This window comes from Legionella drozanskii LLAP-1, assembly GCF_001467585.1.
GTDB classification, from domain to species: Bacteria; Pseudomonadota; Gammaproteobacteria; order Legionellales; family Legionellaceae; genus Tatlockia; species Tatlockia drozanskii.
The window spans coordinates 1-54326 of sequence record NZ_LNXY01000033.1; the positions used below are offsets into that span (position 1 = coordinate 1).

The window sequence follows — 54326 nt, forward strand, 5'->3', positions numbered from 1 at the left end:
ATTCGCATATGTTTGCGCATAATCCGGCTTGTAAGTCCAATAACCTAATCTTGTTCTTACAAACGTAATATTACACTTAAACTCACGGCAGATTGTCGATTTATGTACACCAATTGAGTTTGATTAAAACCAGCTTTCCAAAGCGCTAAAATTTGACAGCGCTTTAGATAATTAAGATGACGATGACCCACTACGCAACTCCTTGTAAAAATTAATAAAATATTGTCCACAAATTATACGAGTGTTGCATTTAAAAATTGAATCCAAAATTATTTTATTATTTTTACTGAATAATTGAGGATCAATGCGATTATCTCCTCACTGAATCATTGTAATACCCCAGCATCTCTAGATGGTATGCATCTTGAGTTCAGGGAATATTTCAAAGCGGCTTATCATAAGCCATAACTTGTGCTAACAGATATCGGTCCCCAAGAAACAAAGATGAGCATTTAGAACAATCGTTTGATTTTACTGGATATATAAGGGATAGAGCACCAACCAACAATGCCCTCAATCATCAATACGAGTCCGAGTGTAATATAGAAATACTTTCCCAATCCAATCAATGCAGCAATACATAGCACTAAGCCAATTATTGTGCGGTTTATGCGATCTCCTTTATCTATGTTGCAAGTAAATTTCATATTTCCTCGGTTAGATAATCAAGTGGTTATTTTCAAATAGTCGAGTAGCTGCTCCTCAGTAATGGGGGGGCAGCTACTCGACTTTATGAATATGATAAAAAAGAAAGTCTTCATCATGAAATTGAATTTGTTTCTTATATTGCATATTTGCTTTTTCCAAAATTTTTTGCGATCTTTTATTTTCCGGACGTGTTACTGCTACTAATCTATTAACATTTAGTTGAGAAAACCCCCAGCCAATCAATGCAAGAACAAGCTCTAAACCGTAGCCTTTATTCCATTGTTCTTTATGAAGTACATACCCAATTTCAATATCTGGTTGAGTATCATCATGATCAAGGTAGACTAGTCCAGCTCTCCCCATAAATTTCTTATTATTTTTGTCGAAAACAGAACCCATGCAAAAGCCATGTTTTTTATAATGTAAAATATCAGATTCCAACCACTCTTGTACTGTGGTCCGAGTTTTTGAACCGCCCATAAAGCGCATGACCTCTGGATCAGAATGTAAAGAATTCCAATTATCAAGGTCATCCAATATTGGGATTTTAATTAATAGCCTTTTTGTTTCAATTAATAAAGACATCTTTTCACCATTATTAAATTCCTCAATCACATGAGCATCCGTGAAATTTAAGATTGTAAAGAGCTTTGTAGTTTCAGCGTCATAATGTAGAGTCCGGTAAGCTTTTTTTGGATTGAACTTCCTGTTTTTGCGCAATAATAACATGTCTATTACTAGGCATAATTTGTGCATTTAATTCTTGTAATGCAGCACCTATTATTCCTTTCTGGGGCTTTTCAAATCGATAATATAGCCAGCCTTTACGCTCTAACCATAAACAGGTTTTATCAAAAAGCCAAATACCAATTACAAGCAAAATAATAAAATATATAATATTCATATCTTCCAAAATTTATCTAATAATAATGAGTTCCATATCAAGTGCCACCAATCTAGTTGAAATTGGTAACACTTTAAAAAGAATCCACTAAATTATATGGCACAGGCCTCTTAATGCATTTCAAGTGCTTTGCTAATCCAGCTCGCAGCATTTGGATTAAATAATAATTTAATATGACACTTGTCCATCATTTCCTGAGGTGATGGTATTTTTTTCAATTCCTTAATTTCTTTATCCTGCCTTGCAGTTTCTTGCCATAAGAGTATTCCATTAAGGAAATCCTTAGATCCGACGGAAAAATAATCATCAAGTATAGTCCGCCATTCTTTAGCTAACTCTTTTCCAACCTTTCCATTGGGATCCGCCGCAAGATTGTCTATAATTTTATCATAAAGTCCATTCCATCGTTTCAACCAATAGGCTAATGTCGCTCTTCCTACCCAGTTGGCCCCTTCTCGACTAATCTCAAGTTGCGTCACCTTTCCTGATTTAATACTTTCAAGAAAGCTTGAACTGAGCTTCACGTTTTGTGTAAAAAATTGTTTCATTTTTTTAGCCAAATCATGACTAAATAGAACGACTCTTTCCCCATCTGGCCCCTCAGGATCACCCACAAGTTTTTGATTAATTTCATCAATCATGGCATCCCGTTGAGCAAATTCTTCAGGGAACTGCTCATAAAGAAATAAATATTCTTCAAATTGAGATTCTGATAATGTTTTACCAGCCCATGAACCTTTTAATTTTTCTCTCAGATTGTCTGTCATATTGAACCCCTCAATTAATAGTAATAAATCATTCCAATCAGGAGAGTTAGATGGAGCAAGGCGTTTAAGAATATCATCCAATACATTATGTACTTGCTGCAAATGATCACTTTGCTTCTTGATTACTTGTTGCTGTGCTTGAAGATGAGCATAGATATTGTTATGTTTTTGCAGAATGTTCTTTATAGTGCTCAAGTTAAAACCAAAGTATTTTAAAGCCACAATCTGCTGTAACTTTGCCAAATCTGGTGCTGTATAACAACGATAACCATTAGGGTCACGATAAGACGGTACTAATAAACCTATTTTATCGTAATGCCTTAACATACGTATCGATGTTTTGGTTAAGTCGCTGATTTCTTTTATATGCCATACTTTCATTTGGTTCTCCTGTCATTATTGAGCATATGGGATGACATAATGTCAGGGTCAATAGCTAATCTTAAAATTCTAAAAAAATATAGATATGCCCTCAAATGGATAAGTATTTATTTTGACCTCCGGCCGGGATCTTAGCGAAAAAGGGTCATGTGTAAATTACATACATATTCCATCCAATATGTGTTTAAATTTTTTGTATAATCTCACTAATTGGCATAAAAATAGTATACATAAAAGAGCAATGAAGTTTAAATTAGAACAAACTACTCATAACCTCTTTAAAATTAATTAAGAATATAGATGATAATTGATTAAATAAACCACATGACCCTTTTTCGCTAAGATCCCGGCCGGAGGTCACTCATTGTAAGTAGTTAACCCTAATCGAGAAGCTGCACTTTCCACCAGCGAAATAAGATGGGTTGTGAATAAATGAAGATGGCCTGTCATTACCTGGAGCGGTATTGAAAACGGGACAACGCACGTTACTCGAGCCGCTTTATCAGCAACTGCTGCAAATAACGCATGAAAGCGTGGGTGCACCACAAAAAATTAGGGGTAAGTTTGAAATGGATATCATTTAGGAATCACTTAGATATCAACAAGAAATCAAATGAGACTCAAATAGAAATCAATAGGTCATCTAATGAAAATCATACAACCATCAAATATCCATCATTCTGCAGCTAGCTTTCCTAAAGAATATAAGCAAATAGCCAGGCGATGTTCGGTTTGCAAATCAAAATTATCACACTCATTATAACTAGTTAACCCTAATCGGCCTGGGACTAAAGATCGTCAGTTTTGCCGACATTTGAAGGCCTATTTTGATGGTTATTTTTCAATAAAATCAATATAATCAATCAGATAATGTTGAGGTTTTAGGGGCTTGGCGTGAACGAGAACCAAAAACCGACGATATTGAGTATATTTTTCTTGATGAAGCTCAGTATGCGTGACTGGGGAACTTGGATTAAACATCAGGTAGATTTTTCTAAAAACAGACGAATTTTTTTTACTGAATCTGCAACACCAATCATTGAAGCTGATCAAGAATCTGGAGTAGGGCGCTGGTATACTATTCGTTTAACAACACTTTCATTTTATGAGTATTTGCAATTAAAAAAAATTGATTTACCTCAATTACCTAAACTTAAGTCCTTGCGCATCTTATTTGAATGGCCAAAACATGAATTTTATCGAGTTCAAGAGTTGGCAGCTCACTACGTGGGGCATTTTCATGAATATCTTTTAAGAGGAGGGTTTCCTCAAACTGCACAGGTTGAAAGCATAAATCAGGCTCAACGTCTTTTGAGGGAGGATATCATCGATAAGGTACTGAAAAGAGATATGACAGCACTTTTTGGTGTTCGTCGAATTTTAGAGCTCGAGCAAACTTTTCTTTATTTATGTATGATCGATTTGTGTAGCAATCTTGAAGTAAAGAGACCTACTGCGCAGAATTTTATCCACTTATTAGAGGCTACTCATCTTATCTATCGATTACCACCCTTTGGTTATGGTAAGGACATTTCAAGAGCTAAATACAAAATATATTTAGCGGATGCCGCAATTGCACCAGCAGTATTGCTTAGAGGTAAAAGTATTATTAATGATGCTGAAGCATTAGGTATTGCTACTGAAACGGCAGTTTTTAAACACTTATTTGCTCGATATTACTCTCATAATGTGCGGTTTAGTTATTGGCGAGGCCAAAAAGAGCATGAAGTAGATCTTGTCGCACAAATTGGGGATCAAATCATTCCCTTTGAAGTAAAATATCGCGCTCAGCATACAGATGCCAAAGCATTAAAAGGATTATTAGAGCTTTGTAGAAAAAAGACGATCACACATGGATATGTGGTCACAAAATCTTTGGATGACTTTGGTATCATGGAAAATTTACCTGACCACACTAAAGCTAAAATTATGCAAATACCTGCAACTTTACTGTGCTATTGGATGGGTGAGTCTGAATTAAGGAAAGACTTCAATGTTTAAACAAAACACTGTTTTTGTCTTGGGTGCTGGAGCAAGTTACCCTTATGGATTTCCACTAGGAAAAGATTTAATGATTGAAATCATACAAAACATTGAAAATGATTCAATCTACCTTCCCATGTTAAAAACAATAGCTAAAAAATATTATTGGAATAAAAATTGTGGAAAATTAAAACAAAACTCTATAGAAAATCCGTACTAGGGGTCGTGCTGAAGAACCTCCAAAAAGTGGGATTTCAGCACGACCCCTATTATGCTGCAAAAGGTTGTTGATATAACTGATATTTGCCACGAGCTTCAAGAAGAAGGGTATAGAATAACCAAAGAAGATGTGAGTTATATGAGCCCTTACATGACTGAGCATCTTAAGCGATTTGGAAGTATGTTTTAGATTTGAATAAAATGCCAAGAAACCTAGGCCTGACAAGGGCTAAAGTACCCTTTTGAAAATCGAACTGGTCAAATTTACAAGTATCCTGATTCGGGGCGATATAACTACAATAAAACGAGGAAATTATGCTGCAGCGTTCCCAGTTACTTATCAATAAATCTGCTACTGATTTACACCAAAACGTCTCTGTCGAGGAAGTAATAAAAAAAATAATTCCTTATATTGCTTATTCTGGATCAGATGATACTGCTTCCCCTCTAAGAGAGTCTTTGTATAGACTTATCACGATTTTTGGTCGTCCAGAACAAAGTGCTGAGGCATGTTTTAATTATGCCAAAATCGCAAATGAGCTATCTCTATTTATTTATAATGAAAGAGTAGAGCATGCACTCGTGGAATCTATCAACATGGCACCAAAAATAAATCGCTGCGATAAACTACATCTTCTGCTTATTACTAATTTAAAAAAAATAGCACATATATATCTCCCTGCTTTAAATTCAGGAAAAAATCAATCTGAAATATTAGGAAAAATAGAAGAAACGAGGCAAGTATGTCTTGAGCATTTAGATGAGATGATTGGTTTTTATAAAGAAATGGAAATCCCGTCTGGTTTAAAGACTTGCTATAATGGTATTCAAAATTGGGCGCTGGAAACAATACCGGAAAAATCTCAAGAATATAAAAAATCATTAATTGAAATGATTGAATCACTATACGGAATGACTATAAGGGTTGCCTGTAACGAAGAAGATGATGAATATATTTTAAATAAATATAAAGATTTTATTAAAATTGATTCAAATTTAGAGATTAATTTACATTATGATGCATTAGAGTTGTATCTGCGAGAAAAAAAGATTCAAGAAAACCGGGTTGACTTATATTTCACATTAGCCGCAAAAAAATTATATTATACGCAACCTAAATGTCCAGAAAAAATATTACATGGTTTAAAAATACTGATAACTTATACCTCATGGAAAGCTATGATTACTGCATTTCGTTCTAGTGATAGATATGTATTTTTAAAAAGTTTTTCTGAGTTAAGTGATTTTGCTACAAAAGAGGGTTTAACTCCTATAAAGGATCAATTTAATGTATGGAGAAATGCATTTGAAACAGTACAAACTTTATATGCAGAAAATGATAATAAGGAAAACAATACGGTTTTAAAATTTATCGAATTTGTGATGCACAATATGCATAAACATTTTTGTGAAATATATGATAAGGAAAATTTTATATCGCTTCTTGAAATGGACTTGCTGAAAAACCTGCATATAGCCATTAATCACTTACGCATGTACAAATTTATTGAAAAAACAGAGTTACCTAAAAGTTTGAAAGCCTATGCCCCAGAGCCCGATGTGGTTGGCATTTGGGAGAGTGCTAATAGCAAAATGGAAAAACGCATTATTGATCTGATGTATGCGCTAATAACGAAAGATAATAATTTTATTGCATTTCAAGAATTTAGCAACAATATAAAAGAGCTCAGTGAGCAATTATTGCATATACTTCGCCACAATTTTGGATCAATGAATAGACCAGAATTATTAGATTTAATAAAAATAGTGAATGAAGGATTAGCTTGGTTACAAATTATGCTTGAAATAAATGAGTTGTTAATTAACTCAGATAAAAATGCAAATAATATTAAAGAGCAATTAAAGTGCAATTATAATCAATTATACAAAGTTTACAGATCATTAAAAGGTAAATACGAGGACATGGATGCCGCCAATGCTTGTCCTATTTATAAAAGATCAAAGTCTTATTTACAGCTAATAGAAGATAAGATAAGGCTATTAGAAGGTATATTTTGTTCGGATGAAAAGGTTACTACTCTTTCGCAGGTGAGTCTAGAGACAACAAAAAAGATTGAAGTATTGCCCCAACAAACTACTAATCGTACGAATAAGAGAGCATTAGCGCTTGCTCAAATGGAAAGCCGTGCTAAAGGAAAAAATGACTCACTTTTGACTCCTAAAGAAAAAAATATGGCATCTGGAGATGGAGATGTTAAGGAAAGGAAAGAGGTTTATGCCGCTGAACTTCAACGGGTAAAAAAAGAAAAAGAACAAAAAGAAGAGCTACGGCGCTCGCGTCGTAACGACAAAAATAAAAGACGTAAAGTAGCGAAACGCGCAGCTCAATTAGCGCATGATAAATTGGAATCAAATAACCCTCCACCTGTAGAGTCAAGTAAGTCCCCTGTCGAGTCTGTTAAGGTTATTTTGCTATCAAATGAAGCTGCTACAACAGAAGTGGAAGAAAGCAAATCAGATTCAATACCAGCTTTAACCACAAGCAATGAGAGTGAAAATAAAGCAAAGCCAATTAAACCGTCTGCTAATAAAAGGCGAAAAAAACGAGGTAAAAAAACAAAATCTAACCAACGCTTAGATGACTCTGGGTATCATGTCATTCTTAATGAGCGATTAAATTTATTATTTTCTCGATTTAATTTCATATCTGGGGATGAAAATGAATCTGATGAAGAGGTCAGTTTAATAGTAGGAAGCCAAGCTAGCACTTTAGCCGCATATGCAATGCGTGAAAGGAATGGTGAATCTGTCAATTGGGATATGGTTTATCTTCAATTAGCAAATAAAGATTGTGATATGGTAACCAAACTTCCACTGACTAGCTTAATTAAACCTTTTAGTGAAATCCAATACCATTTCTTTCCGCATGATAATTTTAAGGGAGATTTATATAAAACTTCGCCTATTGGGTTATGCGCTGATCCGGTTAAGCTTGAGGTAAAGCATAGTAAGTTACTCAAGGAGTCTTTGCGGAAAGATGCTGAAAGTCGTGACTTTACAATAGGTGCAGTTTATTTGACAAAGAGCGGCCGTATACTAGACCCTCTTGGTAACGGCTTAAAACATATAAAAGAAAATAAAGTTTATTTTATAGGGGAGCTAAATGAAAATATTAAAACAGACTCTCTGAGATTGTTACGTTATACGCATAAGATATCACAAGGGTATTTTCCTGGGCATCCGCCTGAAGAGATACAGCCCTATATATCTTTATTAGACTCGTTAGATAGCGGAAAAAAGTATAATACGCTTAAGAAACATTTTGTTAATGGTTATGCTGTCAAAGGATTTGATACTTTAGTCCAATTTGGATATTTTTCTCATCTCTTTCCCAAGATCAATACAGCCTTACGTTTACGCTGGCTGAGGGAACAATTGCAAGAAGCCGATCAAATTTATGCAAAAAAAGGGCCACAATCAGTTTCACAATTGCATATTTTTGGCTGCATTTTAGCTGCTTCTATTTCTACTTATCGAAATTCGCCTATGACTAGCGAAGATTTACTCGGTTACTTTATTAGAGAAATCGAGAAATTATTAACATCGTATAATTATTCAGATTATCTTAAAAAAATAATTTTAAACGATTTAAAAAATGTCGCTGAAGGTCGATTATCAATTTGTGTACGGCTTTGTATACAGTTTTCTGATTATAGAAAGTCATTATTATTGCGTTACCGCAGTGTTCTGGCACAACCGCAGCCACAATTTGTACAAATTCCACCACCTGAAATGCCTGCTCCGCTTTATGCTCCACCTCATCTTAGTATGTGGCATTCACCGAGAAATAGTGAGAGACCCAATCAGGAAAATCAACCTTACAATGAGTTAAAATAAGAGCCAAAACTAGTTAAAGATGTGTATATTTCATAAAATTGGAATATTGGTTTAAAATTAGAACAATAAGTCCAGCATTGCAGCTATAATCAATTGAAGAGGAAGATAATGCTTAGGGAAATGATTGTAACTATTCCTTTCTGGGGCGTAATTTTATTATGCGGGAAAACCCCATGACGGGTCCTGTGAAAGAACCCCCAAAAGTGCTCAATCTGAGTTTGCGGGTTCATTTTTAGATTTTTTTATTTACCAATACTGACGTTACGCTGCCTCCTGCCATTCAAGGTTTTATCTGAGAGTACTTAATAATAGTGGTCGAACCATTTTGCCCTATTATTGTTTTGATACAGGATGTTTTTCCGTTAACTAACCTGCATTCGCGACTGATGAACTTTGAAGCACTATCTCGTGAGTTCACCAGAAAATTACCCAACGATGTAAGGGTTACATCATATTTCAATTTTGGCATGCCTTGAGCCTCTTCAATTAAAATTAGGCCGTTGGGAGTAAGTACTAGAGTGTCTAATACCATGAGCATTAAACCATCACTCAATGTAACTTCCACCTGAATTTGTTGAGCAGACCCAATTTGTTTAAACATTGAATATTTCTGAATAATTCCATCTTCACCGCGAAGTATTTTATTTGAAAATAGAAGCTTCGCAAGGCTAACTACTTTAGAGAAATTTTCTTCTTTTTTCTGATTTATCTCGGTAGATTTGGAAAGCACTAGACCAGGTATAGCAAGAAAAAAAATAAAACAGACAGCGATGATTCGACGCATAGAGCCTTCTTTTGGTTTTTTCTTATCAAACGATAAGCTTATATCAATAGATTAATCTTTAGTATACAGCGGTGAACTTGGTTTTTTTACTCACGAACTGAATATGCAAGATAAACATTCTACGTCAAAGGGGAGGGCCAGAAATTCCCCACTTTTGTGGATTCAGGAGATTATAGAAGTAATAGCGAAGTATTAAGAGAATCATTACGTCTTCTTCGTGAAAAACAAGCTGAATCAAAGCTTGAGCAGTTGCGTCATCTTATCGATGAAGGGGAGGGGAGCGGCGATCCATTAATGTGGAACGCGGAAGAGTTTCTTGAGCGCATGAAAAAAGCCCCTCATGCCAAATAAACATATCGTCTTTATCCAAAGGCTATAGAGGATCTTGAGTCAATCTATTTATATAGTATGCGAGAATTTGGGAGCAAAAGGACAGAAGATTATATTTGGCAATTGAAACAAGCTTCCAGTATCTCGCAGACGATCCACTTATTTCTCGAACATGTGATTATGTCCGTCAGGATTTGAGGGCTTTCAATGTAGGTTCTCATGTTATTTTTTTCAAAATGACTCATTATGGTATTGCAGTTATTCGGGTGTTGCATCAATCTATGGATTTTAATAGACACTTTTGATTACCCTTGTAGGGGTTTCGCCGAGAAAATTATCATTTCAGCTATCGGCCTTTGGGGAGTAACGGAACAGCCAACTCACTTAAGCTACTAAAATCAATTAAAATTATATTTAAATGTTTTTTATTATTACTTGTCGATCAATCAATTATCATCAATAACCATCTAAATTTGTTAAATCAATTTTGATAACATATTGTTTTTATGGCTGTTATTTCTTAAGTGGGTTGGCTGTTCCGTTACTCCCCAAAAGCCTATAGACAGTTCTGTCGAAATTATGGCTGGAAGAGGTGGAGTAGTCGGCAAATACATCTATACACAGGGATGTATGATGACTATCAAATTAGATATGTCCTGCTGATTAAAGCATCTCCAGAACAATAAGTCACATAACTCTTAACAAGAAGCTATTAAGAAAGCGTAGTGCGGGAGCATTGGGCGTAATTGTCTTTTTTTAACGTTGGTATTGAGGCCTATATGATGGTTCATTACATTAGAACCCCTATTTTTTATTATTGACCTATAATTCTAAGGTCCTTTACTTAATTTAGGAGATAGGGAAATGAAGAAGTATTCAATACTTTTAGGGCTCACATTAATAAGTTCATGTGCATTTGCAATGGATCAATCTAATATGGGACAGATGTCTATGAATGAAAATCATTGTCCTAAAGATAAAAAACAAACTGTAGCACTTGAAAAAGAATACCTGCAAATGATGATTACTCATCACCAACAAGGAATGCAAATAATGGAGCTAGCTATAAAAAAATCTCAAAATCCAAAAATAGTGGCTATATCAAAGAAAATGCTCGCGCGGCAAGGCAGTGAAGTTGTTAAAATGAAAGAACTACTCAGTAAATTACCCGCTACTTCAGCAGCCAATTATCAAATTCCTGGAATGAAACCTATGGAGCTGAAGTCGTTTGACCAGCTTGCAGGCAAAGAGTTCGATGATATGTATATAAGTGAAGTGAGTGATCACTTTAAAGGAGGCATGCAAATGACGGCTTACTTACTAAAATGTAGCCATGATCCCAAGATCAGAGAAATTTTGAAATCCATCCATAACAAACAATCCGATGTTCAGAAATTAGAACAGTTGCATAGTTAAAACTGAAGCACTATCTAATCAAATCAGCCATTCTTACCAGTGAGAATGGCTATAAGGAGACCATCCATGACCGTATGCGTTCTGGGAAATACCATCCACGGGATGGGCAGAGAGTGAGTTTGGGCTAGTTAATTTTGGTGATAAACGATTAAGTAAAAGACTTCTAGGCCTGGGACCAAGTAAATAATTCAACCCGTTCAAGCCGCCTGGTCTTTTTTGACCATACACAACTTTCGACCGTAGCTCTCTCCAAGCAAAAAATCAGTCTATTTTGAACAATTCTATGGACTCGCAGCCTAAATTCGTCCAGAGTTTTTCTGGCATACATCGACAGATTTTTTCGCGACAGAACCCATTTTCTACTGATTTATCAAAATTCTTATTTTCAGCAATCGCTAACATTTTATTTGATACACTTCGCATTACTGATTAAGTTATTTGATCTATATTAACCAGGAGCGTAATTGTAATTAACAAGTTATAATTTAATACCTTGGTTATTTGAGAGGTATGTTCTAATTTAATATTTAATAACAGCCAAGGGTAAAAGCGTATAATTTGATTCTACACATTCAAACAAATTAATTGATTTTAGAAAGGATATAAGAATTTCACTTCTTACCAAGGATAAGACCAATGGATACCATTATTTCAAAAATAAAAGTTCGCTCTGCAATAGTTGTACGTCATGTAATGCAATCCACAACGGCTTGCCTTCTTGCTATGACGAAAGGAAATTTATCAGTACTTACCCTATACCACTGGAAAATTGCCATTGGTACAGGATTAGGAACCGGATTAATAAGCTTACTAGCCTCTTATGGCGATTTAATTAAGTTTCAAGCTTCGCGATATGGCGCAGCAACTATTGCTTTTATTGGGACTACAATTGCAGATTATATAAGCCATGGAGCTACGGCTTCCGGGAAAGAATCTTTGGTTACGGGTATAGGAGCAGCTTTGCTCTGTTTATTTGTTTCCTTAACCCCATTAGATAAATACTTATCTGCTTTAACTGAAAAGAAGAAGTAAATGTAATTCTTTTCTCCGTTTGCGGGAATTAGTGCGATAGCAATGATATTGTATGAAATGGAATCGGATCCGGATAAAAAAATACTTTTAGGAGATTTGCTTAAAAGCTCCAATCAATGAGAAGCGGTTCATCATCAAATTATTGTTGTATTGTAATCAAAGATCCTCTGATAGCACCAAGAGAGTGGATTTCCATCGGCAGTGAATTAATGAAAATTAAGGAAATACTATCAGCTACGGTACGGATAAAAGCATTGGATTTTTATATTGATGACATCCCAAAAGAAAGTGATAGAATTAAAACAGATAGGCTAAAATTTAATTTAATTTTGTCAAACTTAGTAGGAAATGCTATTAATTTCACAGAAAAAGGATCCGTGAATATAAAGGTAGCTAATACGGGTCAACGTGCACAATTCAGGTTATTGATACAGGTATTGGTATTCCTGATGACAAGTTGGATTTTATTTTTGAGCAATTCACCAAGCTTTCGCACTTGAACAAATACCAGAATTTTAAAGGTGTCGGTTTGGGGTTATATGCTTCACGCCAGGTGGCCATTCAGTTGGGTGGGAATATTGAGGTACAAAGCAGAATGGATGAGGGCAGTATTTTTACATTCACGCTGCCTCTTCAGGACAAAAGCGGTCTAAAAGTTCCTTTGCCGTTACAGGAGTAAAGGGTTTTGATAACACTTCATCCATTTCTGCGTTAAGACATTGTTCGCGTATTATGGGATCCTCATTGGCAGTAACTGCCACTATTGAGGTTAATGTGTTATTAATTCCTGATTTATCCATCTTAATCTTTATAGTCGTTTCTATACCATTAATTCCTGGTAATCCTAAATCCATAAGGATTAAGGCATACTTTTTTGTGTGCTAATTCTACCCCTTCTTCACCTGTCATGGCACAATCAACCGCAAATCCAAAGCTTTCTACAATCATTTTTTGCACCTTGCTGGCAATCAGATTGTCCTCAACAATAAGAATTTGTTTGATCATTTTAAATGGCTTCTTAAATTTTACATTTAAATTGAGTATAGCTTAAAGGGGGTTCTGCCGAAGGTTACCACGGAACCTCAAATCTCAACTCCATGACCCGGCTTGAATATTTCTATTCTATCCTTCCCGGACCGTTTAGCCACATAAAGGGCTTGATCTGCAGCCTCTATCAATTCATCAACAATTAGTCCATTGTCGGGGGCTACGGAAACCCCAACTGAAACCGTGATTACAGATAAGCGCTGCCCTTTATACATGATCGATTTATTTTTAATTTTCCCACATACTCGTTCCAATCTTTGAACACCCGTTTCAATATCCATATTAACCATTACTACCAAAAATTCCTCTCCACCAAAACGACAAGCCATATCATTAGGTCGAAAATTATTATTCAGCTCATGACCAATAAATTTTAGAACCTTGTCACCGGCCTCATGTCCATATCGATCATTAAATTTTTTAAAATCATCTATATCTAACATGGCCGTAATGAGGTTAGTTTTATCACGTTTGATTCGAGCTAGCTCCCGTGGCAAATACTCCAACAGGTAGCGGCGATTAAATAACCCGGTTAATGAGTCTCGTAGAGATAGCTCTAGCAATGATTGACGCAGTTTGATATTCACCAGAGCAATTTTTACAATGTTGCTAAAAGTAACTGTTAGGTCTTGCGAATGTTTTGATATTACCTGGGCTTCCTGCGAAATAAAATGGATTAATCCAATTAACTCCTTTTGAACGAACATCGGTATACATATATATCCACCTTGCGGGAGCGAGGTATAGTGATTGCATGGCAGCGCTGTTTCAGGATTATTCACAATAATGACATTCCCCTCGCGAAGCGCGAAACAATCTTCTGGAGAAAAAAAAGTTGGTAATATTTGCTCTTTACCCCATTGGATAACTGTTTCCATGTTTTGAGTGGAATCATGGTAAATAACTAATCCACCGCTTAGTTTTGGAAAAAGCTCCTGGGCTATGATGCGGGTTACTGGATAAGTTTCTTCCGATGAAGCACAAATTTGAAGCATGCTATTCAATTTATTCATCACACTTTCTTCATGTTCAACCAGGTATATTTTTTTTAAGACAGACGTTTTCTGTTGATTAAGTTTTTTTAAATTATTATTAGCTTTTTGCAATTCGTTAGTACGAATGATGACCTCTTTCTCGAGGAACTCATTCAAATGTCTTAATTTGTCAACATTCTCCTCCCTAACCAACTCGTAATTATATAAAATAAAGATAAGAGCGATTAAATATAAACAGGTTGATAGCATATTGAGGTTCGAATAATTCGTTCGATACCAGGGAGCAAGGGCACCTAATAACATGGAAAATAGAATAAACATCCCCCATACAAGCCCTTGCCTTCTGCCTTTTAAAAAAAATGCAATCGCTGTTAAAAGAAAAAAAACTGCCACACGAACAGATTCCTGTGGAACCAATAGGTAAATTGAATAAAGAAAGATAAAATACAGCACCAAGACAATAGAACTGACAAGCTCTATTTTTTTTTCATGATTTCGCAGATAGTAAACTATACAATGCCGATGGCCGTATAGCTAAAATCAATCACGCTCATAATAACAGCATCATGCCAACGAACAATCCCCATAATACACGTGATAATAGAGGTAATAATTAATCCATTATTCAAAAAAATAATTTTAGGATTGATGGCGCCATCAACGGTCTTAACTTGCCGCCTAGATAAGATAACCCTGCTTAAAATATTTTTCATATTATAGAAGGCCTGATTTACATTAAACTCCTCCAGATAGACAGGACTTGGCCAAGCCTACGTATCCTTAATATAAGCCTAATACAGTTTTGCCTTAAATCAAGCTGGATTAACATCTGAATTACTTTCTTGGTTTTATTTGTCCAAATCTAAACAGATTGCTAGTTTCATAAGCTATAAAAAAGCCTTAATTTCGATTAATTGCCATCAAATTGAAAGCTCCGATTCAGAAAATAAAAATAAAGGTGACGGCATGAGGAAAACAGACTACAAAAGGATTTCAACCGAATTAACCGAAAAAAAGTTCAATGAATTTGTCTTCCCTACCTGGCAGGTCATAGGGAATTACTAGCAACGAGTTGGTTGAAAGATAATGGGGAAAAGGGGATAGGCTGTCAGTTTAAGGGAATCTTTGTCTTTCGACCATTGGCATTCTTCTTTACAATGCATTTATACTAATAAAAACAGTTAAAGAAATCAAATTCTATGAGAATACTATTCATAAACACAGGCCCTTGGGGAACTGGAAGTTTCACTTTAGTTAAATGCCTAGCGAAAGAACTAATAAGCTTAGGGCACCAGGTTAAAGTTTTTTTTCCAGATGGAAATGTTGAATCTGAGGATAAGAAAGAATATTACCAAAACTCTGAACTCTATAAAATCTGGCATTTTCCGTTACAAAAAGGTTCCATTAGTATTCAAAATTTTCCTTTAATGATTCCAGATCCCCACCCGCGAAATCCTCATGCTATTACTTTTAAAGATCTGAGTACAGAGCAGCAAAATTTATATGAAAATGAGTTAAAAAAAGAACTCTTTACCCTCACTCAGGAATTTAAGCCTGACGTGATCGAATGTCATCATATTTGGTATCCAGCATGGATTTTGAAGGAATTAGGATTAAGCTCTTATTTGACGGCTCACCAGAGTGATCAAATGGGATTTCGATTCGATGAAAAAGTGAGAGAAAAAGCGACTGCTGCTGGGCGAGACTGCAAAAAGATCATTGCCATTTCCGAAGGAGTAAAAAAAGAGGTCATTGAACTTTATAATGTGGATGAAGCTCAAATCATTGTGGTGCCCAATGGCTATGACAGAGAAGTATTTAAAGTCAATTCAAGGGACAAACAACAGTTAACCAATGAACTTCAATCTAAGTTTGGAATCAATTGGGAGCGAAATGCTCCAGTAATCAGTTTTGCTGGAAAATTATCCTTAACTAAAGGTATAGACATTCTATTGCAAGCTAATTACTTACTCTCTTCATCAGACAATATTCAATTCCTAGTGCTTGGAGCAGGTAGTATTGATTCCATTATCCAAAATATGCCTTCTTCCTCATATAGCCTTAAAAATATGCATTTTGTTGGACAACAAACCCCTGAAATGGTGGCTAAAATTCATAATATTTCAACGCTAAGCCTTATGCCGTCTCGTAAGGAAGGTTTTGGTATTTCTTGTCTGGAAGCAATGGCCTGCGGACTACCTGTGGTTGCTACACGATGTGGAGGGCCTGAGCATTTTGCTGTAGGAAAAATTATAGATCCTGAATCGCCATCACAATTAGCTCATGGAATTCAGGAGTTACTCCAACTTCCAAAGACAGATTATTTAAAATTAAGGGAGCAAGCCCTTATGGTAGCTAATCAATTTACAATGTCAGAGATTACTCAAAAACACCTTAAAATTTATGAGCAAATATAAGGAAAATAAACCTCAATGAAGATATTATTTATAACCACAGGTCCTTGGGGAACGGGTAGCTTTAATTTAGTAAAATGCCTAAGCAAAGAATTAATAAAATTGGGCCACGAAGTTAAAGTTTTTTTCCCCGATAGTAATTTAGCATCGGAGGATAAAGAGGAATATTATGGAAATTCAGAGCTATATCAGATCTGGCAGTTTCCTATAAAAAAAGGTGGGATTTGTATTAACAACTTTCCCCTAATGATTCCAGATCCTCATCCTCGTAATCCTGAAGGAATTACCTTTCGCTCCCTTTCACGTGATCAGCAAAATTTATATGAAGAAGAATTATATAAAGAATTATCCTCCCTAATTCAGCAATTTAGGCCCGATATTATTGAATGCCATCATATCTGGTATCCTGCTTGGATAATCAAGCAAATAGGTTTTCCTTCTCTTCTATTATCAGCGCATCATAGTGATCAGATGGGCTTTCGATTTGATGAGAAGGCTAGAGACAAAGCAATTGCGAGTGCGCAATATGCTAAAAAAATAATTGCCATTTCAGAGTCAGTTAAAAACGAGGTCTTTAAGCTTTATAACGTCGACAAAGAAAAGGTAGAGCTGATTGCAAATTGCTATGATGAAGAGATATTTAAGGCCATTGATACCAATAAAAAAGCAATCTTAGATGAGCTAAAAATTAAGTTAGATCCTAAGGCTAGAATCATTAGTTTTTCCGCAAAGTTATCACTGACAAAAGGCATTGATATCCTTTTACAAGCTAACCGCTTACTTCAGGCTTCAGAGGATATTTATTTTATTATTATGGGAGCAGGGTGTTTAGACGATGTGATAGAAAACCTGCCGCCTGATTCTTATCGTCTAGAAAATATCTATTTTATTGGACAACAAACACAGCAAAAAGTTGCCCAAGTTCATAATATCTCCGAATTTTCGGTCATGCCCTCGCGTGAAGAAGGGTTTGGAATTGCTTGTCTTGAAGCAATGGCCTGTGGTTTACCTGTAATTACAACTCGTTCTGGCGGTCCAGAGGAATTCGCAGTTGGGAAAATAATAAATATAGAATCCCCGTTAGAATTAGCAAAAGCTATTAAGGAACTTCTTGATTTATCTGAAACTGAAACCTCTAAATTAAAACATCAAGCCTTAGAGGCGGCTAGCCGGTTTTCCATTGATTCCATAGCTTTAAAACATCTGGCGCTTTATGATTCTATAAGGAGTAAAGGGAAAGAGGAACTTATTGATTTCTATAACAACTCATTGCTAGTAAATGCCAACGACAAGCCGCAATATGACTACTAATTGATGTGCTTTAATCGATTTCAGCGTATGCTCTAAGTAATTGAATTGACCGTAGGGTTCACACGATGTCAAAACATTATTGCATTGTTTTCGAATGCTATTAATCTCCTCTTGAAGCTTAACAGATTTTATCAAAAACAGTTATTATGGCTGGCTAGTAGACAACCAACAAGCGAGTCGCTTGCAATAAATATAATCAGAAAAAAAGGCATCATGCTCTCGGGCTAATACTAAAATCACGTGCGATATGACTTTTCTTATCTCCTTGAGTCACGCGTTTTTTTATTTCGTCAATTTGTTCCTGAGATAAGGCAGCCTTCCGGCCTTTATAAGCGCCACGCTTTTTAGCAAGAACGTTCCCTTCCATTTGACGCTCTTTAATTAATGAACGTTCAAACTCAGCAAATGCGCCCATGACAGATAATAACAACGTTGACATTGGCGAATCTTCACCTGTGAATGTTAAACTTTCTTTCACAAATTCAACTCTAATTTGTTGTGAAGTCAATTGTGTTACTAGTTTACGTAGATCATCTAAATTGCGCGCCAACCGATCCATACTGTGTATAACGATGGTATCACCATCGCGCACGTAGTCGAGCATCGCCTCAAGTTGTGGTCGTGCAGTATTTTTTCCAGACGCTTTATCTATAAATTTTTTGTTAAGTGAGATTCCTTCGAGTTGTCGCTCTGGATTCTGCTCAAAGGCCTGGGACTAAAGACCATCGATTTTGCCGACATCTGAACAAAAGTGCCAAATCAAAAAAACGTTTCCATCGTTTGGTATTTTCTGCTACGGTTCCCACCTGAAATTCTCGCTGTTTTAATAGTGAAACTGCCGATACCCATGCTTCTAGGAACTTTTATATGCCAGGCAAAAAGGAAATGCAACCCCATGAGGATCGTGAGATAGCATTATTATCAACGGCATTGCATAACGATATTCGAAATTAATTGATCATGCCAAAGGCCATGTTGCGCGAGAATATAATTCAACCCAGGTCTTGTTGAATTGGATGATTGGCCGCCGCATTGATGAAGAGTTTCTCAATTCACAGCGCGCAATCTAAGGGCAGGAAGATTAGTTAGCAGTGTAATAAAATCAATAGGTTGGGGGTGAAAATTCTGACTCAATGTTTTTTTGCTGCAAAAGTCACAATTAACAATCCAATCTACGTTTAGTACAAATTAATATCATTCTCAAAAACTCTGAGTAATTTTATTTTGGGCAGCCTCTAAAGCATTCCTCGATCCTGATTTTAACCTGCCAAAATATTCTGTACCAAAGTAATCCATTGCTTGGTTAATTAAAGCATTAATTCCAAATTGTATATCTAAAATTTTCTCACCCGTTTCTTCATCAATTCCTAAAACACAATCATGGCTTGTAAATAAGGCGGATATTTCATTCACTTGTTCAGCTAAAAACTCTTCGGCTTCAAATGGCGAACTTGGCGAACCTAGAGTATAAAAATGATTGCTATGACGTGCAGATATCTGTACATAATGATTGAACAGTTCATCCTTTAAATCTTTTAGACAATGAATTTTAGCATCGATCGCCTTTTTTTCCTTATCTTGTCCTGTAAAGAAATTAAAAGCCTTACCATTAATTCGGTCCTTTCCTAAAGCCGAGATTTTATTTTCGATTATCATTATAGCATCAAAGATTGCCAATTCCGCTTTTCGAAGTTTAGATCTTGAAGCGAGCCAATCTTCAAACTGAGCTTCTTTTTCCTGTGTAGTCCATTCTGCTTCATTAATGTGAATTCCTGGTAATCTTCCTTTTATTTCCAATATTTTTTCATGGGTTGTAATTTTACGATTTTCTGCAGCTCCACGGAAAAAATTTCTAGCGAGTTAAACATTAAAACCTCAAAATAATATTTTTAACAAGATGGATATTAATTAAGCAATTCTATTGTGTCAACATGGAATGAGGTATCCATTAGACCTCCTGCCGGTATCTTAGCTAAAAAGGGTCATGTGTAAATTACATTTAAAAATTTAAACAAACCTTGAGCAGAATTTCAGGCTAATTCATATTGGCCCTTGGGGAGCAATGGAACAGCCAAGTCACTTAAGACTTTTCAACCGTTCTTAATGGCCTCAACTCACCGCGCTTTACTTCATCTGGCATTACAAACGAATAACGCCCAAGCATATTAATATGCCCAAATCCCTACGCCGAAAGCCTGGCGACATCCTCATCTTTTACAGGAAAGCCTTCTTGTCGTAATTCATTAATGGCCGCATCCATATAAATGAAGAAAAAATTATTAATAGAGGGAATGTCAGTTATATTCTCTTTTAAAGCAATGGCAGATGTTCAACCTACTATACCTACTGAAGAAATTGACATGACAATGCTATAATTGTTCAGTTTGCAGCAGACATTCAGCTTATTGAAATAAACGGATCAGTAGCATCAACCCAAATAATTACTGCATAATATGTGACATCAAAAATCAGAAACAGACGCGACAAATTTACTTTGTCTGTCGAAACTCCATAAAACACTATCTATAGATATAAATATATGCAAAGAAAAAATCCAAAAAGAAGGAGGAAGCTGCGTAAGAAGGAGCATTCTGTCGCTAAAAATTCGACCAACCAGAATAGCCACTTAACTCAGCAAGAGCCAACACCTGAGCCTGAGCCTATTCCATTCTTTGCTGCAGGATCACGTAAAGAGAAAAAAGTATCTGCATTTTCATTTTTCCGTAAAAAAGATGAAAGATATAAAATCGTGACTGTGGCTAAAGCGCAGGCTAACCCTCACTTTTGGTTGGTCGTTGGAAATGCCTATGAGGAGCAAGCTGCTAGAGTCCTGCAAAGAGCATGGCGCCTCAAAAAACGTAAATCATTCACTCGTAAAACTGGTAAATCATCTACTCGCAAATACTCAGAAACACTGACTGGACCACTCACTATTGGTTTTATGAAAGAAGCTTTTGGTCCCAAGGCGAATGAATATGCAACATTAATTAATGAAGGTCGCTGGTCTGAATTAGATTTTCTGGATGAGGATTTTGTCAGAGATATTTACAAAGCATTTCGCAAAGAAAAAATAAATGAGAGTGAATTAGGTACTGCGCTTGATATGTTTATGGCTTGTGAGTTATTTAAAAAAGATGGCTCAAGCATTAAACAACATCAATTTTTTGATGGCAAAGGACCTTATCATCCAGAATCCATTCCCTATGCTACTAATGAAAAAATTCTTGATTTTAAAAATCGTTTACAAAAAGTATCGGAAAATCAACGATGCTACTTTAGCATTGATGTACCGCGTGCTTTCGAATTTAATTTATTCGAAACCTTATTAAATCCATATCAATTAGTTGATATCGGATCTAGGCCTTATTTGGGCCCAGTTATAAAACAATTTCTAAAAAAATTTCAAGCTAATGTCATTAAGGAAAACGAATTAAAACAAAAAGCGGAACTATACTATGCGGTTGATATGTTAATAAAAACTAATGATGCTGATGCAAAAAAACGCATCTATTCGTTTATTTGTGATAATAAGCATTTATTTCCTGAATTTTCTAACTTAAATACCATAGAATCAAATAGCGTTATGGCTTTTATTACAGCCATAAGAACAAGAGAATCATTTCCATTTATAGGAATTAATCCTGATTACGATGAAAACGATCCTCGCAGCCCTTTGCTTTGCATGATTATCACGCCTTCTTCCGTGCTGAATAAACTTCAAATCGCCATGCATGGGATCGAACATGCAACCAAAATTGTGAATAATGCGGGACAAATTCCTATTCGTCGCATACGTCAGATGGATGAGAATCCTAAAGTCTACAATCTAGGCAGACAATCTCGCCCTATTGAAGCGCCACATCCAGATTTAAAACCCACACCCAAGGTACATGGTTTTCACATGAGCTTATTTGCAGCAAGAACTCATGATTATTATCATTGCTGGCGTAATGGATCGAATCAATACAAAGTCATGTTTAGACATTTACGACAATTACTTGAAAGCGAAAAAGAACATGATATGTCTAAAGCCATTTGGATATTAACAGATATGGATATTAGTTTAACCAATAGAAGATTAGCCGCAAACAAAGATTGTATTGATGAGCTTTTTTGCAAGTTTTTTAAAGATTTAATTAACAGAATATCCAAGGATTCATTCTGGAGTAAAACTGATCGATATGATGACAATCTTCTGATCATTGCTGACATGATTATGAATCGTGATGAATGGAAGGAGATGACTGGGTTATTTTCTGAAGATATTATTCATAAAATTGCTCCTAACTCCCCCGTTTTAGCTACTTATAGTGGAATGGAAAATATCATTTTATCTGAAGGCACTGACAAGCCAATATCATTCTATATCTTAGCTTATCGTTTAAGAGAATTTGAAGATGGCTTAACATTATGCCATCAGATTGATACGCTGGTTGGATTAGATAAGATATTTTTCTGGAACCAAAATAGCGGTCTATGTTTAGACCCTCGTTATACTCACAAGACTAAACATATTCGTATCGAAGACATTCCAGCAAAGGAATTGTATTCGGCTCTCGATGCCATCGCATTACCCCAATTGAAGCTTTCAGAACATAAATCACCTCGTGATGGGATTCGTATGTAACTCAGCCAACACTCAGCTTTTTTGGCACCGTTGCAAAAACGAACGATAGTTTATACTTCAAGGTAAAACGATTAACCGAGATCCAAACGATAATTAAGTTTAGATTCGCTCTGGTATAAGGAGGCCATCCTTAACGACAGTTGCTAGGCCATGTTCTTGATAAATTAATCCAATATTCTATAGTTAATTAAAATCCCTTCGATAAGGATATCTTATGAACGCTATCGATTTTTTAGTTAAAGAGCATAATAGAGTAAGAAAGTTATTGGATAATATTAATGATGAATCGCATCGTTATCAAACAAAAAGAAAGATGTTTGAGACTTTAGGAAATGATTTGGTACGTCATGAAGCGATGGAGCATAGCGTATGGTATCCTCATCTCCAAAATGATCTGCAATTAAATGAAGAAATTAAACATCTTTTGAAAGAAGAAAATTTTGCAGAAAGAGAAATTGAACGCCTCTCAGAAATCAAAACTGAATCAATTTGGGAAGAGCATTTCTCAAAATTTAAAAAAGATGTCGAGCTTCATGCTAAGGAAGAGGAAATGAAACTTTTTCCTGAAGTGAAAAAATTATTAAGTAGGGGGGAGTTAGAAGAGATCGGTACTGAAATGTATCATTTTAAGCAAAATTATCATCGACAACATTAAAATAGTCTTCATAGGGAGTGAGAAGTGAGATTAATCAGCGCTTTAATTGTTGCTCTTTTATATGTTGGATCTAACTCAAGCTTTGCAGAGAAAATCTTAATATTAGCGCCGCCTACAACTGGTGGTTTGAATTGCCATGGCATCTATAACGATGCTGCACCATCTAAGTCAACTACTAATATTGTCGCTTCAGCGAAATTCGCCTGTGCAAACAAAGGTGGATTGCGGGTGATCCATGGAATATACGGCGATGATAAACAACCACAAGGAGTCCTTTTATCCTGTGTTGGAGACACCTCTGAAAGAGTGCTATTTGCATGCTATTTTCCCAAAAATTAGCAATGGTATTAAGCATTCGCAACTGCTAAATGAGTCGATTTTGTAACTGTCTCGGAGACCCAACGTTCAATGGAACTTTTTAAACAGTCATTGAACACATAGCCTGAAAACTTCAGTCTTGTTGCTGGACATGTAAATTCTGTTATCTCTTTACCGTTAGCTGAAGCCATTTCTTTAGCTTTATCCATATAAGCATCTATTGAAGCCTTATCAAATGAAAGCCTACTAGCAGAGAGATCTTCGGTAACCAGCATAACTGGATTCACCATTATACTTAGAGATATTGGGCAGATAAATTCTTCTGGAACCTCATCGCTATAGTTTGCATTCTTTAAACTCTCTTCGTGTAAATTTAAATTATCGTTATTTTCTTGCTGAGGTCTAAAAAAACCTAAGCTAGAGCGAGTCGTAACGGCTTGAAATAGGGAGATAGCCATTATTCCTAAAATTAAATAGAGAAGTAGGTATAAAATTTTTTGCTCATTCTCGCTACTTTTTTTCTCAATAAAATTAATCAAGTCAAATAATAGGTATAATTCCTTCGGAAATTGGATCATTTTTATTAATAAATAAAAAGGTAATATTCACACACTATACAGATTGAGCTATTTTTGCAATACATAAACGCTATAAATCTGTCGATAATAAAACAATATTGCTTATTTAATTTATACTTATAGTAATTTGGCATCACTTAATAACGGATTATTAAGCTGATAGCTTTAAACTCTGGCTAGGGAAAGTTGAAATAAATTATGCCTAAGCTCAGTGATTGGCTAATACCAAAACCTGCAGGCCTTTTTTGTGTTCCAGGTGATTTTTATATTGACCCCATTGATTGTGTAGATAGGGCGGTCATAACTCATGCCCATAATGATCATGCCCGGCCAGGTCACGATAAGGTTTTGGCTAGTCCAGAAACCATTGACATTATGCAACTTCGTTTTGGCGATAAGGCCTGTGGGCAATGGCAAAATCTACCGTATCATCAACCCTTAAAAATTAACCAAGTAAACTTAAGTTTTATCCCCGCGGGTCACATTTTGGGCAGTTGCCAAGTAGTTATTGAGTATAGTAATCAGCGTTTAATTATTTCTGGTGATTATAAACGCGCTTATGATCCCACTTGCATGGCTTTTGAGGCCATGGTTTGTGATTTTTTTGTTACAGAGGCGACTTTTGGATTACCCATTTTTAAACACCCACCCATCGAAGATGAAATTAAAAAGCTATTCGCATCTCTTGAAAAATTTCCATTCTGTCATCTGGTCGGGGTATATCCTCTTGGAAAATGTCAACGAGTTATTAAAACACTGCGCCAATTACATTATTCAGAACCCATTTATTTGCATGGTGCTTTAGTCAATCTTTGTCAACTTTACGAAAGTTGGGGCGTTGAGTTAGGTGAATTACGTCCGGCGCTTAGTTTAGATAAAGCTAGTGCCATTAAAAAAATCGTTTTATGCCCTCCTGGTGAATTACATAGTCGCTGGACAAGACGTTTTGGCGAAATCATCAGGGCTAATGCGTCGGGATGGATGCAAATTCGTGCTCGTGCCAAGCAAAAAAATGTTGATTTGCCGCTGGTTATTTCTGATCACGCCGATTGGTTTGAGCTTTTACAAACGATTGACGAAGATAAGCCCGAAGAAGTTTGGGTGACTCATGGTCTAGAAGATGCCCTGGTTTACGCGGCTAGGCAGAAAGGGTTTAAAGCTAAGGCATTGAGATTGTTGGGCCAAGATGAGAGCGAGGATTGATGATGAAAAAATTTGCTCAATTGCTCGATAAGCTTTATTTTTCTTACCGACACAAAGCCAAGTTAAGTTTATTGCAAGATTTCTTTAAAACCACCTCGGATCCAGAGCGCGGGTATGCTTTGGCAATTATGGCTGATTCTTTAGAGTTTCCTACATTTAAACGCGAGTTAATAAGAGAGTTAATTGATCAGCGAATTGATCCCTTTTTGTTTGAACTATCTTTAGATTATGTCGGTGATCTTTCTGAAACCATCGCTTTGCTATGGCCCAATCATCAAGAATCTAAGCTGCCAAATCTTGCAGAAATAATTATGGTTTTTCAAAAATTGTCTAAAACTGAAATGGCGCCTTTTTTAGCTAAATTGTTGGATCAATCCAATAAGGTTGAGCGCTGGGCTTTATTAAAAATAGGGACCAGGAATTTGAGGATTGGCGTTTCGGCTCGGTTTTTAAAAAAGGCTCTAGCAATCTATGGCGGGATTGATATCTTGGATCTAGAACAGGTCTGGCATAATCTAAAGCCTCCTTATCTTGAGTTATTCGCTTGGTTAGAAGGGAAAAGCTCAATTCCTCATACCTTTGATGCTAATTTCTTTCATCCCGTCATGTTATCTCATCCGTTGAAAGAAAAAGATCTCATCTTAATCAGTCCCGATGATTTTTATGCCGAATACAAATACGATGGCATTCGCGTGCAGCTCGTTTGCACTTCTAAGTCTAAAGCCCTGTATTCTCGAACTGGCGATAATATCAGCCAGTCATTTCCTGATGTTTTACAGGAGGTTAATGAGCCGGTGGTTTTGGATGGCGAGCTTGTCATTCAAAATAAAAACCATATAGGCAGCTTTAACGATTTGCAAAAAAGATTAAATCGTAAAAAGCCGAATAAGAAAATTCTCCAGGAGCAGCCTGCGGCAATTATTTTGTATGATCTTCTTGAAGAGAAAACTCAAGATTTACGGCGTTTCTCTCTACTAGAGAGGAGAAAAAGATTGGAAGCATGGTTTAGAAACTACCACCCCTCCAATATGATACTCTCCGAGCTTTTATTTTTTGATTCAGCCGAGAGTTTGCTAGAACTAAAACAAAGGGCTCTCAGCAAACAGGCTATTGCGATCGAAGGCTTGATGTTAAAACGTAAAAACAGCACCTATGTTGCTGGTAGACCTTTTGGTCCTTGGTTCAAATGGAAAAGAGAACCTCGATTAATTGATGCTGTTTTGATGTATGCACAACGCGGTCATGGCAAACGCTCTTCTTATTATTCAGATTATACTTTTGGGCTTTGGCGAGAGGATGAGTTAGTTCCCATTGGGAAAGCCTATTTTGGCTTTACTGATGAAGAATTATATCAACTTGATAAGTGGGTTCGTTATCACACCCAGAATCATTTTGGCCCGGTTAGAGAAGTAGAAAAGGCGCTTGTTTTTGAGATTGCATTTGATGCGGTTAATTATTCTTCTCGTCATAAATCAGGCGTGGCTTTGCGATTTCCCCGCATCAATCGAGTGCGATGGGACAAGCCTGCCAATGAAGCAGATAAGCTTGAAAATCTCATCGCACTGATGAATCAATCGCTAATTTAAATTAAAAAAGGGATTATTTTATAAGGTACAAGTTCACAGTATTTATTCCAATCTTGACCATATTTATTAGCGCAGCGCTTATCATCACGAAAGGCGCGATCAAGCAGAAGAATGGTTAGGAAGCAGACATAAAAATAAGGCGAGAAATGAGTAAAAAGCGCTGGAACAGACCAAAAAAACGCACTCGATATTTCTGGAATATAATGAAAATGCCTTGAAATTCCCCACCAGCCTGAAGCAAGGAGAATACTACTTTTGGTATCTCCTTTTAGCGTTTTATAATGCGTTAACAAAATAGTTGGTTTTCTACCCCAAATCTTACAATTACCCTCGGTCTCTCTGACCAGCATCCGTTGTTTATCTGCTAAGTAATTAATAAGAACGCTGATGACTCCGAGAACCAAAATAATCGACGCCCAGGCTGTGCTTAGCTGTACAGGATGAAGAACAAGATACATGCCTGGCGAGGTATAGACGCAGGGCACCCAAACTAGGCAGCCCCAACAAATATAAAATCCGGCACGGTCGTGCATAATATCCAGCGAGCGCAAATAGCCTTTTTCCCATAGAAAAAATTTAGCTACATATAAACCTTGCAAAACCACCGAAATCATCATCGAATTAGCTAATCCGCTTAATTCTGCCTGTTTAGCACAATAAGAAATAAGAAACAGCCCCCAGCTCATCATCCCAAAGCGAGAGGTGATTAGTTGTTTGATGTGCCAGCCAAAAACTTGCGGATATAATTCTGTTCCCCAATAATAGTCGAATAACACGTTTTTGGTGGTACTTGCATCGCTTGTTGAGGGAAAGAAACGGCCTTTGAGATATAATAAAACACAGAACAAAAGGCTAAAAAGATTGAGTGCACCAAAAATGCTACCCATATTATCGTATATTATGGTGGCAGGAAATAAATGTAGCCCAAAAGAAGCAAAGCAAAAGGTACCTAGGGTGATAACAAAGGCTAAAAATCCATTTTCTTTATAGATTGGCATATAGCCTTTTGCTGTAGCCGGCCCGTAGAATTTTTTCCCAGGCAGTATGCGCATTAATATGAGTTCAAAGACGATAAAGCAGGCAATCATTGTCCAAGCGAGACTTGAGCCCCAAAAATAGGGCTGCCAAACCTTGTATACCGTATTAAAAACCCCTTCTTCACTGATTAGATTCCATAGGGCATAGAAAGAACCATCTAATTGTGTATTCGTGTACCACATCAGCATGACAAAGGGAGGGCAGACTAACATGAGAATGAGAGGCCCGAGATTATTTCTGAGATTTGCCCACATAGCGTATCCTTACATTGTTAGTTAAGAGGTAATCCATTAATATCAAACACTAAAGCCTTGTCAGCAAATTCAATACTCCGGTAGCTTAAGTTAAAAGCGATAACTTAGGCGAGCTGTTACAGAGTAAAGAAAAGGAAAATAGGAGTCCGTCGGGCTTAACTGAGATTCTCCATAACCTGCGGTATAATTTCCACCAATTTCCGCCATGATATGGCTGCCTAAACGATAATTGACTCCAACTCCGAAAGTTGGGCTAGCCCGCCAAGCCTTCTCAATGAGATCTGTACGATTCACGCCAGCAATTCCAGCACTAGAATAGACTCTAAAAGAACTGTTTAAGATGGGTAACATAATTTTACCCATTAAATTTATAGTTTCTGTTTTGGTGCGTAGAGTGACTATGTCATTGTTATTGAAGCTAAAAAGACTTTCAGGATCGAAGAAAACATTGGCTTTAGGGAAGTGCATATAGCTTGCCTCTAAAGCAAAAGCAGGAATAAATTCATAGCCCGCTAACACCCCCCATACGCCACCACCTTCTGTGACATGAATGGGGGTTGATAAATTGAGAGCTAAGTTCTGATTTTCCTTTGTTGGTACTAATCCTCTCCAAGTTGTCGAGCCATACCCGCCAAGTAAACCTACATAGAGTGCTCGATTAAAAGAAACAGACTGACTTTCACCGCTATAACCAAATAATGGATATAACGATAAAAACAACAAACTACTGAATTTTAGCTTTTTAAAAATCACCACAGAACCCTTTATCTCTTAACATTATTCTTTAGGACAACTCGTATAATTCGAACTGCAAATTCTATTTTGAGAATCTATACCGCCATAGAGATAGCAACGCCAATTGTCCAGGCAATCTTGTTCGCCTGTATATTTTTGAGAATGGCATGCATTTTCCAATGTTTTATAGATAATAATCATTCGTAAATAAATCTCATCTACATTTTGGCACAATCCAGCAGGTAGTCCAGAGGAAGTACAGTAACACCTAGCAGCAACCTTAAAAGAGTTGCAAAAAAGTAGGGTATCTGTGGGCATCGCCTTAGGACAAGATGAAGAAGCAGCAAAAGCGGAAAAGGCAAATAAATAAGTAGTAACCGCTAGCAATATTTTTTTTATCATATTATTCCCTTAAATAATTGAACTGGTGATTTTATCAGAACTTTAATTAAAGGAAATATGAATTAAGTAATTTATTGAAGCAATTTACAGATTTCTAATAATTCTTTTCCCAACAGCGCTTTAAACTCGGTAGTTAAGTTGGCAGAAACAACCATATAAGCTTTTTGGTCTTCCATTCTGAGAAAACAAACATCAAGAAAGTTATTGATTGCTAACAAATCATGCCAATTGTTTGCTAGAGGTTCACATTCGGATTCAAAGAGAGAGTTATCCCTATTCTTTGTATTCACAAAATCTTTATAGACATTGACATTAATTAGAAAATGATTTCCTTTAAATTTATTTAAGCGTACACAGTGATTAATTAATTTGTGATTTAATGGATGGGAAGGAACAACAAAATTATAAATTGAAGTGAGGCCATTAACCGCTATTTCTTTGACTCTACTGGAATGCCGGAAATTGCTAATACATGCAAGTTTAGCTAAATTTGGACATTTTTGAAAAGGACTCGTGCTTATAATAGATGCGCGTAGCTGCTGACAGAGGGAGTTTAAATTTTCCTCTTTATTCAACATGACTTTTATCAAGTCTAAACTGAGGAAACAACCGATTGTATTATCGTATTTACAATTATCACGAGTTGATTTTACCTTACTAAAGCAGAGCGCTGAGTTTGAATTTGATTCGCCCAAAATTCGATTTAAAGCTAGTAATAGAACCCCGCATAGGCCGAGATCTAGGCTAAAATGATGTTTAGAGCAATAAATTTGTAAAGCGTCTAATAAATTTTCGGGAATTTCTATATGGCTTGAATAAGCTAGTTTTTGTTTTTTCATATTGGGTACAACATAGTCATCGGGAATGACTAATAAGGCAGTATTGTTTAAATAGTTTTGCCAAAAGATCAGATCATGGTCGAAGTGAGTGTTTAGATGTTGCTGTTCAGCAAAAATGTATTCTCGATGTGAATTGTCTTTTTGTAAGTTTGGCAATTCCTCAGATAGATACAATTGGGATAAATCGGAAAAGAGAATATCAATTGAAACTTCATCTGAAATGATATGAGGCATACAAAATTGTAATTCCGTTTTATCTCCAGGCAAGTAAAAGATTCGAGCTCTAAATAGCGCGTAATTTTTAGGCCAGTAATGATCATTTCTTAAGTCTTCTAATGATTTTTCTAATATTGTTTCATTTTCCAGGGATAATGATTCCAAATATATTACTTCGATTTTAATAGTCAATGACTTTTTAAATTGTTGTTCTGGAATAAATTTTGCTATTTTATAGGACAATGCATCATGTTTTTTTAAAAGATTTTCAAAGGAGTCACGAAGTTTTTTTTCATTCAAGCAAGCATAAAAACGTTTTCGTCCACAGATGTTTATTTTTTTTGCCTTTGGCTCAAAAATAGTAGCCAACCATAAAGTAAATTGAAAATCACTGAGAGGGGATTGATAATTATCCTGATATATTTTTCCAGGGAAGTGAATTCTATTATTAATTTTTTGCTGCTTATCTAACAATATTGATAAAGCACGTATGGTCGGGTTTTGATAAAATTGTCGGATACTAATATTTTTATTGATGAGCTGAGTGAGTGCTGAAATTATTCTTGCTGCAGATAGGGAGTGCCCTCCTAATTCAAAAAAATCATCATTAATACCAATTGGGTCTAAACCAAGTTCATTGGACCAAATCTCCGCAATTGTTTTCTCTAGCGGACTCTGTGGTTCTTCGTGGGAGAAAACGCGAGGAATTGGTAATGCTTTGAGATTCAATTTGTCATTTTCATTTAAAGGAAATGATTCCATCGCTATAAAGAAAGTTGGTATCATAAAATCCGGCAAATAACCCTTTAGATATTGCCGTAATTCCCCATCAGAAATCACCGCTTTTTTATTATTTAAAATATAATAAGCGACAAGTATTTTTTCTTTTCGGTAATTCTCAACAGCATTTATTTTTGCCGATTCTAAAGCGGAGTGTTTTGTTAAAATACTCTCAATTTCTGCGGGTTCAATACGATATCCTCTGATTTTAATTTGATTATCAATTCTTCCAATATATTCCAATTTGGAGTTGGGAAGTTGACGGCATAAATCACCCGTTTTATACAAGCGGGTATTAGAAGACGAATCAAAAGTATTGCTAATGAATTTCTCCGCAGTTAACTGAGAGTGATTTAAATAACCACGAGCTAGGCAAACACCCCCTACATAGAGTTCACCAACTTCGTTTTTTCCAACTCGATTACCTTGATTAACGAGATAAAAATTACAATTAGGGAACAGTTCGCCAATCGGAACATAGGTACCTAATTGAGCGATATTATTTCGATCAATTTGATATACGCTAACCCCAACAGTAGTTTCTGTCGGACCATATTCATTAAATAAAATATGGTTGGGATAAAGATTCAACCAAGAAGCGCAGTCGATTGATAATAAGGCTTCTCCACCTAAGATAATCTTTTTTAAATAGTTAAGAGGTGTATTTTGAAATTTTGCTTGCTGCAGCAGAACTTCAAAATAGGCAGGGGTTAATTTAACATAACTAATCTTATTCGTTTCCAGATAATCCAAATATAAATTTGGATCTTTCTTAACTTTATCTTCACAAATTACTATTGTTAATCCTTGTGTCAAAGGAATTATTGAGGTGGTTAAGGAAAAATCAAAAGAGATATTAGAAGAAAAATCAATCCGTTCTTCAGGGCGAAAGCAATATAATTCAGCAATCCATTTCGAATAGTTAACTATACTTCTATGTTCAATTAAAACACCTTTTGGTGGACCTGTAGATCCTGAGGTATAAATTATATATGCTAGTTGATTCGGGCTGATTTTTGATTTTTGGTTGGCTATCTCTTGTTTGGGTTCAGAAAAAAAATCTTTATCTGAAAAAGGTAAAAGAGTACCTTGATAACCTCTAAATTTGACTGCCATTTCAGGTGTTGTAATAAGAATTGGAATGTAGTCTCTATTTAAAATATACAGTAATCTTTCCGCAGGGTTGGATTGATCGAGTGGAACATAAGCCCCACCTGCTTTTAAAATTCCAAGGATTCCAATAATTAAGTCAATAGAACGTTCCATACAGATAGCAACAGGAAGCTCTTTTTTTACCCCTAATTGAGATAAACTATGAGCCAACTGATTCACTTTTTGATTTAATTCTCCGTAGCTTATAGTTTGGTTTGCACAACTTATAGCAATAGCTTGAGGGCGCAGCGCAGCCTGGCACTCAAACATTTCGACTAAAGTCTGTGTATTTTCTCTAAGTCGTTTCTTAATCATTTTTATAGGACCTAATTATCTGTTTTTATTTATTTAATATAATTATAGTTCGGGTAAAAATTTATCGAGCCATTTAGGAAGATACCAATTCCATTTTTTAAAAATTGCCATAGTAGAGGGCACTAAGAGCGTACGAATTAAAAAAGCATCCACGAAAATGGCGACGGCAATACCGAGTCCAAATGCTTTTACCATCAGGACATCAGCAACTAAAAAGGAACCGCAAACAACAATAACAATTAAGGCTGCGGAAGTTATTATGCGGCTGCTTTTTTCGATGCCAAAAATGATGCTTTTCTTATTATCGTTGCATTCATGGTATGACTCTTTAATTCTCGACAATAGGAATACTTCATAATCCATTGAAAACCCAAATAGGGCACAAAAAATTATCACTAATAAGCTAATATCTAGAATTCCTTGAGGTTCGAAATTAAGATAATGAGCCAAATACCCATCTTGAAAGACTAATACGAGAGCGCCATAGCAAGCTGAAAGACTCAATAAGTTCATTAAAATAGCTTTTAAAGGTAGAAATAAAGAGCGTAATAATAGAAGCAAAATCAGATAGGAAAAAACAAGAACCCATACAACAGCGTAGGGAAGTATTGCAAAAATTTTATCTAAGACATCCACATTGATTGCCGGAGTTCCAGTCACTTCCACATCCATTCTTAATGGAACTTTAATGGTTTTTAGTTCTTTGACTAAGTCGGTTGTTTGCTCGGAGTTAATTTTGTATTTGCTATTAACATTTAATAGAGTGAAAGAATGCCTGGTTGAGGTCGATAGCAATTTTTTCACACTCGCAGGTAACAGATTTTTAGAAGTAGAATAGAGCGTCTGATATTCCTTTTTACTTAATTTAGAATCTGATGAAATAATACCAACTACATTATGAACTAATGAATTATCCTGCAATTTATTGACGAAATTATATAATTTTGAAATATTCTTTTTTGAAAGAATATTGCTATTTGGAGCCTGAACTAATAGAGTAACGGGTGTTAAGTCTCTAATATTAAAATAGTTTTCATAGTCGTTAAAAAATTGTCGACTATCCGAGGTTTTAGGCGTTATCCGATAATCGGATACTCCAAATTTAGCTGTTGTAATCGGATAACCCAGTATTAGTAAAAAAATAATAACGGGAAAGAAAAAAACGAGCGGTCTATTCACTATTTTTGTAGCAAACCAACGCCAAAATGGTGCACGATTACCGGTGTGTTTAATCATGTGAATCGATAAAAAATCAATATTCTTTTTAATAATCCCGAGAACAGCTGGTAATACTATAACTGCATTAATTACCGCAATTAAAACTGCAATCACACCACCTATAGCCATAGAAAATAAAATATTAATAGGAAATAAAAATAAAGCACTTAAGCTAACTAAAACAGCTAATCCACTAAAGAAAACAGATTTTCCTGCGGTTTCTTCAGTGATCGCAAGCGCTGTTTTTATACTTTTTCCTTTATGAAATTCTTCGCGAAATCGATTAATAATAAATAGCGCGTAATCCAGGCTTAAACAAAGTCCTAACAATAAAGCAATATTTAAAGTGTAAATCGAAAGGGTGTAATGCTCTCCAATGAGATAAAGTGAAGTTAAAATAACTAAGGCGCATCCTCCACCTAATACAATGGGCAGTAGAGCCGCCATGACTGAGCCAAAAACGAAAATTAAGGTAATAATTGCAACTGGTGTGGCAATCAAATCAGCGCGATAGAGATCAACCTGAGTCTGCTTATTAATCTCATTAACAAACGAAGCCTGACCTCCAAATTCCATCGACATTTTGGATGGTTTTTTTATCAATGACTTAATGTGCTCTAGTTCTTTATCCCCCAATACTTTATGACTTTTGATGATAAGGACAACATAGGCAGAATGTTTATTTTTAGAAATTTGCTTTTTATTTTCTGAAGGGAGAATTATTTCATGTTTAATAGGATAATTTTTTAATTCAGAAAGTGAATTTTTTATTTTTTTTATAAAAGGAGACTCATCCGCTAAAAGACTAGAGCTATGATAAATGATCAAAATCTTATTGGTGTCATCATAGCCAAATTGGTCGTTAATATATTTCTGAGCTTTAAAACTCGCAGAATTCTCGTCGCTAAACCCAGTGCTTTTAAATGGAGGAATTGTTTTTACAAGAATTGGTATAGAGGCTATGAGGACTATTGCCCAAATAAGTACTATCGCCCATCGAAGTCGAAAAATAGCTCTTCCTAATCTATAAAATAGCTTTTTTTTCATCCCTTTCTCGATCCCACAAAATCAAAGCATAGTTCGTCAATGCCAATTTTTAAAGCTTAAAATAATCAATATGTTTAATAATTATACGTCAATACGATTGAAAAATTTGAAAATAATAACAATGAAAGAAGATCAGTGATTAGAGGTCTATTTAAAAATTAGGGCTCTTCAATAACAAAATACATCGAAAAGTTAATGATTGCTTAATATTCATCAAGTATAATTTAATGTCAATAATTGTAAGCTTTTTATATTGGAGACTGTATGTTACCACTTAATTTTCTGACTCAAGGAAGTCTTATGGTCCCCAACGGTATTGATTTGCCTCTAGTTTTCCCTGGAGTCCGAGGAAAAATAAGTAAAACAATCACCTTAGCTGATGGTAAAACATTAGAAGCTGGTAGTTTCGCAATAATCCAGCCACTCAATTTAGATAAGCAAGAAGAAACCCAGAAATTCAGGCTAACCCCTTATCAGCCAGCAGATGCAAGTCGTGCTGATTTGCCTGAAGCGCAAAGGAATATAGTTATTCATAGTGACAATACTTGTGAAGTTGAGCTTACAAATCCTGAAGAGTACTTAGGATTTAACATTGAGCAATATCAGCAATGTAATGAAGATTTATTTGGCGAAGGTTCTCCATCCATGGACGATGTGAAACAGTTTAGGGTGCCTGATTGCTTTTTCCTCGCTCCCATAGCAGCTATTTTAGCTCAGCCTGGAGGAGCAAGCTATATTCGTAGCATGATGAGGCAAAATGGAGATGGCACAACTACAGTTCGTTTATTCCACCCTAAAACCTTAGAGCCATGTTATATACGAGTTCAAGATGCCTATATTGTAGATAGAGAAGGTAAATTAAATAACCATACTTTTTGGGTCCATATTCTCGAAGAAGCAGCTGCATCTGTTCCTGAGTTTTTTGGCGCCACTGTTCCATCGATGAGTGAGGCATTAAATGGAGGAACAAGGTTTACTGCATTTAGCCTATTAACTGGTTGTCCTGCAAAGGAAACTTACATTAGCCATGAGAATTTTTTTGCTTGGGACATCGCTCACTTTTTTGCTGATGAGCTTGAACAACTTGCGGCAATACCTGTAATACGGGAAGCAGACTCTTCTAGAGCAGATGAAATTGTGACAGCTGTACTATTATCAAAAATGAAGGTACTAGTTAATATTTTTCCTGAAGATACGCAAACAATCTGTTTGAAATTAATAGATTTTTATAATGCAAATAAAGAGCAGTGGGAAAGAATATATAATGATAAACAATTTGGTAATAGCAAATCACGTCTTGAAGCACTAATAAACCATTTTTCAATAGATGAAAAAAATGAGGATGTCGTTAAGCTCTTAAGGGAATTGTATACTTATTACCATGAAATGTTCACTGGAATTTATTCAACCGAAGCACTCGAAATTTTTAATGACATAACCAGCAACCTAGCCGCCGGTCAATCTTTAGCAGTAGGTACTCCCCAAAGCTATGAGGACGAAGTAGAAGGTCTAAGAGCGACGCATGCTTATACAATTATTGAAACTTATGAGAAGCCCAATCCTTTTAAGGATAGAGAAGAAAGAATTAAAATGGTACGGATCAGAAACCCGTGGGGTGCAACAGGGCGGCTTTATTTACCAAGTATAGATAATGCAGAAAAAGTGGAGGTTATAGAAGCTAGAGAAGCCGCTATTTTTGATTTAGAACTTAATGAATTTTGTCGTTTTTTTGCAAGTTATACGAGCACAATAGGATTTGATACTGTAAAAGTACTCGCTGAAAAAAGAGAAATTTTGACAGCTAAGATGCAAAATCTTCTAAAAGATAATGATTCAAAAGTAGAAAAAATAAAGGCTTATTTCCAGTGTGTAACTGAATTAGTTACTATTCAAATGGCTGCTGTTGAATTATTAGATGACGAAATTCATGAAGAAATTTCAAAGGCATTCGAAGAGGAGCCTCTAAGGGATCAGCAGTCATTAATGAGCGTTATTGAAGCCAAGAAACTCCTAATGATGAATTTTTTTCAAACGTCTGATTGTGACTTAATTGCTGCATCAATTACCCACTGGTGGAAAAATTCTAAAGGACAACTTTCAAATGAAGATGAAAGAACTTATCAACATCAGTTAGTTGAGTCGGTAAAAGGGGGAAGCGAGCTTTGGACAAGGTTTGTTGAAAATTACCAATTCAATTCTTCAGTAGTGCTTGAGCCATTAAATAGATCATTACAAATGGCCTCTTACTTATTTGAAACGATAAGTCAAACAAAAGAGGCATTGGAAAAATTATCTGAGAATGTAGATGGTACTGAACAAGCATTAAAAGCACTCTTCATTCAGCTCGCTTTGCTGGACAAGCATCTTAACTATCTTAAGGAAAATAAAGATATCTTAGGTCTTTGGGATGTTAAAATAGAGATTTTACTTGAGCAGTCAGAAGAACTTAATCAATATGTAGAAGACTTGTTGGTAAAAAATTCAAAGGCTACTGGTTTTCGAGATGAAGTGCAAAAAGAGTTACAATTAAGCTTAGATACTGATGAATTCGCTAATAAGGCCGAGCATCTTTTAGTAGACATGGGATTATTATTAAATCAATACGTTGAAGAAAATACAGTCCCTACTCCCGCCAGCCCACAAAATGAAAAATTGCCCCAGTGGGTCATTGCTTTAAAAGGAATAGTAGAGCAAGTTCTGTCGATAATTTTTAAGTGGAAGTATGCTCCTGCTCCTGCTCAAGAATCCGGATATAATAGGCCAGCAGAACCTAAAGACGATGCTGCAAACTGTGGAAAGTTTGGTATTTTTAGAAAAGTGATTGGGACCTCTCCTCAAGGATCTTCACCTGTCCCGCAAGAGCTTCCAGCAGATAAACCGGAAGATTCTGATCCAACTGTTCTAAGACAGAATTAAATTTTGTCATTCCTATCTGCAACCATGCGAATCTTGTGGCTTGACCATAAGAGTTCGTTGATGCAGGTAGAAAGAGTTCAAGACAATTGCTCCTTTATTTTCGATCAATGGCCTCACACGCTATTGGTATTTTTGAACTATATTTAGGGTATTTGAGGGAGATTTAGTATGCCAAAACCCTATGTATCATTAGGTGGCGTTAAAATTGCACCTTTCAAGAATCCTTCTACTGAACCTTATGGTGCTTTCGCTAATACCACCCCTTCGGGTAAATATCCAATTAAACAAACAGTGAACATTGATGGTGGTTCCAGAACCATTGTATGGCCCTCGTCTGAGCATGCTTTCCATGCACAAAAAATACTTCATTTAAAAGGTAAGCTACCTCTGAATCATCCAGCCCAAAAGACTCTAACTACCATGCTAGATGAAATTGCCGCAACTCACGCTGGCACAAATAAAGAATATTTGCCTCGTGATGATTATGATCCTTTGGTGAATAAATATCTCAATCAATTAAATAAAGATGGACTTAATGTAAAAGATAAATACGCCTTTGATGCTTTATGTGATGCTGATTTTCACGCGACCAAAAATCCAACAGGCAAAAAAGAGACTGTTAACTTTATGCGCACTGTGATTGCGATGAAACTCGAGCAGCATCCTGAGTTGCGTGAGAAAGCGATGGAGTGCGCACGAGAAGGGATCTTGCCAGTAGAAATAAGCCAATATGACGTAAACTGGGCCAGTGGTCCAGATGGCAAAGGGTTAAATATGCTGGGAATTTTGATCTTAGAAGAGGGAAATAAGTTACTGATTCAAAATGGTGAAAAGCCCCGTATTCCCAATCCTACTCAGGCTTATCAACAATTACAGAGTACTCATAGCGCAGCGTTAGCACATAATCAGCAGGTTAATAATTTAACGCCCAATACCGCAAATTGGGTATTTCCCAAATCTAATCCCATTAAATTTAAGGGAAGCGATTACTATTCTCAACCAATTATGTCGGCGAATGAAATAGAAAAATCGCTGGAGAAAGGAATTGTCCCGTTAGTGTCTGATCAAGAAACTGTTCTTGATGGCTGTTTAAATTTGGGGATTAACAAGAATGATGCCGCTCGATTGCTTACAACTTATTCAGTGAAAAGCGTCATGTCTAATCTTAATACACAAGTGAATGTGCAAATGGTGAATAATACGCGAGCCAATGTAAAAGGCCATGATCCTAAAGCCATGAAAATTACCTTCAGTTCCCAAAAGGAAGCGCAAGAATTCTGTGAACGACTCTATAAAGAGCACGGGATTCATAGCCTGACTCGTGGGCCGGGAAAAATGAAAACCCCGCATAATGGCTCCGTTTTTCTGACTAAAAACGATTTGGATAAGTTGGCTCAACATGCACAATTATCAAAGTCAAACGCTGGAAAACTTGCTTTTGACACCTTAGCTAAATCGGTTAACCCAGACAAACAAGATAAAATTGAGGATAAGAAAGATGATTCCTATGGTTCTGGAATGAGATTTTAGCGAGTAAAAGCGGGTTATTAGAACATTCTTTGTCGAAAAATGTTCGTTTTTTTAATGATCTAATTAATATCATGCTGATCCCTTTGTTTCTTATTTGTAAACTTTTATTATTCTATGGTAAAATATTGGCTATTTGATTAACAAAAGAAGCATCTTATGACCTATTACTTATATGTTCCTATAGCTCAGGAAAAAGTATCTTCAACTTTACAAGCCACGATTAAGGATTGGGTCAAGGCAGAAAACATTAAACAAAAGGAAGTCGTTGTAACCTATCTTGGTGAAAAAGGATTAAAAAATTTACCTCCCTATGCCAAGATTTATGTTCTTGCGCCCGGAACCGCAACTACACCGACCTCTATTGAAAATCAAGCTAAGGATTATGAATTAGCTCTAAATTTTCCAAGTACTTCACAGCAATTTTACTTATCCGAGGGAAAGACTCAGCTGTCGGTACCAAAGATGGTAGATGAGATGATTGCTGATGGATTATTTTCTAGGAACGCCGAAGAGCTAAGCGAGGATATACCCAATATCCATATTAAATTGTTTTTCCAGAATGCAGGAAAACAGGCAAGTCGATTAGCTAAAATATTCGAATATTTCATAGACTTAAAAAAGCCAACTACACCAGTAAACATTCGAATGGATTATTATCCTGACTCTCTGCTTCAAGCGCCTGGAAAAAAGGGAAAACCCCATAAATATGCAATTCATTCCTCTAAAAACACATTTCTTAGGGCTAAAGAGGTTAGAGAATCATTATTCAGCGAGGGCTGCCAACCGATGTTATCAATCGAAGCAGTCAGAGAGGCTGTTCGAGAATACTATATTTATAAATCGTCCCGATTTTGTGGCTTATCTCATTTGTTTGGATTAAATGAGTGGTTTACAAGCAAAGACAGTGCTTTGACCATTGATTCACTATTAAAACCTGAAATGAAGGACGAAGATCGATTTATTAAAGCTAAGAACTTTATAAAAGCATTTCCAAACAATAAATTAGCAGACTATTTGCGAGAACTAGTGGATAACTCTGTGAATGATAATAAAGAGAAGTTTTGGAGTTCTCAGGCCGCTCAAGTATAGGTAGGTTGAAGCCTCCCTTTAAGATGTCATCCCCCGCGAAAGCGGGGGGGGACCTCATGTCTTAACGATTCGCTTAGTTTTAGAACAATTAACCGATTTTAGTTTTTCTTCTCAGACTCTCCTTGTCCAATGTGTTTAGCAGCACTGTATTTTTGCAGTCCTTTGAAAGTGACTTACCGATTATAAAAAAATGGTCTAAGTCTCGATTTATTCACTTTCTCGCTCCGCACACCGCTATTGATTTTTAAATGAAAAATTTTTGATCTAATCTGTTTATCTGTTATACAACTTATGTATAATAGTAGTAATATTGATCAAATTGGAAATGAATATGTCTAAACCAATCATTAAACACAAAGTTGTCTTTGGAGATAGTCTTTCTGATCGCGGATTACTGGGATTAGAAGAATTGCTAGCATTCGGTGGCGGTTTGACGGGTGAATCGCCTCGCTGGCGATTTGCTAATGGTTTTGGTTGGGTCGATCTAGTTGCCGCTTTCGGCATGGCTGATTTTACAATTAACGAAGTCAAAGCTCAAAGAAAAGAATTATTAGCACGTTTAGACGAGTTAAGAGAAAACGAGCAGAATCGAGACCAAATTATCCAAATCAAAAAGATAAGAAAAAATGTTGCGCAGTTAGACGATAATGACCTACAAGAATTATTTAACAAGTTTAGACAAGCCTTTAATCTCGATAACCCCAGAGCGATTCTTTATCACGGAGAGCGCTACCTACGCACTTATGCTATTGGTGGTGCCACAGCAGCTCAATGGGAATTAAACTTTGATGAGTTAGTTGATGAGCCTTCAGAAGATATATCCAGACTTTTACTTGCTAATCTTAAACAGCAAAGAAAACAACTTTTTGAAGATGATCATCACTACCGTGTTACTCGAGAAGAGAAAAAGGAAACACTTGTTGTCGATTTGTCAGGTGCTAATGATTTAATCACCGTTAATGATAGACCAACTACGGAGATTGCGGATAAGGCTATTAAAGCCAAGATTGAAAACATTGAAAAGTTAATCGAAAAAGGCTACAGGAATTTCGTATTATTCAACCTTCCCGATTTCTCTCTCACCCCCCGATTTCAAAACTCTAGTGAAGAAGAGAGAAATAACGCCCATGTGGTCACTGAATATTTTAATGAAAAGCTATCAAGGAAAGTTGAGGAACTAAAAACTAGATATGATGAGGACTGCTTTTTTGATGTATTTGATGCGAATGCAATTTTCATCGATGCTTATCAACATCCAGAGAAATACGGGTTTGATCCTGAGCTTAAAAAAGAATACTTTACTGAATCTGAAGTACTTGAAGAAGCTAAGGACAATCCAGATTATCAAACTAAAAAGATAACACCTGATACTGGGTTTACTAGTTTGAATCTTTATTTCATGACTCCATTGCCAGAACAAACTGTTGAATATAAAAATAGCTATATTTTTTGCAACGAGGGAGAAGACAAGCAACTTTATTTTATTGATTCTAAAGGAAAATCAGAGCAAGTAACCATTAATGATTTTAAGTATTTAGAGTCGGAACTTCAGAAAATTGAAAACAACTCAGTGACGCAAGACAGAGTTCGCTTAACTACCCAGCAAATAAAGCAATTGATCACCGACAATGGGGGTCATATTCCACCCCTTAAAGGGTATTATCACTTCTGGAATGCTGTCCATCCTTCTGCCTACATGCAAGCCCTATTAGGTAAGAAATTTGCGGATAAATATGACCAGATTTTCGATTACCGTTCTCCTGCGACAAAAATAGACAGCTCTGACCCAGAAAAATATCAGCAGTTTCTAGAGTATAAAAAAATATTAAACCATCTGAGCGATAGGCCTATATCTGATGAAAAAGCATGGGAAATGTTTGAACAATATCGTCAAGATGAAGTTAAGATCTGGCAAGCACCTCACCGGCACCATAAAACCGCCCCAATTCCTAAGCCGGTCCTAAAATATCTTGAAGCTATTCAAGAACATGCTAATGAATTAGCTAATCAATTTTTTAATAAAGAGATCGGTAAAGAAAAAGCAAAAGTATTGAATGACTTTTTGCATGAGGTTAATGAGATAGCTAAAACAGACTCTCATGTCGTTGAAAAATTAAAGGCCATCAAAGCACGATTAAATAATTTCAATAAAGAAGAAATCGAGACTATTAACACCCATCAAAATCCAAACCTAGACAAGTTTTTTAAAGAAGATACCTGGACTACCGCTTCTTATACCTTACTTAATAATCTAAATAAGACGATTGATGTTTGGTTACAGAAACCAGAATATAAAGGCTCTTATTCAGTTGAAACAGATATTTCTAAACAGGATGAACTCGCGGAAATTATTCAAAAAATAGATGAGCATTTCCAAGAACTGGCTAGGAGTAGTAACCGTATTGCCAAAAATAAATCAGTCATATTAAACGAAATATCTAGCGCACTGAAAGCCAACCTCCACGAACCGCAGGCAATTCTAATGATAATCAACAATATTAACCCTAAGGATCTGCAGAGTCTTCGAGTCAAACAAAATGCAACTTGGGACGCATTAATGGGAAAAAAATCAACAACAATAGAAAATCTTCTGCAAAAACTAAAAGTAGTTGCTACTGAGGCTTTAGTTCTAATAGAAGAAAACCCAGGAGAAAAAGAGCTTAATACGAGCTTCAGGCCTGGATAGTAGGGTGGCACTACCGAACATTTTGCCGCTTCTTATCATTGGACTTGCAAAAAGCACTGGGTATTAGCAAGCTATCAAAACCAAGCCAAATCAAAGGAAAAGCGCAATAGATGGGATTTATAGCGGTTTTTCTGTTGGTCTTTGACCTGAGGTATCTTCACTTTTTTTTGAACAAAAATAGGTGATGCTACCATCAGTAGCTCGATCCGTTCGGGCTGAGTCCTTCGAGAGCCTCAGGATGCTCGGGTGCGCGTAGCGCTGCCTTGGTGTTTGCAAAGCCCCCCTTAGAGTGCCTCAGGACAGGCCTTCGAGACGTCGCTGGCGCTCCTCCTCAGGCTGAACGGTTCAGTAAAACACTGGATTTGGCTCGAAATATTATCAAAAAAAAGTGAAGATCCCCCAGGTCTTTGACCCTCAGACTATTACGTCGTCATGGGTGGTTTAAGATTGTATAAACGAATTAAAAGGACATCTTGTAACTTAACCGTCTGTAAAGAATTACGTATAAACAAACTGGATATTTACGGGGCAGCGATACATATTCTTATTTTTTTTGATAATTAGAATGCAACTATTAGATATATTCAATTACATTAAAGACAATATTAGCCCTCGCTTAAAGTCACCCTATGTTTCAGTAGAGTATTCGGAGGATGATAAAGAGGCATTATTAATTGGCCTCCAAGTTGCTTTGCGAAATACAGAGGAAAAAGAGCTCACTTCAGATCAAATCATCGATGTTTTCAATGCCATGATGCCGAAACTTAGGGCTAATATGAAATTGCCTACTAGAAAAGGTTCCGTCGCATTTAAACAATCAAGAGGTGAAATGAGCGAACAAGGAATAGTTGAACTTCTTGAATGGGCTGAAAAAAACAAAGCGGGTTTGGCCCCCGATTTGAAAACGAAGGGCAAACAATTTGGCAATGAAGTTGAAGCACTAACTAATCCAATGTTTAATCAATGAAAAGCTTAATTACCTTGAATTTAGGAATTACTCGAAATTCTAGGTTCAATCGGGGCATCCAACTTTTGTACGATTCCGATTAGTTTAATAGAGACCTGAGTCCCCTATTAAAAGGGGTAATAGTAGTGGGGTAGCGATCTCATCCTCGTCAAAATTTGGTTGAAGGCTACTAACAAATTTAGTGATGGATATAAATTCTTGCATCATTAACTCCCCAGCAAAAAGTATGAAACGACATTATATCATTGGCACAGTTAGTAAAATGTCTGTCCTATAGCCACTGATCTTGAGTCATTAGGGTCATATTTCGCATCTATTTCAAGGTCGATCACGCTTTGCCTAGCGCGAGCTTGAGAAGGGGTAGCATTGTTTAGTGGTCTAAAAAATAGAAGAGGATATCTACTTCTCAATCTACCATATCTATTTTCTTCTGTGTTTTTAGAGGAATAGGAGGTGATATCTGAGAAATCATCTGAATCAGGGAGAATCTTAGGCTCATAATGGCACAAATCGTTTAAACTAGAGTTAGTTTCTGAAATAAATTGTGCTAAAGTCGTAGGTGTGTTTGAGATAGGAGTCTCGGAATCTTTGTAGATTAGACCCTCTAGCTGAAGTAAGCTTTGTTGATGGTAAGTGCATTATTTTTAAAATTCTCATCCTCTTTTAATCGTTTTGACGCAAGAAAAAACAGGCTAGGGTTTTGTCTTATGGCTATACTTGTAACAACCTCATGATCTTTCCACTTTTCAGATAGATGTTCATAACATTGGCAATTGACTGCAACTGCAGCTAGCACAAAATTCTCGTTATCAGCTAGCTCAGAGTCGGTAAACGCTATTGCTTGAGCATTGAGCTGAATTGCATTAAGCATAAATTCTCTATGCTTTCTAAGAGCTATAGAAATCTGTTTAATTTAGGCAAAATTGTCTTTAATGTTCTCTAATTCTTGTTGTTGATAAATATCTAACATGAATAAATTCCATACCTCACAAATAATGCGCGAATTATCAGTGGATTATTATGGTTTCAAATCAATAAAATGCTGCTCATGAATGCTATTAATTTGAGTGTCAAACTGTCTCTATTTTGATATTCAATCCCTTAAATCAATTTTTCTTGCGTTCTTTGATTTGCTAATACACAATCACAGGCTGACAAAAGTTTGTCCTCAAAAACTCTTTGCTAAAACCAAGCTCATTAACTTTTAAAGAAGAACTGATGAAAAAACTGGATACCTATCAGAGCCTTTGTACCGAAGTCTATGATTTAAGTAAACCCAATGCACCCGACGATGCCTATCCTTTCTATCGCAGTTACGCTATGGAGGCAAAAGGCCCCATTTTAGAGCCTATGTGTGGTACTGGGCGGTTCTTATTGCCTTTGTTCGAAGAAGGTTTTGAGGTTCATGGATTCGATGCAAGTCAGCCTATGTTGGAAAGACTGTATGTTAAAGCAGAAACTAAAGCGCTTAAGCCAAAAGTTTGGCATGGTTTTATCGAAGATTCTAATCCATCTAATCCCTACCAATTGATTTTTATACCCAGCGGTTCATTTGGACTTATCACCGAACAGGCTGATATTCAAAAGGCCTTAAAAACAATTTATGACCTCTTGGATACTAAAGGGCTTTTTGTTTTTGAAGCAGAAACAGTTCATGCAGTTCCGAAAGAATTGGGTATTTGGAGAGGTTCTAGATGGCAAAAAGAAGATGGTAAACTAATCTTACTCAGTCAGTTAGCTATGCTTGAGGGCGATGTTTGTTACTCAATCGGCAAGTACGAGCTGATTGATCAAAATTCTGTCACTAAAACAGAAGTTGAGGAATATAAAATTCGTATTTATCATGAGTCTAGTTTCTTATTGAACCTGCTAACTGAGGTTGGTTTTAATGAGGTACGTTTGGTAAAAGCCTTCGACAGAGAGGCATCACCTGATGAAGCTGATGAGAGTATTGTTTTTGAATGTAGAAAAAATTAAGGCAATAAATGAACACACAATTGATCCCCAACGATTATCAACACATTTCCCCAGCAGGTGCCGAGGTTCGATTACTGATGAATAATCATTTAGGTGGGATGGCTCATTGTACTCTAAAAGTGGGGACCATTTCCAAAGCAGTTCGGCATAAAACCGTATCTGAATTTTGGCATGTTCTTTCGGGGAAGGGCGCTATTTGGCGTCAGTTAAAGGGTCAAGAGAGCATTACTCAATTGAGAGCTGGAGTGAGCATCGATATTCCTTTAGGAACCGATTTCCAATACCGAAGTGATGCTGAAGATTTGGTATTCATTTGCATCACCATGCCACCTTGGACAGGGAGTGATGAGGCAAGTGTCGTTGCTAAAGGTGCTTGGCAACCGAGTACGGAATAAGATGAGTATCCCTAGCGATAAAATACAGAAGATTTCCTCATCTTGAATTGATGGTTCTCTTAATATGATCATTGCGCTTTGGCCCAACAAATTCATGAACTTGTTCCATCCATCGCATTCGATAGGATGTTGGGCCAAAGCCAATTAGGAGAGTAGCTTCAATAGTGCCTGTGCGCCGGCAGTTGAGGAGGCAGGATTTTGACCGGTGATAAGACGGCCATCCACAATCACAAAACTTTGCCAATTAGTTGATTTTTCAAATAATCCTCCCAATCGCTTCAACTCATCTTCTACGAGGAATGGGACTACTTTCGTGAGTTGGACTTCTTCCTCCTCGTCATTGGTGAAGCCTGTAACGCGTTTTCCTTTGACTAGAGGAGCGCCTTTGTAAGTGACATGACGCAGCACGCCAGGTGCATGGCATACCAAAGCGATCGGTTTTTCTGAATTGTAGAAAGATTCAAGTAAGTGGATAGAATCGGCATTTTCAGCAAGGTCCCACAGAGGGCCGTGACCACCAGGATAGAAGACGGCATCAAAATCTTCTGCCTTCATATCAGCAAGTTTACCTGTTTGAGATAGGTTTTTTTTCGCCTGCTCGTCTTGTTTGAATCGCTGCATTGCCGAGGTTTGATTTTCAGGTAAATCACTCTTTGGATCGATAGGCGGCTGTCCGCCTTTTGGTGAGGCTAATGTGAGTTCAACCTCTCCATCCTTAAATACAAAATAGGGGGCTGCAAATTCCTCTAGCCAGAAACCTGTTTTGCGGCCTGTGTTGCCGAGCTGATCATGTGAAGTCAAGACCATCAATATTTTCATTTGCACTCTCCTTCCTTGGAATACTTTCCTGATGATTGCGAGGTTCTTTCAGTATAGTCTGAAATCGGGCATGGAAAATGTTCAACCAGTAATACTTTATCTTTTTAGGCGACCACTTAACGAGAATAATTTCTCTCTTAAGTGGTCCTAGATCTTAGTTTATTTTATAGAGGGGACTTCGCCGTCTTCTTGAGAAGCTTTCTTTGTTTCGTCCTCTTTCTCAATTTCAGGGTTAAAATTAGGTTTATTAAGAGCCCGGAAGAATTGCATATCATTGCGTGTTTGTTTGACAACGACAGCAGCCGAAACTAAGAATCCTATTCCTGCTAACACAGTGCTTAAAAGCATTAAAATAGCTTTTCCTAATAATTTAAGGTCAGGTTTTAACTTAAATTGCTGCCCCATTTCTTGTAATTTTTTCCTATTATTTTGGTCTGTAGGTTGTACACAAGCTTGTGCTGTTCTTGCAAGGGATTTTAAAACCTCAGTTTTTGTAGAGGGTAAACGAGTCACGTCACTAAGAACTGTTTGAGCAGCCTCGAGCACAGCTAATAATTCATTATTAGCTGCTTTATTTTGTTGAAAGTAAGGAAGATTCATTATTTCTTCCTCGGTTTGCTTGCTATAAGTTAAATTATTTAAATAGTTTTCAAAAGCAGCACGTTGAATGTCGCGAGCTTTGGTTACTAATCCCTCGAATTGCTCATCTTTTTTTACCGAAAGATTGCTAATTTCGTTTGTTAAAATGACTAACGCATCTAAACTATTTTTCTGGGTACGTGAAATATGATCTGCATAGGCTATTACTTGAAGTGCCTCTTTTATTCCAGGCTTATCCTGAGCTTCTTGTTGTGGTATATATTCCTTTAATGCTGGATCTACATTTTTTTCCAAAGCTTCTATCACATGGCCTCTTGCTATTTTTTCAAGTATATCCTGTTGGATAAACGCTTTATTTAATGATTTTTTGAGAAAACTATAACAAGCCATTGAACTACTAAGGTAGCTTGCCAACAGCTCTTCAAAATTGTTCTGTAAATCGGGATCTAAAAGTTTGAACTCAACATCAGGTGATAAGTCCCTAAACTTCTCAAACTGTCCCGGGTTGAGAGTTTTTTGTACAGCATTCAAATCAAGTGCACCTAGCTTGATGTGATCTAGCTGTTCCGTGTAACCCGAATTTGGTGCATAGTAAAAAATTTCTCCCTTACTATTCTTAATAAAAAGAAAAGCGGATTCTGCAAGTCCACGATTTTTCAATGCGGACTTAATTTTCTCATCCTTAGCTTCATTACTTAAATCAACGTTAAAATCATCGATGGAGAGTAGGTAAGCATTGTCGCCCTTTATTCTTCCTAAAATATTCAGTGTTACTGTTATTGCCGATTCTTTTACATAGTTAGTTGCAGCACTGTCACCCTGCTCAGAAATATTGTTCACAGAATCATTGAGACGAGAAATAAATTTCTCTGCTTCTTCTTGAGTGAAGGCCTCAGGTAATTCACTCAGTGCACATAAAGCAGCATGTTTTGCGACGGCTGTTTTTAGCTCCTTGCTTGTTAAACGTTTTAAAACTTCTTTAGCTTTATAATCAATATGATAGTTCTCAAAATGACCAACTTCCTGATTGTAACCATCGATAGCTAGCATTAACGAAGGAACGAAACTGCCTGACAAAGCTCGGTTGCCTCCAATCCTCTTAATTAAAAATAACCAAGAGCCTAAGTCACTATTATCAATGAATTTTTCTTTGATTTTATCGATAGCATCAGGGTTTTGTTTACTTAATTCCAGCAATAAGTTTAGTTCGTGTTGACTAGTATCGACTTTGCCTATCTGTGGCAGTTTAGTATCGGCTGGGTAAAAATCAATATGGGTATAGCCTGCAATCAATGAAATCATCAATGAAGCGATAGCTGGACTTCCTTCAGGGTAATTTTGCTCAAGAAAATTGACGTAATTTAATAGTTCTCCTTCGTTTTTGAGTTTGGAGAGCATTCCTTTGAGGGTGGGATAGCCAATGAATTTCCAGGGTTGAGGCGGATTAAGGGAGGTCAAGGTTTCTACAATTGGCTGCACTTTATCTGGTGTTAAATAAGTTGTAAGTACTTCTTTTTGGGGTGAGCCTACACTGGCTTCACGGTAATATCTAAGTAATTCTAAGAATTTCTGTGGATTAGCTGCGGTTGCGGCTATTGCTTTAGAAATATTTTCTTTACTGGTTTCGAGTAAGAGGTCCTCTTGTTCATATCTTTCTTCTTCATATCTTTCTTGCTCTTCATCGTTAAATGGATTTTTTTCGTCTCGATACGTTTTTATTAAAGCACTAAATAATTTCCTTGATTTGCGCGCTCCTTCTACTCGCGTCATCAAACTTATTAAATCATCGGTATCTTGAGTACCTTCTATAGCTAAACCAAGTTGGATGCCGGATTGTAAATGCAATAGCCCCATGGGAGTGTTGCAATTATTTGCTGAAATTGACTGCTCCAAGGTTGTCCAGTCATAATCCTCAGTGGCCCAGGAAAAATGCTCTAAAGTTTTATCTTTGATTTGATTAATAATCTCTGGATAGCCCAGAGGGGTTTTATTATTATTCAGATTGCCAATAATTGCATCAAGTACCTTTCCTCGAGCAACAGGATTGTCAAGACTTAGGTCCATGATTTTGCTAACTAAGAGCTTCAGGCCTTCAGGCAGCTCATCGTCCTCGCTTAATTTTGCATATAATTCAACAATATTATCAATATCTTGTGGATGCCAACAGGCCAATACCAATTGCGCATAGATCCCTTTGTGTTTTTCGTTAAGCTGTTGTTCTTCAGGTATGGCGTTTAACAGGTTTAATAAGTCTTGTTTACTATCATTTAATTCATTGCCATGAGCTTTAACAAATTGCTTCAATTGATTAATTGAGTAGCCTTGAATTAATTTTCTGATGAAGTAGTCTTCAGTTTGTTTCCTATCCTTCATATTGACCGATACTGCATGAATACGTCCGTAGACTTGAGGATAATTCTCATCGTCTGTGGCCATGCGTTGAGCCATATTGATAACTTCCTGTTTATCATCAAACACGACAAAGTTATCGGCGAGGTCACTATGATGAACGATATGTAGAATCATTCGTTCTTTGCCACCAATATATTTTCTCTGTTCTGACTCTGGAAAACAGTCCGCATGGGGTTGTAATTTTTCCTGAATTGAAGCGATCTGTTTTTCAATTTCAGTGGGGTTCTGAGTTTCTAAGGGAGGGTTTTCGACTATCTCGTCTCTAGAGAGCGTGGCTCTTCTTTTTTCCTCTGCAGCTCGTGCTGCAATTTCTCTTTGAGTTGCCTCAACTCTAAGAAGATTTTGTTCCCGATCTTTATCAGATCGCATCTTATCTTTTTCATTCGCAGCTATTTCCATTGCATCCGGATTTTTTCGGCGAAAATTTAATATTCGTCTTTCAAATTTCTCAATGACTGTACGGTAGTAAGTTCCTAATTTACCTCGGTTATTTGCATCAAAATCTAAATAGGGTGAGGCGTTTACAATGACATAACCTGTCTTTATTCCCGTTTTCTTTAATTCATCAATGACTAAGCAGCGGAAACTTTTTTCTTCCATTTGGACTTCTAATTTCCTCATCTCAAAGGAAGTTAAAAAATTGACCTTATCAATCCCCATTGTTTTCATTGCTTTAAATAGATTGGTATTGAATTTTCCTGCACTATCCAGACAGGTTCCGTCGATATCAAATAAAATTTCGGGGGATTTTGAAGGTATGGGCATGATCAACTCTCTTAAATTTTAAGATATTATAGCAAAAAGAACAACTCAAGTTCAATGCGCTCAAAATATGCTCATTCAAGAAGAGCATAGATGTACTTATATAAACTAAGTTGCTTCTAACTAGGTTCCGTTTCTTCAAATGCGCCAAGTAAGGCTCCTAAGGAGCCTATGGTCTTTCACTTGGCAGCGATTTTCTTTTTACTCTTAGTCATTAAATGTTTAATATTAAATAATCGCTCAATTATTTAAAGGACTTAATTGAACATTGCTAACACTCGATGGGAAATAAAAATTTTAGCTATTATTGCTATTTTTACAGCCATAAAATTTTCCCAATCAATTCTATTTCCTCTTTTACTATCATTTTTTCTCTATTTGTTATTTAACCCTATAGTAGAGTGGTTGGAGAAGGCTAAGTTTCCTAAAGTAATTAGCTCGGTTCTAATTGTATTAGCTTTTTTAGGAGTGATTAGTTTGGGAACAACTTTTCTTGTACAACCTGCTGCGAATTGGATACAAGATGCTCCAAAAAAATTCTCAATTATTGAACAGAAATTTCAATTTGTTAAACAATCGTTAGGAAAGATTAATGAGGTCGCTGAAACTGCTCAAGACATAGCGGAGATAACTAAAAAAGATGAAGTTAAAGTTGCCACTTCAGATACTAATATTGGTATATCGTTATTTAATTTAACTTCAAATATAATAATATTGATATTCACTGTACTCATCTTTCTATTTTTTTTCTTACTTTATTTTGAGTCGTTCATTCTTAACTTAGAACGAGTAGTTTATAAAGGAAAAAAAACAATAAAGAACAATGACTTTCTTTATTGTTTGAAAAATGAAGTGTCCAAGTATATGCTAATTTTCTCTATGATTTGTGCTGGATTAGGTGCAGTCGTTGCTTTCACATTTTGGTTAATAGGCTTCCCAAACCCTTTGCTTTGGGGGGTCATGGCGATGTTGCTCACCTACATACCTTATATAGGCCATTTAATAGGTATAATAATCATCAGCTTTATTTCATTAATTACCTATGATTCCTACTATAACATTCTACCTCCACCTATTATTTATTTTTTATTAGGTGTCTTAGAAGGACAAATTATTACACCTATTTTTTTAGGTAATCGTTTAAACTTAAATCCTTTAATCATTCTATTAAGTATCTTTGTTTGGGGTGAGTTATGGGGAGTTGATGGCGTTATAATGTCGGTTCCATTTCTAGTCACTTTTAAAATAATACTTGAACATCTTCCAACTCAATTAAGGTACGAATTATTATTAGAAAAATAATCGAACTAGTTGAGTATCTTAAGGCTCGAACCACTGCAGAAATATGTTTTTTGTCTGATGATGGTCTAACCTTAGAATGTTGTGAATGAAAATTTACATGGACTTAAAACTCACAAGGAGAGGAACATGCATCAACAAATAGTCAATGCAGACGATGTTATAGGCGTTGAAGTTATAAACGCACAAGATGAAAACTTAGGAAAGATAGAAGCAATAATGCTTGATAAATCATCAGGTAAAGTTGCTTATGTTGTCCTTTCTTTTGGTGGATTTATGGGCATGGGCGATAAGTTATTTGCAATGCCATGGCATATTTTTGACTATAATCCTACCAAGGGAAAATTTTTAATTACCATGGATAAAGAACGGCTAAAAAACTCACCAGGATTTGATAAAAATCATTGGCCAGATATGACGTCCCCTGTTTGGGCTCGTACCATTAATGACTACTATCAGGATTCTTCAAGGCATTGATTGTGGATTAAAAAAAGCATCGGTACTCGTTATCGATGCTTTTTGTATTTACTAACCCTGGTAAGGGGAGTTCTCGGACAAAACAAGAGCTATTGGGCTTTTTTCATTTCCAAATTCGGCGTTAGAGAATTATAAAACTCTTCGGCATCCCAAACTTCTAGATCCAATTGTTCTCCTTTTTTTCGATCTCCAGGGAATTGGCTTACCAACGTTATAGGCTTCGAGCACTGAGTTGATAAATGCTCAAGCAGGCTCATGGTTGTAACAGTCTCTTCCTTGAAGGCTCCATATCGATAAGACAAACATAAATAAATGTTAGGCAATATTTCAATCGGCTCTTTAGAGTCTTTTATAGAAGTATCCACTTCTTTAAACTTTAAATCTGGATTATTTTGTTTAAACAAATCCAATATGGCATTCACGTTTAATTCATTAGTATTGGAGATTAAATAAACTGGTTGAGTTTTAGCCTCTTCAACTAATAAAGAAAGCCTGTCTTGGGTTTTTTCGCTAAGCTTTATACTGGCATTCCAAGCTTCAGCAAGTATTGAATTTCTTTCCTCTTTGTCCATATCACACAGAAAGTAGAGGATTTCAGTGAGATTATCTAAAAATTCTTCGGTGCTTATTTTTCCCAATCGATAAGGCTCAATGAGTGATTTATAATTTATTTGATACTTAAGAGTGACCCAACCATAATTAGTTAAATGGAATAATCCAGGGATGCATTCAAAACAACCACGACTATATTCCTTACATATTTGAGCAAAAGCGGCTATGATTTCCTTTATCGAATAATCATGTGTTGTAGATAAGTTAACAATAAGCGTCATAATCAAGTTTTCAATTTGAAAGCTGTGCATTATATTGATTCGTTGTTTTGATATCAATTTTTCACATAATAGCAAACGTAGAGACTCACTGATTTTAATTTTATTCGTTGAGGTCTATACCTTCTTGGGCAATGTCTTCTGCAGGAATTTTTCGAGTCTCACTAGCCCATTCTCCTAAATCAATTAATTTACAGCGGTCAGAACAAAAAGGCTTATAACGATTCTCAGGGTACCAAGTATTTTGTTTGCCACATAGGGGGCATTTTATTTTTGGGGATTCCATAAAAACAGTCCTCTTCACATTAGAAATGATTTATAACTACAAACTTTCATTACAAAAAATATAGCAAAAAATAGAGTAGATTAGCCATGTTTAGCAACAATCAAGATCTTAAATCTTAATTTTATCAATTAATTTCACCACAAAAGGCCGAGATATTTGATCCTTCCTCGAAAACCCGTACACCAACATTAAGCCACTAACCCAAACTCAGTCGGTGTTTGATATCCGA

General features: G+C 36.2%; 48 protein-coding genes and 3 pseudogenes. 27 read left to right on the plus strand and 24 right to left on the minus strand.

All coding sequences use genetic code 11. The annotated features are described in order from the left end of the window. The 5 genes and pseudogenes from Ldro_RS17060 to Ldro_RS15365 all read right to left on the minus strand — a co-directional run. A pseudogene (locus tag Ldro_RS17060) lies at nucleotides 1-191 on the minus strand (IS30 family transposase); the annotation flags it as partial. A gap of 261 nt (nucleotides 192-452) precedes the next feature. Beyond that, on the minus strand, nucleotides 453-647 hold the full coding sequence (locus tag Ldro_RS17065; protein ID WP_083498007.1) for a YgaP family membrane protein: 195 nt from the start codon (nucleotides 645-647) through the stop codon (nucleotides 453-455). 73 nt (nucleotides 648-720) lie between these two features. Further along, nucleotides 721-1263, minus strand: coding sequence for a GNAT family N-acetyltransferase (locus Ldro_RS15355; protein ID WP_238584037.1), 543 nt, complete (start codon nucleotides 1261-1263; stop codon nucleotides 721-723). 49 nt (nucleotides 1264-1312) lie between these two features. After that, nucleotides 1313-1552 carry a hypothetical protein gene (locus tag Ldro_RS15360; RefSeq protein ID WP_058497312.1) on the minus strand — a complete coding sequence of 80 codons (240 nt, stop codon included), beginning with the start codon at nucleotides 1550-1552 and terminating at the stop codon, nucleotides 1313-1315. Between the two features lie 110 nt (nucleotides 1553-1662). Continuing rightward, the gene (locus tag Ldro_RS15365; protein WP_058497313.1) at nucleotides 1663-2700 is read right to left on the minus strand and encodes a MerR family transcriptional regulator; all 1038 of its coding nucleotides are present in this window, start codon (nucleotides 2698-2700) and stop codon (nucleotides 1663-1665) included. An 894-nt stretch (nucleotides 2701-3594) separates the two neighbouring features. Here Ldro_RS15365 and Ldro_RS15370 point away from each other — a divergent pair. The 4 genes from Ldro_RS15370 (at nucleotide 3595) to Ldro_RS15380 (ending at nucleotide 8760) form a co-directional block, all read left to right on the plus strand. Beyond that, nucleotides 3595-4701, plus strand: coding sequence for an ATP-binding protein (locus Ldro_RS15370; protein ID WP_238584038.1), 1107 nt, complete (start codon nucleotides 3595-3597; stop codon nucleotides 4699-4701). Next, on the plus strand, nucleotides 4694-4903 hold the full coding sequence (locus Ldro_RS15375) for a hypothetical protein (protein WP_058497314.1): 210 nt from the start codon (nucleotides 4694-4696) through the stop codon (nucleotides 4901-4903). The genes Ldro_RS15370 and Ldro_RS15375 overlap by 8 nt, the downstream gene beginning before the upstream one ends. Nucleotides 4904-4954: 51 nt before the next feature. Then, a complete protein-coding gene (locus Ldro_RS17070) occupies nucleotides 4955-5092 on the plus strand; it encodes a Tn3 family transposase (protein WP_131764360.1) in 138 nt (45 codons plus the stop codon). 125 nt (nucleotides 5093-5217) lie between these two features. Beyond that, complete coding sequence (locus tag Ldro_RS15380; RefSeq protein ID WP_058497315.1) at nucleotides 5218-8760, plus strand: hypothetical protein; 3543 nt, start codon at nucleotides 5218-5220, stop codon at nucleotides 8758-8760. A gap of 280 nt (nucleotides 8761-9040) precedes the next feature. On the opposite strand, the gene Ldro_RS15385 is transcribed toward Ldro_RS15380, so the two are convergent. After that, on the minus strand, nucleotides 9041-9544 hold the full coding sequence (locus tag Ldro_RS15385) for a hypothetical protein (RefSeq protein WP_058497316.1): 504 nt from the start codon (nucleotides 9542-9544) through the stop codon (nucleotides 9041-9043). A 156-nt stretch (nucleotides 9545-9700) separates the two neighbouring features. Between Ldro_RS15385 and Ldro_RS15390 the strand changes: the two genes are divergently transcribed. The 7 genes and pseudogenes from Ldro_RS15390 to Ldro_RS17080 all read left to right on the plus strand — a co-directional run bounded on the left by Ldro_RS15390 (nucleotide 9701) and on the right by Ldro_RS17080 (nucleotide 13001). Next, the gene (locus Ldro_RS15390; RefSeq protein ID WP_058497317.1) at nucleotides 9701-9895 is read left to right on the plus strand and encodes a type II toxin-antitoxin system ParD family antitoxin; all 195 of its coding nucleotides are present in this window, start codon (nucleotides 9701-9703) and stop codon (nucleotides 9893-9895) included. A gap of 65 nt (nucleotides 9896-9960) precedes the next feature. After that, the gene (locus Ldro_RS17075; protein WP_083498008.1) at nucleotides 9961-10179 is read left to right on the plus strand and encodes a type II toxin-antitoxin system RelE/ParE family toxin; all 219 of its coding nucleotides are present in this window, start codon (nucleotides 9961-9963) and stop codon (nucleotides 10177-10179) included. A gap of 559 nt (nucleotides 10180-10738) precedes the next feature. Then, entirely contained in the window at nucleotides 10739-11290 is a 552-nt protein-coding gene (locus tag Ldro_RS15395; protein ID WP_058497318.1) for a DUF305 domain-containing protein, read from the plus strand. Nucleotides 11291-11378: 88 nt separating this feature from the next. Next, nucleotides 11379-11471: pseudogene (locus Ldro_RS16180) on the plus strand (IS4/Tn5 family transposase DNA-binding protein); the annotation flags it as partial. Between the two features lie 455 nt (nucleotides 11472-11926). Then, on the plus strand, nucleotides 11927-12322 hold the full coding sequence (locus Ldro_RS15400) for a hypothetical protein (RefSeq protein WP_058497319.1): 396 nt from the start codon (nucleotides 11927-11929) through the stop codon (nucleotides 12320-12322). 116 nt (nucleotides 12323-12438) lie between these two features. Further along, nucleotides 12439-12822, plus strand: a complete 384-nt coding sequence (locus Ldro_RS15405) for an ATP-binding protein (protein ID WP_058497320.1) — start codon at nucleotides 12439-12441, stop codon at nucleotides 12820-12822. After that, the gene (locus tag Ldro_RS17080) at nucleotides 12780-13001 is read left to right on the plus strand and encodes a sensor histidine kinase (protein ID WP_353743748.1); all 222 of its coding nucleotides are present in this window, start codon (nucleotides 12780-12782) and stop codon (nucleotides 12999-13001) included. Before Ldro_RS15405 ends, Ldro_RS17080 begins: the two co-directional genes overlap by 43 nt. Here the strand turns inward: Ldro_RS17080 and Ldro_RS15410 are convergent. From Ldro_RS15410 to Ldro_RS15420, 4 genes are all read right to left on the minus strand, one after another. Next, on the minus strand, nucleotides 12943-13176 hold the full coding sequence (locus tag Ldro_RS15410) for a response regulator (RefSeq protein ID WP_083498010.1): 234 nt from the start codon (nucleotides 13174-13176) through the stop codon (nucleotides 12943-12945). The two genes, Ldro_RS17080 and Ldro_RS15410, sit on opposite strands and share 59 nt — an antisense overlap. Next, nucleotides 13151-13327, minus strand: a complete 177-nt coding sequence (locus Ldro_RS16435) for a response regulator (RefSeq protein ID WP_131764361.1) — start codon at nucleotides 13325-13327, stop codon at nucleotides 13151-13153. Before Ldro_RS16435 ends, Ldro_RS15410 begins: the two co-directional genes overlap by 26 nt. 77 nt (nucleotides 13328-13404) lie before the next feature. After that, nucleotides 13405-14757 (minus strand): sensor domain-containing diguanylate cyclase, encoded by a 1353-nt coding sequence (locus tag Ldro_RS15415; RefSeq protein WP_058497322.1) that lies wholly within the window; start codon nucleotides 14755-14757, stop codon nucleotides 13405-13407. A gap of 116 nt (nucleotides 14758-14873) precedes the next feature. After that, complete coding sequence (locus Ldro_RS15420) at nucleotides 14874-15077, minus strand: hypothetical protein (RefSeq protein WP_058497323.1); 204 nt, start codon at nucleotides 15075-15077, stop codon at nucleotides 14874-14876. 486 nt (nucleotides 15078-15563) lie between these two features. Between Ldro_RS15420 and Ldro_RS15430 the strand changes: the two genes are divergently transcribed. Further along, nucleotides 15564-16781: a glycosyltransferase family 4 protein gene (locus tag Ldro_RS15430; RefSeq protein ID WP_058497325.1), complete on the plus strand. Its 1218-nt coding sequence runs from the start codon at nucleotides 15564-15566 to the stop codon at nucleotides 16779-16781. Nucleotides 16782-16796: 15 nt separating this feature from the next. After that, nucleotides 16797-18089, plus strand: coding sequence for a glycosyltransferase family 4 protein (locus tag Ldro_RS15435; RefSeq protein ID WP_065235951.1), 1293 nt, complete (start codon nucleotides 16797-16799; stop codon nucleotides 18087-18089). 211 nt (nucleotides 18090-18300) lie between these two features. Here the strand turns inward: Ldro_RS15435 and Ldro_RS15440 are convergent, their stop codons facing one another. The 3 genes and pseudogenes from Ldro_RS15440 to Ldro_RS16860 all read right to left on the minus strand — a co-directional run. Then, nucleotides 18301-18762 (minus strand): recombinase family protein, encoded by a 462-nt coding sequence (locus Ldro_RS15440; protein ID WP_058497326.1) that lies wholly within the window; start codon nucleotides 18760-18762, stop codon nucleotides 18301-18303. A gap of 527 nt (nucleotides 18763-19289) precedes the next feature. Next, nucleotides 19290-19886 carry a hypothetical protein gene (locus Ldro_RS15445; RefSeq protein WP_058497327.1) on the minus strand — a complete coding sequence of 199 codons (597 nt, stop codon included), beginning with the start codon at nucleotides 19884-19886 and terminating at the stop codon, nucleotides 19290-19292. Nucleotides 19887-20169: 283 nt separating this feature from the next. Beyond that, a pseudogene (locus tag Ldro_RS16860) lies at nucleotides 20170-20355 on the minus strand (Tn3 family transposase); the annotation flags it as partial. 273 nt (nucleotides 20356-20628) lie between these two features. On the opposite strand from Ldro_RS16860, the gene Ldro_RS15450 reads away from it, so the two are divergent. The 3 genes from Ldro_RS15450 to Ldro_RS15460 all read left to right on the plus strand — a co-directional run bounded on the left by Ldro_RS15450 (nucleotide 20629) and on the right by Ldro_RS15460 (nucleotide 23710). Next, nucleotides 20629-22716, plus strand: coding sequence for a hypothetical protein (locus Ldro_RS15450; protein ID WP_058497328.1), 2088 nt, complete (start codon nucleotides 20629-20631; stop codon nucleotides 22714-22716). Nucleotides 22717-22930: 214 nt separating this feature from the next. Continuing rightward, entirely contained in the window at nucleotides 22931-23371 is a 441-nt protein-coding gene (locus Ldro_RS15455) for a hemerythrin domain-containing protein (RefSeq protein ID WP_058497329.1), read from the plus strand. Nucleotides 23372-23395: 24 nt separating this feature from the next. Continuing rightward, nucleotides 23396-23710 carry a hypothetical protein gene (locus tag Ldro_RS15460; RefSeq protein WP_058497330.1) on the plus strand — a complete coding sequence of 105 codons (315 nt, stop codon included), beginning with the start codon at nucleotides 23396-23398 and terminating at the stop codon, nucleotides 23708-23710. A gap of 8 nt (nucleotides 23711-23718) precedes the next feature. Here Ldro_RS15460 and Ldro_RS15465 read toward each other — a convergent pair whose 3' ends face one another. Next, a complete protein-coding gene (locus Ldro_RS15465) occupies nucleotides 23719-24228 on the minus strand; it encodes a U-box domain-containing protein (protein WP_162263985.1) in 510 nt (169 codons plus the stop codon). Nucleotides 24229-24465: 237 nt separating this feature from the next. Between Ldro_RS15465 and Ldro_RS15470 the strand changes: the two genes are divergently transcribed. Continuing rightward, nucleotides 24466-25470, plus strand: coding sequence for a ligase-associated DNA damage response exonuclease (locus Ldro_RS15470; protein ID WP_058497332.1), 1005 nt, complete (start codon nucleotides 24466-24468; stop codon nucleotides 25468-25470). Next, complete coding sequence (locus Ldro_RS15475; RefSeq protein WP_202972546.1) at nucleotides 25470-27056, plus strand: cisplatin damage response ATP-dependent DNA ligase; 1587 nt, start codon at nucleotides 25470-25472, stop codon at nucleotides 27054-27056. Before Ldro_RS15470 ends, Ldro_RS15475 begins: the two co-directional genes overlap by 1 nt. Here the strand turns inward: Ldro_RS15475 and Ldro_RS15480 are convergent. From Ldro_RS15480 to Ldro_RS15500, 5 genes are all read right to left on the minus strand, one after another. Further along, the gene (locus Ldro_RS15480; RefSeq protein ID WP_058497334.1) at nucleotides 27053-28348 is read right to left on the minus strand and encodes a phosphatidylethanolamine N-methyltransferase family domain-containing protein; all 1296 of its coding nucleotides are present in this window, start codon (nucleotides 28346-28348) and stop codon (nucleotides 27053-27055) included. The genes Ldro_RS15475 and Ldro_RS15480 overlap by 4 nt on opposite strands. Before the next feature lie 90 nt (nucleotides 28349-28438). Beyond that, the gene (locus Ldro_RS15485; protein ID WP_058497335.1) at nucleotides 28439-29101 is read right to left on the minus strand and encodes an outer membrane beta-barrel protein; all 663 of its coding nucleotides are present in this window, start codon (nucleotides 29099-29101) and stop codon (nucleotides 28439-28441) included. A gap of 24 nt (nucleotides 29102-29125) precedes the next feature. Beyond that, nucleotides 29126-29485, minus strand: coding sequence for a hypothetical protein (locus Ldro_RS15490; protein WP_058497336.1), 360 nt, complete (start codon nucleotides 29483-29485; stop codon nucleotides 29126-29128). A gap of 71 nt (nucleotides 29486-29556) precedes the next feature. Further along, a complete protein-coding gene (locus tag Ldro_RS15495) occupies nucleotides 29557-32787 on the minus strand; it encodes a non-ribosomal peptide synthetase (protein WP_058497337.1) in 3231 nt (1076 codons plus the stop codon). A gap of 42 nt (nucleotides 32788-32829) precedes the next feature. Further along, the gene (locus Ldro_RS15500) at nucleotides 32830-35052 is read right to left on the minus strand and encodes an MMPL family transporter (protein WP_058497338.1); all 2223 of its coding nucleotides are present in this window, start codon (nucleotides 35050-35052) and stop codon (nucleotides 32830-32832) included. 501 nt (nucleotides 35053-35553) lie between these two features. Between Ldro_RS15500 and Ldro_RS15505 the strand changes: the two genes are divergently transcribed. The 5 genes from Ldro_RS15505 (at nucleotide 35554) to Ldro_RS15525 (ending at nucleotide 44240) form a co-directional block, all read left to right on the plus strand. Further along, a complete protein-coding gene (locus Ldro_RS15505) occupies nucleotides 35554-37968 on the plus strand; it encodes a C2 family cysteine protease (protein WP_162263986.1) in 2415 nt (804 codons plus the stop codon). A gap of 168 nt (nucleotides 37969-38136) precedes the next feature. Continuing rightward, entirely contained in the window at nucleotides 38137-39498 is a 1362-nt protein-coding gene (locus Ldro_RS15510) for an NADAR family protein (protein ID WP_058497340.1), read from the plus strand. 156 nt (nucleotides 39499-39654) lie between these two features. After that, complete coding sequence (locus Ldro_RS15515) at nucleotides 39655-40587, plus strand: hypothetical protein (RefSeq protein ID WP_058497341.1); 933 nt, start codon at nucleotides 39655-39657, stop codon at nucleotides 40585-40587. 331 nt (nucleotides 40588-40918) lie between these two features. Beyond that, complete coding sequence (locus Ldro_RS15520; RefSeq protein ID WP_058497342.1) at nucleotides 40919-43273, plus strand: SGNH/GDSL hydrolase family protein; 2355 nt, start codon at nucleotides 40919-40921, stop codon at nucleotides 43271-43273. A 565-nt stretch (nucleotides 43274-43838) separates the two neighbouring features. Beyond that, nucleotides 43839-44240 carry a hypothetical protein gene (locus Ldro_RS15525; protein WP_058497343.1) on the plus strand — a complete coding sequence of 134 codons (402 nt, stop codon included), beginning with the start codon at nucleotides 43839-43841 and terminating at the stop codon, nucleotides 44238-44240. Between the two features lie 604 nt (nucleotides 44241-44844). Here the strand turns inward: Ldro_RS15525 and Ldro_RS15530 are convergent. After that, entirely contained in the window at nucleotides 44845-45111 is a 267-nt protein-coding gene (locus Ldro_RS15530) for a DUF4116 domain-containing protein (protein ID WP_058497344.1), read from the minus strand. A gap of 347 nt (nucleotides 45112-45458) precedes the next feature. Between Ldro_RS15530 and Ldro_RS15535 the strand changes: the two genes are divergently transcribed. Both Ldro_RS15535 and Ldro_RS15540 read left to right on the plus strand, forming a co-directional pair. After that, nucleotides 45459-46217 (plus strand): class I SAM-dependent DNA methyltransferase, encoded by a 759-nt coding sequence (locus Ldro_RS15535; protein WP_058497345.1) that lies wholly within the window; start codon nucleotides 45459-45461, stop codon nucleotides 46215-46217. An 8-nt stretch (nucleotides 46218-46225) separates the two neighbouring features. Further along, nucleotides 46226-46612: a cupin domain-containing protein gene (locus Ldro_RS15540; RefSeq protein WP_058497346.1), complete on the plus strand. Its 387-nt coding sequence runs from the start codon at nucleotides 46226-46228 to the stop codon at nucleotides 46610-46612. A gap of 144 nt (nucleotides 46613-46756) precedes the next feature. Here the strand turns inward: Ldro_RS15540 and Ldro_RS15545 are convergent, their stop codons facing one another. Both Ldro_RS15545 and Ldro_RS15550 read right to left on the minus strand, forming a co-directional pair. Beyond that, entirely contained in the window at nucleotides 46757-47431 is a 675-nt protein-coding gene (locus Ldro_RS15545) for a type 1 glutamine amidotransferase domain-containing protein (RefSeq protein ID WP_058497347.1), read from the minus strand. Nucleotides 47432-47590: 159 nt separating this feature from the next. Then, the gene (locus Ldro_RS15550) at nucleotides 47591-51208 is read right to left on the minus strand and encodes a hypothetical protein (RefSeq protein WP_058497348.1); all 3618 of its coding nucleotides are present in this window, start codon (nucleotides 51206-51208) and stop codon (nucleotides 47591-47593) included. Between the two features lie 258 nt (nucleotides 51209-51466). On the opposite strand from Ldro_RS15550, the gene Ldro_RS15555 reads away from it, so the two are divergent. Then, complete coding sequence (locus Ldro_RS15555; protein ID WP_058497349.1) at nucleotides 51467-52507, plus strand: AI-2E family transporter; 1041 nt, start codon at nucleotides 51467-51469, stop codon at nucleotides 52505-52507. Nucleotides 52508-52633: 126 nt separating this feature from the next. Next, complete coding sequence (locus Ldro_RS15560) at nucleotides 52634-52981, plus strand: PRC-barrel domain-containing protein (protein ID WP_058497350.1); 348 nt, start codon at nucleotides 52634-52636, stop codon at nucleotides 52979-52981. An 89-nt stretch (nucleotides 52982-53070) separates the two neighbouring features. Here the strand turns inward: Ldro_RS15560 and Ldro_RS15565 are convergent, their stop codons facing one another. Next, complete coding sequence (locus Ldro_RS15565; protein WP_058497351.1) at nucleotides 53071-53844, minus strand: hypothetical protein; 774 nt, start codon at nucleotides 53842-53844, stop codon at nucleotides 53071-53073. Nucleotides 53845-53914: 70 nt separating this feature from the next. Then, nucleotides 53915-54097 carry a DNA gyrase inhibitor YacG gene (locus Ldro_RS15570; RefSeq protein WP_058497352.1) on the minus strand — a complete coding sequence of 61 codons (183 nt, stop codon included), beginning with the start codon at nucleotides 54095-54097 and terminating at the stop codon, nucleotides 53915-53917. Between the last annotated feature and the right edge of the window lie 229 nt (nucleotides 54098-54326).

Coding starts and splice junctions, on each gene's coding strand:
- Ldro_RS15510 (WP_058497340.1), top strand. CDS start 38,137: ATGCCAAAACCCTATGTATCATTAGGTGGCGTTAAAATTGCACCTTTC.
- Ldro_RS15475 (WP_202972546.1), top strand. CDS start 25,470: ATGATGAAAAAATTTGCTCAATTGCTCGATAAGCTTTATTTTTCTTAC.
- Ldro_RS15570 (WP_058497352.1), bottom strand. CDS start 54,097: ATGGAATCCCCAAAAATAAAATGCCCCCTATGTGGCAAACAAAATACT.
- Ldro_RS15455 (WP_058497329.1), top strand. CDS start 22,931: ATGAACGCTATCGATTTTTTAGTTAAAGAGCATAATAGAGTAAGAAAG.
- Ldro_RS15395 (WP_058497318.1), top strand. CDS start 10,739: ATGAAGAAGTATTCAATACTTTTAGGGCTCACATTAATAAGTTCATGT.
- Ldro_RS15430 (WP_058497325.1), top strand. CDS start 15,564: ATGAGAATACTATTCATAAACACAGGCCCTTGGGGAACTGGAAGTTTC.
- Ldro_RS15540 (WP_058497346.1), top strand. CDS start 46,226: ATGAACACACAATTGATCCCCAACGATTATCAACACATTTCCCCAGCA.
- Ldro_RS15405 (WP_058497320.1), top strand. CDS start 12,439: ATGAGAAGCGGTTCATCATCAAATTATTGTTGTATTGTAATCAAAGAT.
- Ldro_RS15530 (WP_058497344.1), bottom strand. CDS start 45,111: ATGCTTAATGCAATTCAGCTCAATGCTCAAGCAATAGCGTTTACCGAC.
- Ldro_RS17070 (WP_131764360.1), top strand. CDS start 4,955: ATGCTGCAAAAGGTTGTTGATATAACTGATATTTGCCACGAGCTTCAA.
- Ldro_RS15400 (WP_058497319.1), top strand. CDS start 11,927: ATGGATACCATTATTTCAAAAATAAAAGTTCGCTCTGCAATAGTTGTA.
- Ldro_RS15560 (WP_058497350.1), top strand. CDS start 52,634: ATGCATCAACAAATAGTCAATGCAGACGATGTTATAGGCGTTGAAGTT.
- Ldro_RS15565 (WP_058497351.1), bottom strand. CDS start 53,844: ATGCACAGCTTTCAAATTGAAAACTTGATTATGACGCTTATTGTTAAC.
- Ldro_RS15545 (WP_058497347.1), bottom strand. CDS start 47,431: ATGAAAATATTGATGGTCTTGACTTCACATGATCAGCTCGGCAACACA.
- Ldro_RS15525 (WP_058497343.1), top strand. CDS start 43,839: ATGCAACTATTAGATATATTCAATTACATTAAAGACAATATTAGCCCT.
- Ldro_RS15385 (WP_058497316.1), bottom strand. CDS start 9,544: ATGCGTCGAATCATCGCTGTCTGTTTTATTTTTTTTCTTGCTATACCT.
- Ldro_RS15550 (WP_058497348.1), bottom strand. CDS start 51,208: ATGCCCATACCTTCAAAATCCCCCGAAATTTTATTTGATATCGACGGA.
- Ldro_RS15490 (WP_058497336.1), bottom strand. CDS start 29,485: ATGATAAAAAAAATATTGCTAGCGGTTACTACTTATTTATTTGCCTTT.
- Ldro_RS15535 (WP_058497345.1), top strand. CDS start 45,459: ATGAAAAAACTGGATACCTATCAGAGCCTTTGTACCGAAGTCTATGAT.
- Ldro_RS15450 (WP_058497328.1), top strand. CDS start 20,629: ATGCAAAGAAAAAATCCAAAAAGAAGGAGGAAGCTGCGTAAGAAGGAG.
- Ldro_RS15420 (WP_058497323.1), bottom strand. CDS start 15,077: ATGAAAAATATTTTAAGCAGGGTTATCTTATCTAGGCGGCAAGTTAAG.
- Ldro_RS15410 (WP_083498010.1), bottom strand. CDS start 13,176: ATGGATTTAGGATTACCAGGAATTAATGGTATAGAAACGACTATAAAG.
- Ldro_RS15435 (WP_065235951.1), top strand. CDS start 16,797: ATGAAGATATTATTTATAACCACAGGTCCTTGGGGAACGGGTAGCTTT.
- Ldro_RS15375 (WP_058497314.1), top strand. CDS start 4,694: ATGTTTAAACAAAACACTGTTTTTGTCTTGGGTGCTGGAGCAAGTTAC.
- Ldro_RS15365 (WP_058497313.1), bottom strand. CDS start 2,700: ATGAAAGTATGGCATATAAAAGAAATCAGCGACTTAACCAAAACATCG.
- Ldro_RS15380 (WP_058497315.1), top strand. CDS start 5,218: ATGCTGCAGCGTTCCCAGTTACTTATCAATAAATCTGCTACTGATTTA.
- Ldro_RS15515 (WP_058497341.1), top strand. CDS start 39,655: ATGACCTATTACTTATATGTTCCTATAGCTCAGGAAAAAGTATCTTCA.
- Ldro_RS17065 (WP_083498007.1), bottom strand. CDS start 647: ATGAAATTTACTTGCAACATAGATAAAGGAGATCGCATAAACCGCACA.
- Ldro_RS15360 (WP_058497312.1), bottom strand. CDS start 1,552: ATGAATATTATATATTTTATTATTTTGCTTGTAATTGGTATTTGGCTT.
- Ldro_RS15480 (WP_058497334.1), bottom strand. CDS start 28,348: ATGTGGGCAAATCTCAGAAATAATCTCGGGCCTCTCATTCTCATGTTA.
- Ldro_RS15495 (WP_058497337.1), bottom strand. CDS start 32,787: ATGATTAAGAAACGACTTAGAGAAAATACACAGACTTTAGTCGAAATG.
- Ldro_RS15500 (WP_058497338.1), bottom strand. CDS start 35,052: ATGAAAAAAAAGCTATTTTATAGATTAGGAAGAGCTATTTTTCGACTT.
- Ldro_RS15520 (WP_058497342.1), top strand. CDS start 40,919: ATGTCTAAACCAATCATTAAACACAAAGTTGTCTTTGGAGATAGTCTT.
- Ldro_RS16435 (WP_131764361.1), bottom strand. CDS start 13,327: ATGATCAAACAAATTCTTATTGTTGAGGACAATCTGATTGCCAGCAAG.
- Ldro_RS15470 (WP_058497332.1), top strand. CDS start 24,466: ATGCCTAAGCTCAGTGATTGGCTAATACCAAAACCTGCAGGCCTTTTT.